The sequence below is a fragment of the Curtobacterium flaccumfaciens genome (assembly GCF_018598405.1).
Taxonomy (GTDB): Bacteria; Actinomycetota; Actinomycetes; order Actinomycetales; family Microbacteriaceae; genus Curtobacterium; species Curtobacterium aurantiacum.
The window spans coordinates 1-56978 of the sequence record NZ_JAHEWS010000019.1; the positions used below are offsets into that span (position 1 = coordinate 1).

The window sequence follows — 56978 nt, forward strand, 5'->3', positions numbered from 1 at the left end:
CGGCCAAGCCCACACCGTCCGACAGACCGTGCACCGTGCCGGGCGGGAGGCGCGGGGCGGCCCGGCCCCGCGCCTCCCGTCCGCACCGTGCGTAAGTCGTCACCCGGTGCGAGCTTCCACGCATCGTGCCCGGCTGCAATGCCGCACCAGGCGGCTAAGCCCGCACCGTCCGACAGACCGTGCACCGTGCCGGGCGGGAGGCGCGTGGCGGCCTGGCCCCGCGCCTCCCGCCCGCACCGTGCGCGCGCCGCCACCCGGTGCGCGCTTCCGGGCACCGTGCCCGGCTGCAATGCCGCACCAGGCACGCAATGCGCCCCGGGCCGACGAAACCTGCACCGTGCACGCTCAGGCGGGGACGCCGCCGGGGTAGACGACGGACTTGAGCGACTCCGGGTCGGTGTCGCTCTCGAGGGCCTCGCGCACGTCATCGAGCCCGAAGCGGCCGGTGACGAGCGAGTCGAGATCGACCTGCCCGGACGCGACCAGCTCGATGGCGACCGGCCAGGTGTTCGTGTACCGGAAGATCCCGGTGACCGTGACCTCGAGGTTCTGGATGTGCTCGACCGGCAGCGTCATCTCGGAGTTGCCGAGCCCGACCAGCACCGCTGCACCAGCGGGGCCCACGGCCTTGATGCCGTCCGACACCGCGCGGGGTGCACCGCTGGCGTCGATGAACGCGTCGACGGGGACGATGTCGGACGCGACGGACACGGCGGTGGGGTCGACGACCTCGGTGGCGCCGTACCGCAGGGCGCGCTCACGGCGCTCGGCGACGAGGTCGCTGACGACGATGCGCGACGCTCCGAAGGCCTTCGCGACCTGGGCGCAGATGATGCCGATCGGACCGGCACCGGCGATGAGCACCGACGAACCGGGGACGATGCCGGCCTTGCGGACGGCGGCGATGCCGACGGACAGCGGCTCGAGGAGCGCGCCGGCCTCGAACGAGACGGCGTCGGGCAGGACGTGCGCGAACTCGGCCTCGATGGTGACGAACTCGGTGAAGGCGCCGTCGACCGGCGGCGTCGCGTAGAAGCGCATGTGCGGGCAGAGGTTGTAGCGGCCGGCCAGGCACTGGGCGCAGCGGTGGCAGGGGCGCTGCGGCTCGATGGCCACGCGCTCCCCCACGCGGGACGGGTCGACCCCCTCGCCGACGGCCTCGATCGTGCCGGAGAGCTCGTGCCCGAGGACGAGGGGCTCCTCGACGACGAAGTCCCCGATGCGGCCGTGGCGGTAGTAGTGCACGTCGGAGCCGCAGACACCGACGGCGGCGACCCGGACGAGCACGTCACCGGGGTCGACGGCGGGGACGGGGCGGTCCTCGACGGTGAGGTCCTGGGTGCCGAGCAGGACGCTGGTGCGCTGGGTGGAGGTCATGCGGTTCTCGCTTCCTCGGCCGCGTCGTCGCGGCCGGACGTGGGGGTGGTGGAGGGGGCTGCGGTCGCCGCGGTCGCCGCGGTCGCTGCGGTCATCGTGGCGTCGCGCAGCAGCTCCGCGAAGCCGATCTCGGCGGCGCCGCGGACCAGGACGTCACGGCCGAGTGCCGCCGGGACGATGCGGAGCCGGTCGGTCATGGCGGCCATCGTCTGCGCACGGACGTCGGTCTCGACCCGGTCGCCGACGTGCCCGAGCAGCGCACCGAGGAACCCGCCGAGCACCACGACCTCGGGGTCGACGGTGTGGATGGCGTTGCGCAGCGCGGTCGCGAGCGCGGTGACCTGTCGGTCGACGACCCGCTCGACCTCGGGCCGGCCCTCGGCGAGCGCCGCGGCGAGCGCGTCGAGGTCGTCCGGCGGGGTCCCGGTGACGTCGGTGAGGGCGGAGCGCGACGCCTCGGTCTCCAGGCACCCGACCGCGCCGCAGTGGCAGCGGATCCCGTTCGCCGCGACGAAGGTGTGCCCGAGCTCGCCCGCGTACCCGTCGGCGCCGCTGAAGGGCCGGCCGGCGCTGACGATCCCGCCGCCGATGCCGCTCGCGCCGCCGTTCAGGTACACGAGGTCGTCGACGCCGCGGGCGCTGCCGTACAGCCGTTCCGCCCAGGCGCCGAGGTTGGCGTCGTTCGCGGCCCGGACCGGCAGCCCGAGGCGTTCCGCGAGCGGTCCGGCGAGGGGTTCGTCACGCCACCCGAGGTGCGGGGCGTCGCGGACGGTGCCGTCCTCGACCCGGACGATGCCGGGCACGGCGACGCCGACCCCGACGACCCGGGCGCCGGGTCCGGTGCGGGCGACGAGTGCGGCGAGGACCCGGGCGACGGCGTCGATGGCCTGCGCGGCGGTGGGGACGGTGGTCTGCGGCTCCACCAGCCGGTCACGCACGCTGCCGTCGAGGCCGACGAGGGCGACCCCGACGGCGTCGATCTCGACCGTGACCGCGGCGGCGAGGACGTCGGCCGACGCCCGCACGACCCCGCTCGGCCGTCCGACCCCGGCACCGGGGGTCCCCGCGGCCGGGGTCTCCTCGTGCACGAGACCGGCGTCGACGAGTTCCCCGACGAGCGCGAGGATCGTCGAGCGGTTCAGTCCGGTGCGCCGGGTGAGCTCGGCGCGGGTGACGGGGCCGTCCTCGTGCACGAGCCGGAGGACGCGCGCGGCGTTGCCCGGCGTCGCCGTGGGCTGCCGTGCCATGGGTCCTCCTCGTTGTGAATGGGGTCGCGGGTGGGGTTTCGGGCTGAGCGACGAGTTTCGCACCCGGGCGCCCGTGGACTGTCGCGCAGCGCGAAACCCCGGCGAAGAACCGGGTCAGCGCGACTGCGAGAACGCGGCGTCGAACGCGGCGTCCGGCGGGGCGATGGTGCCGAGCCGCCGGACGAACGCCAGCGCCTCGGGCCCGCCGACGAGCCGGTCCATGCCGGCGTCCTCCCACTCGACGCTGGTCGGTCCGGCGTACCCGATGTGGTTCAGCACGCGGAACACCCGCTCCCACGGTACGTCCCCGTGACCGGCGGTGACGAAGTCCCACCCGCGCCGGGGGTCGCCCCACGGCAGGTGCGAGGACAACCGCCCGTTGCGCCCGTCGAGCTGCTTCACCGACTCCTTGCAGTGCACGTGGTACACCCGGTCGGCGAAGTCGAGCAGGAACGCGGCGGGGTCGAGGTCCTGCCAGACGAAGTGCGACGGGTCGAAGTTGAACCCGAACGCCGGCCGGTCCTGGAACACCTCGAGCGTGCGCCTGGCGGTCCAGTAGTCGTAGGCGATCTCGGACGGGTGCACCTCGAGCGCGAACCGGACCCCGACCTCCTCGAAGACGTCGAGGATCGGTGACCAGCGGTCGTGGAAGTCCTGGTACCCGGCGTCGATCATCCCCGGGGGCACGGGCGGGAACCCGGCGACGGTCTTCCAGATCGACGAACCGGAGAAGCCGGTGACGGTGTCGACCCCGAGCGCCGCGGCGGCACGGGCGGTCCACTGCAGTTCCTCGGCCGCACGCTGCCGTACGCCCTCGGGGTCGCCGTCGCCCCACACGTGCGGCGGGACGATGTCCTCGTGCCGCTGGTCGATCGGGTCGTCGCACACTGCCTGGCCGACCAGGTGGTTCGCGATGGTCCAGACCTGGAGCCCGTTGCGTTCCAGGATCGCCGTGCGCTCGGCGACGTACTCCGGGTCCGTCGCGGCGCGCCGGACGTCCAGGTGGTCGCCCCAGCAGGCGATCTCCAGCCCGTCGTAGCCCCACTCGCCGGCGAGCCGGGCGACCTCTTCGAAGGGCAGGTCGGCCCACTGTCCGGTGAACAGGGTGACCGGCCGGGAGGCCCGTGTCGTCTCCGTCGTCTCGCTCGCGTCCGTCGTCGTCATCGTCGTCGTCCTTCTTCGCGGTGGTCGGGTTCCGTCACCAGGATCCGGGTGCGGACCCGGCGGGGACGGTGGCGGGTCGCTCGACGCGCGAGTGCACGTCGACGACCGAGTGGTCTCGGGCGGCGGCGGAGACCGCCTCCATGACCTCGAGCACGTGGAACGCGAGATCGCCGGAGGCTCGGTGCGGCCGGTCCGTCGCGATCGCGTGCGCCATGTCGGCGAGGCCGTAGCCGCGGCCGGCGTCGGCGTACCCGGCGGCGACCGGCAGGTCGCGCCACGAGCGGTCGTCGGCGGTGGCGATCGACACGGTGTCCGAGAACCGGTTCGGGTCCGGGACGCCCAGGGTGCCGGCGGTGCCGTACACCTCGAACAGCGGGGCGCGGGTGGCCCAGACCTCGAACGAGACGGTCACGGTGGAGACCACGCCGCCCGCGTGCTCGAGGATCGCGACGACGTGCGTGTCGATGTCGACCGGGATCGACGTGCCGGCGTTCGGCCCGGTGGCGATCGTCCGTTCGCGGGTGGAGCGGGTGGCGCTGCCGCTGACCCGGACGACCGGCCCGAAGAACGTGACGAGGCTGGTCAGGTAGTACGGCCCCATGTCGAGGAGCGGTCCGCCGCCCGGCTGGTAGTAGAACGCCGGCGCGGGGTGCCAGAGCTCGTGCCCGGGGGCGCTCCACGCGACGGCGGCGCCGACCGGGGTACCGATCGCGCCGTCGTCGAGGGCGGCACGGGCGGTCTGGATGCCCGTGCCGAGGACGGTGTCCGGGGCGCTGCCGACCCGGAGGCCCCGGTCGCGTGCGAGCTGGAGCACCGGTGCTGCCTCGGCGGTGGACATCGCGAGCGGCTTCTCGCCGTAGACGTGCTTGCCGGCGGCGAGCGCCCGGGTCGCGACGTCGGCGTGCGCGGCCGGGATCGTCAGGTTGAGCACCACGTCGATGTCGTCGGCGGCGAGCAGGTCGTCCACGGTGGTCCCGCGCACGCCCTGGGCCGCGCCGACCGCCTCGGCCCGTGCGACGTCGAGGTCGGCGACCGCGGCGAGCTCGAGGCCGGGCAGTGCCGGGAAGTGCTCGAAGTACTGCTGGCTGATGACCCCGACGCCGACGACCCCGACGCGGAGCACCCCTTCGTTCACCGTGCTGCCCACAGGAGTCCCCGTTCGATGATGGTTCGGACCGGCTGCGACTCGACGATCTCGATCCGGTGTCCGGGGGCCGAGACGAAGATCCGTCCCTTCCCCCACTGCCGGGTCCAGATCGCCGGTGCGGTGACCGGGCGGTTCCAGGGGTCCCACGAGCGGGCCTCCTGCGTGGTGGTGGCGAGGACGTCGTCGTACTCGTCGCTCAGCACCCAGTACTGCTCCGTGACGAGGTCGAAGTCCTCGATGCCCTGCGTGATCGGGTGCTCGTGCCCGAGTTCGGTGATGTGCACCGTGTACGGGATGTAGTTGTCGGACTGCTCGCCGACCCGTTCGTCGGGGTGCTTGCCCGCGTGGTGCGCGAACTGCCCGCCGATCATGTGCAGGTAGTCGGCGTTGTCGCGGTACGAGTCCGCGATCCCGCCGTGCCAGCCGGCCATGCCCGTGCCGTTCAGGACGGCGCGCTGCAGCCCGGCGAACTCGTCGGCCGCGATCGTCGTCATCGTGTTGACCTGGACGATCAGGTCGACGGTGTCCATGTACTCCTGGTCGGCGTACACGGCGGGCGACCCCTCGACGCGGACGGCGAACCCGTGGGCCTGCAGGAACGGGATGAACAGGTCGGTGGTCTCCACGGGCTGGTGACCGTCCCACCCGCCGCGGACGACGAGTGCCCGGCGGGTCTGGTCGGCGGCGCTCACGAGGTCGCCGTCCAGGTGCTGCCGGCGGCGGCGCTGCGTTCGACCGCGTCGAGGACCCGCTGCACGTGCAGGCCGTCGGCGAACGACGGCGACGGGTCGGTGCCGGCGACGATCGCGTCGACGAAGTCCTTCACCTGGTGGCTGAAGGTGTGCTCGTACCCGATGAGGTGCCCGGTCGGCCACCACACGGCCATGTAGGGGTGCTCGGGCTCGGTGACGAGGATGCGGCGGAACCCCTGCTCCCCCGCCGGGGCGTTCGACTCGTACAGCCGGAGCTCGTTCATCGCCTCGAGGTCGAACTGGATCGCGCCCTCGGACCCGCTGATCTCGAGCGTCAGGCCGTTCTTCCGCCCGGTCGCGTACCGCGTGGCCTCGAACGTGCCGATCGCACCGTCGGCCGCACCGCCACCCAGGCGGGCGGTGAAGAACGCGGCGTCGTCGACCGTGACCTGGCCGCGCTCACTCGACGCGGTGCCGGAGAGCCCGACCCCCTCGGCCATCAACGGACGCTCGGTCACGAAGGTCTCGAGGGTGCCGGACACGGTGGCGAGCGACGCACCCGTGACGTGCTCGACGAGGTCGATGGCGTGGGCACCGATGTCGCCGAGTGCGCCGGAGCCGGCGAGCGACTTGTCGAGGCGCCAGGTCATCGGACCGTCCTCGTCCGCCAACCAGTCCTGCAGGTAGAGCGCACGGACCTGGCGCACGGTGCCGATCCGGCCGTCCTGCACCAGCTGCCGGGCGAACGCGATGGCCGGCACCCGGCGGTAGCTGAACCCGACCATCGCCCGGACCCCCTGCGCACGGGCGGCGTCGGCGGCGGCGGTCATCGCCTCGGCCTCGGCGACGGTGTTGGCGAGGGGCTTCTCGCACAGGACGTGCTTGCCGGCCTGGAGCGCGGCGATCGCGATCTCGACGTGCGACGACCCGGGCGAGACGATGTCGACCACGTCGATGTCCGGGTCGGCGACGACGGCACGCCAGTCGGTGGACGCGGCCTGCCAGCCGTACTGCACGCGTGCGGCCTCGGTGCGTTCCGGGTCACGCCCGACGATCACCGCCATCTCGGGCTCGGCCCCGAGGTCGAAGAACCTGGGGGCGGTCCGCCACGCCTGTGAGTGTGCGGCTCCCATGAAGCCGTGCCCCACCATCGCGACCCGCAGTCGTTGCTGCACCGTCGACTCACTTGCCATCCGCTCGCTCCTTTGCGATCACGTGCTTGCCACAGCCAACACTACCGCTTATGTTGGGCGCGGCAACATTTTGTTTCGACGACGAACGGTGACCACCATGGCAACGACGCCCACCCGTGCAGACAAGTTCTCCTTCGGTCTCTGGACCATCGGCTACAACGGCTCCGACCCCTTCGGCGGGCCGACCCGACCCGCCCTCGACGTGGTCGAGGCGGTCGAGAAGCTCGATGAGCTCGGGGCCTACGGCCTGACCTTCCACGACGACGACCTGTTCGCGTTCGGTTCGACCGACGCCGAACGCCAGACCCAGATCGACCGCCTCAAGGGCGCGCTCGAGTCCACCGGGCTCGTCGTGCCGATGGTCACGACGAACCTGTTCTCCGCCCCCGTGTTCAAGGACGGCGGCTTCACCTCGAACGACCGGCAGGTGCGCCGCTTCGCGCTCCGCAAGGTCCTGCGCAACATCGACCTCGCCGCCGAGCTCGGCGCATCGACGTTCGTGATGTGGGGCGGCCGCGAAGGCTCCGAGTACGACAGCGCGAAGGACGTGCAGGCCGCACTCGAGCGCTACCGCGAGGCCGTCAACCTGCTCGCCCAGTACGTCACCGACAAGGGCTACGGCATCCGGTTCGCCATCGAGCCGAAGCCGAACGAGCCCCGTGGCGACATCCTCCTGCCGACCCTCGGCCACGCGATCGCCTTCACCGAGACGCTCGAGCGCCCGGAGCTGTTCGGCATCAACCCCGAGGTCGGCCACGAGCAGATGGCGGGCCTGAACTTCACGGCCGGCATCGCCCAGGCCCTCTACCAGGGCAAGCTCTTCCACATCGACCTCAACGGTCAGCGCGGCATCAAGTACGACCAGGACCTCGTGTTCGGCCACGGCGACCTGCAGAACGCGTTCTCGCTCGTCGACCTGCTCGAGCACGGCGCCCCGCAGGGCGGCCCGGCGTACGACGGCCCGCGCCACTTCGACTACAAGCCGAGCCGCACCGAGGACATCACCGGCGTCTGGGACTCCGCGTCGGCCAACATGCGCATGTACCTGCTCCTCAAGGAGCGTGCGCAGGCGTTCCGCGCCGACCCCGAGGTGCAGGCCGCGCTCGAGGCCTCGAAGGTCGGCGAGCTGTCGACGCCGACGCTGAACGACGGCGAGTCGTACGACACGTTCCTCGCCGACCGCTCGGCCTACGAGGACTTCGACGCCGACGCGTACTTCGGCGGCAAGGGCTTCGGCTTCGTCCGCCTGCAGCAGCTCGCGATGGAGCACCTCCTGGGCGCGCGGAATTGAAGGCAGACGCGCCAGCGGCTGCATTCCGCGCGCTGAGGCGGCCTGCCGCCGAAGTGGCTGAGAACACGGACGAGCGCCAGCTCGTCGCGGGGGTCGACTCGTCGACCCAGTCCTGCAAGGTCACCATCCGTGACGCGGCGACCGGTGCGGTCGTCCGGGAGGGACGCGCGTCCCACCCGGACGGCACGTCCGTCGACCCCCGCCACTGGTGGGACGCCCTCGGTGCCGCCGTCGTCGACGCCGGCGGCCTCGACGACGTCGGTGCCGTCGCGATCGCCGGGCAGCAGCACGGCATGGTCGCGCTCGACGCGGACGGCCGCGTGGTCCGCGACGCCCTGCTGTGGAACGACGTGCGCAGTGCGGACGCGGCCGCGCAGATGGTCGACGAGCTCGGCCGGGAATCCTGGGTCGCCCGGACGGGTCTGGTCCCGGTGGCCTCGTTCACCGGTACCAAGCTGCGGTGGCTCCGCGACGCGGAACCCGAGAACGCGGCGCGCGTCGCGGCCGTGGCGCTCCCCCACGACTGGCTGTCGTGGCGGCTCCGCGGGTACGGCCCGGCGGGCGAGAGCCCGCTCGGCCCCGACCTCGACGCGCTGGCGACCGACGCGTCCGACGCCAGCGGCACGGCGTACTGGGACCCGGTGCGCCGCGAGTACGACCCGGAGCTGTTCGAGCTCGCGCTCGGGCGGCCGATGCGACCGGCGTCGATGGGTGACGACGACGCCGTGGTCGTGCCCCGCGTGGTCGCTCCCGACGAGGCGATGGGCGCCCTGTCCACCGACGTGGAGCTGCCCGGCGGCGCGGTCGCACGGTCCGGCCTCGTCGTGGGTGCCGGACTCGGCGACAACGCCGGGGCAGCGCTCGGCCTGGGCCTCGGTCCGGGCGACGTCGCGGTGTCCCTCGGCACGAGCGGCACGGTCTTCGGGGTCAGTGATGCCGAGGTGCGTGACCCGAGCGGGACCGTGGCGGGCTTCGCCGACGGGACCGGGTCGCGCCTCCCGATCGTCACGACGCTCAACGCGGCCCGCGTGCTCGAGGTGATCGGCGGCCTGCTCGGCGTCGACCACGACGCGCTCGGCGAGCTGGCGCTGCAGGCGCCGGCCGGGGCCGACGGCCTCGTCCTGGTGCCGTACTTCGTGGGCGAGCGCACACCCAACCGGCCGGACGCGACCGCATCGCTGCTCGGCATGACACCGGCGACCACCGACCGGGCGCACCTGGCCCGGGCGGCCGTCGAGGGGATGCTCTGCGCCCTCGCCGACGGACTCGCCGCGGTGCAGGACACCGGGGTCACCGTCGAGCGGCTCCTGCTCATCGGTGGCGCTGCGCGGAACCCGGCGGTGCGCACCGTCGCCGCACAGGTGTTCGGCCGTGACGTCCTGGTGCCGGAGCCCGGTGAGTACGTCGCCGCTGGTGCCGCGAAGCAGGCCGCGTGGGCGCTCACCGGTGCCCTGCCGACGTGGGACACCGCGACGACCACCGTGCCGTCCGACCCCCACCCCGAGGTGCTCGAGCAGTACCGCGCCGCGGCGCGCTGACCGACGCACCGAGTCCGACACCCCTCGCCCCCGGCGCCCTCCACCAGGGCGCCGGGGGCATCATCGTCCCCGGAGGACCCCCATGCCACTGACCGACCTGCCCCTCGACGCGCTCCGCGCCCACCGCTCGGACGTCCGTCGTCCCGCCGACTTCGACGCCTTCTGGGCGGACACGATCGCCGCCGCCCGGACCGCGGGCGAGGGCGTCGAGGTGACCCTCGTGCCCGCCGAGACCCCGGTGACCGGTCTCGTCGTCGAAGACCTGACGTTCCCCGGGTTCGCCGGGGACCCGGTGCGCGCGTGGGTCAACCGTCCGGTGTCCGACGACCCCGCCGCACTGCCGGTCGTCGTCGAGTTCCTCGGGTACGGCGGTGGCCGTGGTCGTCCGGGCGAGCGCGTGCACTGGGCCCTCGCCGGGTACGTGCACGTGGTGATGGACACCCGCGGCCAGGGCTCCGGGTGGGCCGGCGGCGACACCCCGGACCCGCACGGCTCCGCGCCGCACGCCAGCGGCTGGATGACGAGCGGCATCGGCTCGCCCGCCGACCACTACTACCGCCGCGTCTACACCGACGCCGTGCGACTCGTCGAGGCGGTGCGGAGGCTGCCCGGGGTCGACCCCGAGCGCATCGCCCTGACCGGTGGCAGCCAGGGCGGCGGCATCACGATCGCCGCGGCCGCCCTGGTCGAGGCGCACGTCGGACCGATCGCGGCGGTCATGGCCGACGTGGCGTTCCTGGCCGACTGGCGGAACGGCACCGACGTCGCGGTCGGCGGCCCGTACCTGGAGCTCACGCAGTACCTCGCCGTGCACCGGGACGCGGCCGACACCGTGTGGCACACCGCCGCGTACCTGGACGGGGTGAACCACGCCCCGGGGATCACCGCGCCCGCGCTGTTCTCGGTCGCACTGATGGACGACGTCGTGCCGCCGCGGACGACCTTCGCGGCGTTCAACGCCCTCGGGTCGTCGGTCCGCGAGATCGCCGTGTACCCGTACAACGGGCACGAGGGCGGCGGGTTCCGGCACTGGGAGCGCCAGGCCGCGTTCCTGGCGGCGCAGCTGCCCGAGCGGCTCAGATGAAGTAGTGGTGCCGGTGGTGGGTGCCGGTGCTGCCGTCACCGACGTCGTAGTGCACGGTGAGGGTCTGCTCCCAGTCGCGTCCGCGGTGGTCTCCCCACTCGAACAGGATGCTGTCCGGGACGACGTCGGGCTGGTGGAGCAGGACCCGCTCCGCCAGCCCGACCAGCCGCTGCTGTCGGGTGCGCATCCGTCGCCTCAGGTACTCGTGTGCAGCGTCTTCTTCGGGTACTCGTCGAAGCGCTGGAAGTACGTGCTCGAGAAGCGCCCCATGTGACGGAACCCCCACCGGTGCGCGACCTCGGCCACCGTCGTCTGCGTGCAGTCGGCGAGCTGGAGCGCGATCCGGACGCGGTCGAGCCGGACCAGCAGCAGGTACGTCATCGGGCTCACCCCGAGGTGCTGCACGAAGTTCTCCTGCAGTGTGCGGGAGCTGACCCCGACCGCCCCGCAGACGTCCGCCAGCTGGAGCGGTCGGTCGCAGTGCTCCGCGAGCCACGCCTGTGCCAGGTGCACGGTGTTCGCGGTCCGGGACACCTGGGGTGCGTCCTGCTCCACGACGGCTCCGCCGAAGGCCCGCAGGACCGTCTCGGCCAGCAGCACCTGTGCCGACAGGTGCCCACCGGGGTTGCGGTCCGGGTGCAGCGCGTTCACGGCGACGGCGTCGATGCGGGCGAGCAGCTGCGGGACCTCGGCCTCGGACGGGAGGGTCCGCAGTCGGCCGGTGTACCGGTGGTCGAAGACGACCCCGTTCACGGCGTCGAGGAACCCGCCGTCCACCCGCAGCACCTGGACCGTCCCGGCGGGCGCGACGACGGTGAACCGCCGGTCCGTCGGCAGCAGGACCGGGACACCGGGGCGGGTCGGCGCACCACCGTCGACCCGGAGGCCGCCCGCCGCCGACCAGGCGAGCACCGGCGTGCCGTCCGGGGTGAACGAGGCTGCGGCGGCGGTCGACACCGCCGACGACAGCAGTGCGACGTTGTGGTGGCGCACCGTGCGGTGCCGGAACGCGAACCGGTCGGTGGGTGCGAACCGCACGTCGCGGCCGCCGTACACGACGCTCCAGGTCCGCACGGCCTCGGACGGGGTCCGGCCGGAGCGCTCGACCGTCCGGGGCGCGTGCGGGACCGCGGCCCGCGGGACGGTGTCGCTGCTCACGGGTTCCGCCCCCGCTGGGCCCGCAGGTCCGCGACGCTGAAGCGCTCCTGGTCGACGTCGTCCTCGGACTGCACGATCCAGCCGCGTCGGGCAGCCCGTGCCCGAGCCCGGTAGGAGGTGATGTGGACCGGGGAGACCCCCGGTGCACGCTCGTAACCACTCATCAGATCCTCCGATCTGCCCCCGCGCCTCCGACCCTGTTCGGAGGGGGACAGTTTGAGTACCTTCTGGACGATAAGCGTCCTGGTCGAGGGCCACAATGACCCCCGAACGGGTGCGATCCACATCCGCGCACCTCGGATAACAGCGGCGTCGTGGCGTCGGAGGCAGAACCGCACGCACGCCTCGTACGCTCCACGTATGGACCAGGCACCGACCACGGCGAGTGGTCCCGAGCACGGCGGAGCACGGCTGTCCCGCACCGTGCACGAGGCGTTGCGGTTCGTGCACGCCCACGCCCGCGAGGCGATCTCGGTGCCGGACATCGCCGCCGCGGCACACCTGTCGACCCGCGGCCTGCAGAGCGCGTTCCGGCGGGAGCTCCAGACCTCACCCGCGTCGTACCTGCGCGGGGTGCGGCTCGAGGGGGTCCGCCGCGACCTGCTGGCGATGACACCGTCGGACCGCCGGACGATCGCGGAGGTCGCCAAGCACTGGCACTTCAGCAACGCCGGCCGGATGGCGGCCGAGTACCGGGCCGCGTTCGGAACCGCCCCGTCCACGGCACTCCGGTCGTTCGACCCTGGCGACCCGGACCCCCGCGGCACGACGGACCTCGCGGGTCCGCCCGGTGACGGCACCCGGTTCCGCATCGTCCTCGACTGCGAGATCGACGTCCAGGACGCCGACGCAACCTTCGCCAGTGCCCTCCGTCGCGCCCACGGCGACGAACACCCCTGGCACGGCTACGACCCCGACGGCAGCACGGCGGACGTCGTCGCGTTCCTGCTCGCCAGCGCTGTGCGGGGCGTGACCGCCGAGACGGCCGGCATCCGGTTGCGCGCCGTCAACCCGATGCTGCGGGCTCCGGACGAGCATGGCGGCTACCCGGCGGCCGAACTGCCGCCGTGGTCCGCACCGAGCAGCGTGCCACCCAGGATGCCCGAGCGGGACTGATCACGTCGCCGGTTGTACGAAAAGCGTCGACGGCGCGGGATCGGAGGCAGGATGGGGAGACCCCGCTCGACGCCGCCGCGCGTGGCCCCCCCCACCGGAAGGCAGCCCCATGGGACAGCTCATCTACGACTCCCAGCCCCTCGAACTCCGCCTCGACGACCGCGCGCTGACGCACCTGCAGATCGTGATCGTCAACCTGATCCGACGCGGGGAGAGCTTCGTGTTCTCGTGGAAGGACGACCCCGCCGTCGGGGGTGGGCGAAGCAGCATCTGGATCCACCCGTACTGTGGACTGCACTTCAAGTTCGCCGGTGGCAAGTCGCCCAGCGTCAACCGCTCCTGGTTGGACGAGCTCTACGCCAGTGCGGCGAGCGGCTCCGGACTCGTCCTGTCGCCCGAGCCGTCGGACGCCGGGGAGCCGGTGTCCGCCGACGACGTCGCCGGAGCACCACCCGCACGACCGACCACCATCATCAGCGCCTCCTGACCGGGGCCCGAACGACAGGACGACCGCCGCTGTGACCACCACCCCTCGCCGGCGCCGCACCGCGCTGCTCGCCGCCGCACTGACCGCCGGCCTCGCACTCACCGGCTGTGCGACGCCCGCATCGGCGAGCGGGTCGGCGGTCGGCGGTGGGGCGACGACACCGGCCGCCGACTGGTTCGACGTCACCGGGTTCCAGCCGGAGAACGCCGACCCGGCCCTGGTGGACGCGAACGCCCCGGCGATGGACGTCGTCGGCGTCGACGGGCTGCTGCTGAACCGCGCGGGCACGAAGGTCACGGCGCCGTCGCGTGCCGCCAAGGCCCAGCGCAACCGGGCACACGCGAACGGGCTCACCGCGCAACTGCTCGTGAGCAACTACTCCGAGGCCGACGGCGACTTCAGCGAGCCGATCGCGCGGAAGCTCCTGACGTCGTCGGCCAACCGCGCCCGGGTCGTCCGCTCCCTCGCCACCGCCGTCCGGACCGGCGGGTGGGACTCGATCATGATCGACCTCGAGGCGCTGACCGCGGCCGAGAAGCCCGGCCTCACCGCCTTCGCCCGGGAACTCCGGGCCGCCGTCGGCGACGACGTCCGGCTCGACATCGCACTGTCGGCGTCGACCACCGCTGCCGGGTACGCCCGCCTCGGCTACGACGTCCGTGCCCTCCGTGCGCCGCTCGACCACCTGACGCTCATGGCCTACGACCAGCACGGCCCCTGGGAGCCGGACGCTCCTGGCCCGGTCGGATCACTTGCGTGGTCGTCGAAGGCCGCCCGCGCCCTCGCGACCCTCGCCCCCGCCGACCAGATCGTGCTCGGCGTCGCCGGCTACGGGTACCACTGGAAGGGCACGCGCCCGGCCGGACAGCTCTCCGACGCCCAGGCCCGACTGCGGGTCCGGAAGGCCGGCGTGACCCCGGAGTGGAACGCGACGGTCGGCGAGTGGACCGCGACCCTGCCGAGCGGTGAGGTGCTCTGGTGGTCGGACGCACGCTCGCTGCGCGACCGCGTCGCCCTGGCGGAGCGGCTCGGCCTGACCGGCGTCGCCGTCTGGTCACTGGACCTGTCCGACCGGATCGACCCGATCGGCTGAACCGGCTCAGTAGGCGCCGGTGGCCTGACTCTGCCCCCACGCGCCACACGGCGTGCCGTACCGCCCACCGATGTAGTCGAGACCCCAGGTGATCTGCGTCGCCGGGTTCGTCTGCCAGTCGGCACCGGCCGAGGCCATCTTGGACCCCGGGTACGCCTGCGGGATGCCGTAGGCGCCGTTCGGGTTCGCGGCTGTCGTGCGCCAGCCCGACTCCTTGTTCCACAGGGACACCAGGCAGCCGTACTCGCCCGCACCCCATCCGCGCGCGGCCACCATCTGGGCCGCGATGGCCTGGGCGCTGCCCGGGGTCGCCGCGGGGACCGCGGGGGCACCGATCGCGGCCTCGGCGAGGGACTGCTGGGCAGCGCGTCGGGGCTTCGGCGTCGGGGCCTCGACGGCGAAGTCGTCACGGTCGACGACGGGCGTGGTGACCGATGCGACCGCGAACACCTGCGGGTCGGCCGCCGGTGCCGCGACGCCGGGGACCGCCACGGCGTCGAGGTCCGCGAAGGCCGGCAGGGTCAGCTGCGTGGCGAGCAGCACCATCGGGGCGGTGAAGGCCAGGGTGGCTGCTGCGCGACGCCGGACGGACGGAACGGTCCGGACGGGTGCGGCGACCGCGGCGGGACGCGTCGGGGGCAGCGGCGGCGGGAGCATCGGCCCCGGGGCGCGCCGGACCGGCGGACACCCGGAGGCGGGTGGCAACGCTGCGTGTCTCCCCACGCGCTCAGCATAGTGACGGGTGGTGTCGGCAGGGCCGACACCACCCGTGTGTTCAGACGAGCGACCACTCCACGAGGCGGGGGTCGTCCGGCGTGACCGCGTGCACGGCGCCCGTGACCGCGACGGTGGCGCGCTCCGTGGCGGTGCCGGGGACGGGGTGTCGGACCGGCCCGTCGCCCGAGGCGACGATCCCACCCGCTGCCACCGGGCCTCCCGGCCGTGACGCCGCCGCGTGGGACGCGACCCACACCTGCACGTCGCCGGGCTCGACCACCTTGCGCATCCGGCGGTCGGTGAACGCGAAGCGCTGCACCGGGACGCGGAAGCGCACCCGGGTGGACTCCCCCGCGGCGAGCGCGACCCGCGCGTACCCGAGGAGCTGGACCTCCGGCCGGGTGACGCTGCCGTGCACGTCGTGCCCGTAGAGCTGCACGACGTCCTCGCCGTCACGGGACCCGGTGTTGCGGACCGTGACCGACGCGGTGAAGACCCCGTCGGAGCGGACCTCCTGGTCGACGACGAGCTCCTCGTACGCGAAGTCGGTGTAGCCGAGGCCGAAGCCGAACGGTCGAACCGGCGTCGAGTCCGCGGCGGTGACGTCGGACGGACCGCCGAGCCGGGGGTGCAGGTAGGTGAACGGCTGCGCGCCGGCCGACCGGGGCAGGGACAGCGGCAGCCGGCCGGAGGGCGCGGCCGCGCCGGTGAGCAGGTCGGCGATCGCCAGCCCGCCGCCCTCACCGGGGAAGAACGCCTGCACGACCGCTGCCGGACGCGGCTGGTCGCCGTCGAGCGCCCACCCGATGGCGTAGGGCCGTCCGGTGAGCAGCACCATCACGGTGGGCGTGCCGGTCGCGACGACCGCCTCGACCAGCTCGCGCTGCACGCCGGGCAGGTCGAGGGACTCGGTGTCGTTGCCCTCGCCGACGGTGCCGCGTCCGAACAGTCCGGCCTGGTCGCCGACGACGACCACCGCGACGTCCGAGGCGGATGCCACGGCCACGGCGTCGGCGAAGCCGGCTCGGTCGTCGCCCGTGACGGCGCAGCCGGCGGCGAATCGGACCGCCGCCGGGCCGAGGGCCTGGGTGACGGCTTCGCGGACGGTCGGGATCGCGAAGCCGAGCGGCAGGTCCGGGTGCGAGGCGAGCACGTGGTTCGCGAACGAGTAGCAGCCCTGCAGTGCCTCGGCGCGGTCGGCGTTCGGCCCGATGACGGCGACCGAGGCCTCTGGGGCGAGCGGGAGGACGGGGGTGGTGCCGTCGGCGGCGGTGACGCCGTCGTTGGCCAGCAGCACGAGCGACTTCGCCGCCAGCTCCTTCGCGAGCGCCTGGTGCAGCGGGGTGTCGAGGTCGATCCCGGTGGGGGCGTCCTCGGCGAACGCGTCCGGCTCGAGCAAGCCGAGCCGCTCCTTCTGCCGGAGCACCCGGAGCACGGCACGGTCGACGAGGGCCTCGTCCACCTGCCCGGTGCGGACCCGCTCGACGAGCGGCGCGAGGTACGCGTCGCCCGTCGGCAGCTCGACGTCGATGCCGGCCTCGAGCGCCAGCGCCGCGGCCTCGCCACGGTCGGCGGCGATGCCGTGCATGACCTCGAGGAACGCCACCGAGAAGTAGTCCGCGACGACGGTGCCGTCGAAGCCGAGCCGGTCGCGGAGCAGGTCGGTGAGCAGCTCGCCGCTCGCCGCGACGGGCACGCCGTCGATCTCGGCGTACGAGTTCATGACGCTCCGGGCGCCGCCGTCGCGGAGCGCCATCTCGAACGGCGGCAGGTAGACGTCGGCGACCTCGCGGGCTCCGGCGTGCGCCGGGGCGTGGTTCCGCCCCGCCTGCGAGGCCGAGTAGCCGAGGAAGTGCTTCAGCGTCGCGTCGACCCCGGCGGACTGCAGGCCCCGCACGTACGCGGTACCGACGGTGCCGACCAGGTACGGGTCCTCGGCGATGCACTCGTCGACCCGGCCCCAGCGGGGATCGCGGATGACGTCGAGCACCGGCGCGAGGCCCTGGTGCACGCCGAGCTCGCGCATCGAGGCGCCGATCGCGGCGCCGACCTGCTCGACGAGCTCGGGGTCGAACGACGCACCCCACGCCAGCGGCGTCGGGAACGTCGCGGCCTTCCACGCGGCGAGGCCGGTGAGGCACTCCTCGTGGACGAGCGCCGGGATCCCGAGCCGGGTCTCGCGCTGCAGGCGGCGCTGTTCGGCCCAGAGCCAGGCGGCACGCTCGTCGGGTTCGACGGGGCGGGTGCCGTAGACGCGGGTGAACTGGCCGATGCCGTCGCGGGTGATGTCCGCCAGGGAGCTGCCCTGCTGCACGGCCGCCATCTCGCCCTGCATGGGGGCGACGACGCCGTTCTGGTCGAGCCAGTAGCCGACGAGCTGGGCGACCTTCTCGTCGAGGGTCATCTCGGCGAGGAGGGCGTCGGCGCGGGGGCCTGCCGGGGCCGTGGTCGCGTCCGTCGTGGTCGTGGTCGTGGTCGCGGTCGCGGTCGCGTCCGTCGCGCTCGCGTCCGTCGCGGTTGCGTCCGTCGCGGCTGTTGCGTCCGTCGTGCTGTCGGCCTGGAGGCGCGGGTCGCGTCCGGCGGTCCGCGTCGCGTCGGTCGCGGTCACCCCTTCACCGCCCCGGTCAGGCCACCGACGATGCGGCGCTGGAAGATCGTGAAGAACACGAGCGCCGGGATCATCGACATCGAGGTGAACGCGAGCACCTTGGCGGTGTCGACGGAGTACTGCGACGAGAACGACTGGACCCCGAGCGGCAGGGTGTACGCGGCCTCGTTGTTGAGGATGAACAGCGGCAGGATGTAGCTGTTCCAGCTGGCGATGAACGCCAGGATGCCGACCGTGACGACACCGGGCAGCGACAGCGGCACGACCATCCGGAAGAAGAACCCGAGGCGACTGGCACCGTCGATGGACGCCGCCTCCTCGAGCTCGTCCGGGATCGCCCGCAGGAACGGCACGAGGATGATCACGGTGGTGGGCAGGGCGAACGCGATCTGCGGCAGGATCACGCCGGCCAGGCTGTTCGTCAGACCGAGGTCCTTGACGAGCAGGTACAGCGGGGTGATCGCGACGGTGATCGGGAACATCAGCCCCGCGGCGAACAGGGCGTAGAGCGCCCCGCGGCCGGCGAACCGGTAGCGGGCGAGCACGAAGCTCACCATCAGCCCGAGCACGACGACCCCGAGGGTGGTCGTGACGGCGCTGATCGTGGAGTTGCCGAGCTGCTGCCAGAAGATGCCGCTCGACAGCACGGACCCGTAGTTGCCGAACTCGAACGGCGCCGGCAGCCCGGCCGGGCTCGTGGTGATCTGCGAGTTCGTCCGGAAGCCGCCCAACACGATGTAGAGCACGGGCGCCAGGTTCGCGGCGACGAACAGGATCGCGACGACGTAGGTCAGCGGGTTGGCACGTCCGATCGCGGCACTGGACCGACGATCCCGCATGGCCCGCCGCCCGGGGGCGACGATGCTCGTGGTGGCCATCAGTTCTTCCTCTCGGTGAGTGCACCGGCGGTGTCGCGACGGAGCACGAAGCGCTGGTAGATCAGGGCCACCACGAGCGAGATCACGAACATCACGACCGCGACGGCGCTGCCGAAGCCGAAGTTGCCCGAGGTGCGGCCGTTGGCGACCATGTACGTCGCCATCGTCGAGGTGCCCGCGGTCGACGCGATGTACTGGCCCCAGATGATGTAGACGAGGTCGAACAGCTGCAGCGAGCCGATGATCGACAGGAACGCCCAGATGCGGATGGTCGGACCGAGCAGCGGCAGGGTGATGCGCCGCTGGATCTGCCAGTAGCCGGCGCCGTCGATCGCGGCGGCCTCGAACAACTCCTCGGGGATGCTCTGCAGGCCGGCGAGGAACAGGATCACCGCGAAGCCGATGTACTTCCACGAGATGATCACGAGCAGCGTCCAGATGGCGATGTCGGGGTTCGACAGCCAGTCCGCACGGAGCCCGCCCAGGCCGATGCTCTGGAACAGGTCGTTCACGGCTCCGTTCGACTGGAGCATCAGGCTCCACCCGGTGCCGACGATGACCTCGGAGATGACGTACGGCACGAAGACGAGCACGCGGACGAGCCCACGGCCGTGCATCTTCTGGTTGAGCAGCAGCGCGAGCACGATGGCGATCGGCCCCTGCAGCACCAGGGAGAGCACGACGATGAAGCCGTTGTGCATCAGGACCGCGTGGAACGCCTTGTCCTGGAAGATGATCAGGTAGTTCTGCAGCCCGACGAAGTCGGTGGGCGGGCCGTAGCCCTGCCACTTGAAGAACCCGTAGTAGGCGGCGAGCGCCACGGGCAGGATCACGAACGTGACGAAGACGATGACCGCGGGTCCGGCGAGGACCGCGATCTCGACGCGCTTCCGCCAGTCCGCGATGCGGCGCTTGGTCCGCCGACCGGCGGGGAGCGGCGAACCGCTCCCCGCCGGGGACGTCCCCGCGGCCGTGTCCGACCCGGTGGCCGGAGTCGTACCGAGCGAGGTGTCGAGGGTCATGCTCAGCCCTTGGCCGCAGCCTGGTTGGTGGTCTCGACGATGTCCTTCGCGCTGCCCTTGCCGGCGAGCAGGTCGACGACGCTGGTGTTCAGCGCGTTGCCGACGTTCTGGCCGTACAGGGTGTCGAGGTACTGCGAGACGAACGGGGCCTCCCGGTAGGCGGCCAGCGCCGACTTCAGGTAGTCCGAGTCGACGACGGACTGGGCGTCCTTGTTGACCGGGATGGCGTTGAAGGCCTTGTAGTAACCCTCCTGGTTGTCCTTCTGCACGATGAAGTTCAGGAAGTCCGTGCACGCCTTCTTCGGGGCCTGGGCCGAGCAGGAGTTGCCGTCGACACCACCCATCATCGACTTCGGGTCACCCTTGCCACCGTCGATCGCGGGGAACGGGAACCAGCCGAGGTCGGGCAGCGGCTTGGCGTCCGGCGTCAGCGACGCGATCACGCCCGGGTCCCACGCGCCCATGAGCTCCATGGCCGCCTTGTGGTTGGCGAGGAGACCGGCGGAACTGCCGGCGCCCTGCTGTGCGGCGGTGGTCAGGAAGCCGCTGTTGAACGGCTCGGTCGCGTTGAAGTCCTCGAGCTGCTCGCCGGCCTTGGTCCAGCAGGCGTCGTCGAACTCCAGCGACTTCGCCGTGTCCTCGAGCGTCTTCTGGCTGCACTCGCGGAGCGCGAAGTTGTAGTACCAGTGCGCGGCCGGCCAGGCGTCCTTCGCGCCGACGGCGACCGGGTCGATGTCCTTGGCCTTGAGCTTGTCGACCGCGTCGTTCAGCTCGTCCATCGTGGTGGGCGTGCCCTCGATGCCGGCTTCCTCGAACAGGTCCTTCGAGTACCAGATGCCCTCGGGGAGCACCGCGCCCGGCATGGCGTAGGTCTTGCCGTCCTTCTCGTACCCGGCGAACGTGCCCGCGCTGATGGACTTCTTCGCGTCGGCGCTGATGGAGTCGGAGATGTCCATGAGCTGCCCGGCAGCGATCATCGCGTCCATCTTGCCGCCGCCGCGCTGCAGGAACACGTCGGGGGCATCGCCGGAGTTGAGGGCGGTCTGGAGCTTGCCGTCCAGGTCCTCGTTCTGGATCGCCTGGGTCTTGATGGTGACGTTCGGGTACTTCTCCTCGAACGCCTTGACCGTCGAGGCCCAGTAGGCCTTGCCCGGTCCGGTGGTCGAGTTGTGCCAGAAGGTCATCGTGACCTCCCCGCCGTCCTCGGAGGCATCGCTGCCCGCCGAGCACCCACTGGCCACCAGTGCTGTGGCCCCGATCAGCGCGATGGCTGCCGCGGCACGGATCTTCCTCGTCATCGTGGAACTCCTGAAGTGTCGTCGTTGACATGCAGCGACATCGACTGCCGCTGCGGAGAGCATGCCTGGTGCTCCGCGCCGATGTCAATCGATATCGATAACGTTTTCTTTACCGATTGCGGCGACCCGCAGCGGTACGGTGTGCAGATGGACTCGGCTCTCGGCACGCGTCCCGGTGCCGGCCGGGTGACGATCGGCGACGTGGCACGGGTCGCCGGGGTGTCGATACCCACCGTGTCCAAGGTGATCAACCAGCGCGACGGGGTCGCCCCCGCCACGATGCTCCGCGTGCAACAGGTCGTCGAGGACCTCGGGTACGAGACCTCCCTGGTCGCCCGGAGTCTGCGCAGTTCACGGACCGGGGTCGTCGGCATCCTGGTGCCCGAGTTCGAACCGTTCTCGACCGAGCTGCTCCGGGGCATCTCGCGGGCGGCCACCGGCACCGGGTACGAGCTGCTCGCCTACGCCGGGCTCATGACCGGGGCCGACCGCCCCGGCTGGGAACGCCGATCGCTGTCCCGCCTGTCCGGCACCCTGATCGACGGTGCGATCGTGGTCACGCCGACCACCGCTCTCTCGAGCTCGTCGATCCCCGTCGTGGCGATCGACCCGCACACCGGGCCAGAGGGCCACGCCACCGTCGACGCCGACAACGAGGCCGGCGCCGTGCAGGCCGTCGAACACCTGCTCGCGCTCGGGCACACCCGCATCGCGCACCTGCAGGGCCGCGCCGACCTGGCGTCCGCCCAGCTGCGGGCGGCCGGGTACCGCTCGGCGCTGACGGCCGCGGGCATCCCCGTCGACGAGTGCCTACTACGCGACGGCGGCTACCAGGAGGACCAGTCCGCGGCCGTCGCCCGCGAGCTCCTGACCCTCGACGACCGCCCCACCGCCGTGTTCGCGGCGAACGACTCGTCGGCGATCGGTGTGCTCCGCGCCGCGGCCGAGGTCGGGCTCCGCGTGCCCGAGGACCTGTCCGTCGTGGGCTTCGACGACGTCCCACAGGCCTCGACGACGACCCCACCGCTCACCACGGTGTCGCAGCCGCTCGCCGAGCTCGGGTCACACGCCGTGCAGATGCTCCTCACCATGCTCCGCGGTGAGCCGACGACGGACCACGTCCGGCTCCCCACGACCCTGCGGGTGCGGGCCAGCACCGGCCCGGCCCAGCGGCCGGCACCCGGCCGCTGACCGAGCACCGGGCCCCGTGCACCGCCGTCAGCGGCGCAGCGTCTGCTTCGGGTACTCGCCGAAGCGGGCGGCGTAGGCGGCCGAGAACCGGCCGAGGTGGGCGAACCCCCACCGACGGGCGACGTCACCGACGACCCCGGCCTGCGGGTCGAGCTCGAGCAGCTCGCTGCGCACACGGTCGAGCCGGACCTCGCGCAGGTATGTCAGCGGGGACACGTCGAAGACACGACGGAACGACTCCTGCACCGACCGCACGCTCAGCCCGGCGACCTCGGACAGCTCCTGGACCGTGACCGGCTCGGCGGCGTGCGCGTTGATGTACTCGACCGCGGCACGCAACCGGGCGTTCCGGGGCAGCCCGAGCACCGCCGGCAGGTCGTCGGCGAGGGGCGGGAAGGTGTCGAGGAAGGCGGTGGCTGCCGACCGCTTGGCCTCCTGCCAGGCGTCGGAGTCGGACCCCTCGGCGCGGAGCGCGCGGGACAGCGCGACGAGCGCAGCCTGCCAGCGCTCCGCGGTGTCCGGCTCCGGTGCACGGGTCGGGTCGAACCGGAGCGGACCGGCATCGACCTCGAGGTGCTCGAACGCGACCCGGTGCACGTAGTCACGGCCGAAGTGCACCAGCCGCTGGTCGTGGTCCTCGGCCACGAACACGAAGTCGTCCTCGGGCGGCAGGAGCACGGGGACGTCGCGCTGCAGCTCCATGCGGACGCGGCCCGAGTCCAGCTGGGCCGTCCCGCTCGTGATCCACGTGACGACGTAGTCGCTGCCGGCGGGCACGGATCCGCGGACCGCACCCCGGAGCTGGGACCGCCGGATGCTCACCTCGGAGTCACCCACGGCCGTGTACCGGTAGGAGAAGTCGTCGTCGATCCGGCGCACGGACCACCGCTCGGCGCCGTGGACGGCGGCGAGGTCGCGCGCGGCCGAGTCGGGGTCGCCGCCGGAGACCTCGAACCGCACCGGCTCGTTCGCCCGCGCCGTGCGCTGCGGGAACTCGATCGGCTCAACCACGGCGGACCGATCGCGTCATGTGGATGACCTCGGTACGACGACTCGCGTTATGTGGATACGCTGGGCCGGTGACTGCGGCGTATCGTGACCCGGACGAGACCCGTGCAGAGAGGGCGTTGTCGTGAGCGATGTCGATCTCAACGCGGCGCTGACCCGGCTCGAGGGCGCGGTGTCCGAGCTGCGCGGGCGTCTGCGGGACCAGCTCGGCGTCTCCGGCGGCGACCTGACCCTGCTGCAGTTCGTCTCGCGCGCCGAGGAAGCCGGACGGACGGTCCGCGTGAAGGACCTGTCGAAGCACCTGGGGCTCACCGGGCCGGCGGTGACCGGCATGGTGGACCGGCTCGAGCAGAGCGGTCACCTGAGTCGCGTCCCGAACCCCGACGACGGCCGGAGCCGGTACATCGAGCTGACCGATGCTGCCCGCCGCGACTACGCGCGCGCGATGGACGGCACGAACAAGCACCTGCACGACCTGATGGCCTCCTTCTCGGAACGGGAACGGGCCAGGTTCGTGCGGATCATCGACCGCATCGTCGCAGCCGTCGACCTCGGCGCTCCGGGCCCCTGACGGCAGGTTACGGGCGGTCAGCGCGGCGCTCGGACGAATGTCCAGCATGCGCAGCTAGGTAAGTTCTCTACCTATCTCCGCATGCCGGACACACGTCACCCCTTGACGGCCCCGGAGGTCAGACCGGACACGATCGAGCGTCGGAACACCAGCACCAGGATCACGATCGGCACCGTCGCAGCGACGCTCGCGGCGAAGATCTGCGCGAACGGCACCGTGAACTGCGTCCCGAAGAGCGCGATGCCGACCGGGATCGTGCGGAAGGAGTTCTCGCTGTTGAACGTCAGCGCCATCAGGAACTCGCTCCACGACGCGGTGAAGGTGAAGACGCCGACCGTGAACAGACCCGGTTTGGCCATCGGCAGGATCACCGACAGCACGGTCCGCCACGCCCCGGCACCGTCGATCTCCGACGCCTCCTCGATCGTCGACGGGATGCCCTGCAGGTAGTTCCGCATGATCCAGATGGCGAACGGCAGGTTGAACGCCACGTACGGCACGATCAGTCCGGGGTACGAGTTGAGCAGCCCGAGGTTGCGCTCGAGCAGGTACAGCGGCGTCAGCACGGCGATCGCCGGGAACACCGACAGCATGAGCAGCGAGGTCATGATCGCCGTGCGCCCCCGGATGAACCGGCCAGCCAGCGCGTAGCCGGCGAGGAACGCCAGCGCGAGCACGATCACCGTCGTCGACACCGACACGATCACGCTGTTCACCATGTACTGGCCGAGCGCGTTGTCGCGGAAGGCCACCACGAAGTTGTCGAAGGTGAACGATCGCGGCCAGACGGTGGGCGGGGACTGCCCGATCTCGGCCGCCGGCTTGAGCGACGTCGTGACGAGCCAGTAGAGCGGCAGCGCCGTGAGCACCGCGATGACGACGCCGCTGACGTTGACGGTGTTGACCCACTTCCGCCAGCCCTTGCGCACACGTTGACGGGGCATCAGTCGTCCCCTCCCTTCGCCTGGTTCCGGAACGCCCGGAGGAACAGCAGACACCCGGCCGCGACGATGACCGCGGTCGAGGTCGCGATCGCCGCGCCCGGTCCGATGTTGATGTCCTGGAAGAGCACCTTGTAGCCCATGATCGCGAGCGACTGGGTGGCGGTGCCGGGTCCGCCGTTCGTCAGCACGAACGGCAGGTCGAAGACGCCGAACGCCTGCAGGATGCGGAACAGCACCGCGATCGTCAGGGTCGGGGTGAGCTGCGGGAGCACCACGCGCCAGAACGTCTGCCAGGTGCTCGCACCGTCGAGCTCGGCGGCCTCGTAGTGGTCCTCGGAGATCTGCACGAGTCCGGCGAGCAGGATGATCGCGACGAACGGCGTCGTCTTCCAGATGTCAGCGACCATCAGCCCGGTGATCGCGGGCACCGGTTCGCCGAGGATCACCGGGGCGTCCCCGAACAACCCGAAGAACCACGTCGCGACGCCGTAGGTGCTGTCGTAGATGTACTTCCACAGCTGGGCGTTGACGATGGTCACGAGCGACCACGGGATGAGCATGAGCGCGAGCATCCAGCCGCGGGTCGCCCCGAGCCGCTCGAGCACCAGGGCGACGAGCATGCCGAGCACGAGCTCGACCGACACCGTCACGACCGTGTAGAGCACGGTGAACCCGAGGGCCCGGTACCAGTCGGCGCTCTGCAGCAGGGCGGCGTAGTTGTCGAGCCCGAACGACTGGATCGTGAAGCCCTCGTACCCGACCTCGACGTTCGCGAAGCTCAGGACGACCGAGTACACGACCGGGAAGATCGTCACCGCGGCGACCACCAGGAGCGCCGGAGCCGCGAAGCCCCACGCGCCCCGCGCCCGGATGCGGTCGAGTCGCGACCGCCCCGTCGGGCGAGGTGGTGGGTCGACGCGACCCGTGCCTCCAGGCCGTGCCGGTCGTGTCGCCGTGCCGGCGGTCACAGCGCCGCCCCCTGCAGGGCGAGCGAGATGGCGGAGGCCATCGCGCGCGTGCCGCCGTCGACCGACGCCTGTCCGCCGAGGATGCTGTTGCCGTTCTGGTAGACGCCCTGCGACACCTTCGGGTAGTACGCGGTCGAGGTCGGGCGGGGCACGAGCGTGATCCCCGCCGCCGTGTCGTACGTCGGGCGCTTCTGGCGCTTCGCGTCCTCGCTCACGAGCGAGGCGCTGCGTGCCGGCAGGACCCCGCCCTCGCGGGTCAGGAACTGCTGCGCGGTCTCGCTCGACATCCAGCTCGCGAAGGTCAGTGCCGCCGCGGGTTCCTGGGTGTGCGGGTTGATGTAGTTCCCCCACCCGCCGATCGTCGAGTGGTGCTCGTCCATGCCGTCGAAGGTCGGCCGGGCGGCGAGCCCGACCTTGCCGGCGACCTGGCTGTCCGGGCCGTTCGCGATCCCCCACGCGTACGACCAGTTGCGGAGGAACGCCGCGCGACCTCCGGAGAAGGCGTCGTTCGTGTCCTGCTCCTGGTACGTCAGCGTGGCCCGCGGACTCGCGCCCTCCGTGACCAGGGAACGCATGAACTCGAACGCGCGCTTCGTCTCGGAGCTCGTCGTCGCTGGCTTCGTCAAGTCGTCGTTGAGCAGCGATCCACCCGCGTCGGCGACGAACTCCGTGACGTTGCAGGTGAGCCCCTCGTACACGTCGCCCTGGAACGCGAACCCGTAGGAGACGTCACCGGTGTCGACGAGCTTCGCTGCGGTCTCGCGGACCTCTTCCCACGACCCCGGCACCTGCAGGGAGTGCTTGGCGAGCAGGTCCTTCCGGTACAGGAAGAACGACTCGTCGATGTAGAGCGGGAACATGTAGTAGGTCCCGTCGACGCTCGCCGCCAGCCGCAGGCCCTCCGGGAACTGGTCGAAGAAGTCCTCGCCGACGAGCTGGTTGACCGGGGTGGCGAGCTTGTTCTTCGCGAACTGCCCGGGCCAGGCGACGTCACCGAGGTACACGTCCGGCGTGCTGCTGCCCGCGGCGATCTGGGTCGTCAGGCTGGTGCGGTTCGTGTCGGTGTCGCTCGGCGCGCTGACGATCCGGACGCGGATGTTCGGGTGCTCCTTCTGGAACTCCGCGATGAGTCGGCGGCGCAGGTCACCGCCGTCCTTCGAGGCCACCTGGCCGGCCCACCAGCTGATCGTCGCCTCGCCCTCGGGCGGTTCGGTGGGCCAGTCCTCGACCCGTGTGCGCTCGGGTCGGGTGGAACAGCCGGCGAGCAGCAGCACCCCGGCTCCCCCGAGCATGAACGTCCTCCGGTCGATTGCCATCCGTCCTCCTTGACGTGTGGTGCCGCGAACCTGTGCGTCCACACAACCAGGCGGAGCCTGGTCTGTCCGGCAGGTGGCGCCTGCGGCGGGCGCGCCGGGCACCTTTCGGGCTGGACGACACCTCTCGCACTCGGGGACCCGTGGACTGTCGCGCAGCCCGAAACGTAGCCGGCGACCGCCTGGAGGCACGGGGCGGGGTCGACCCGAGCCTCCAGGCCGGCAGGGGGTCAGGCCGGGGCGGGGGCCGTCGAACCGGCCAGGTGCAGGGCGCACGGGATGAGCGTGTGCGTGCGTTCGGTGCTGCCGCCCTCGAGGCGCTCGACCAGGGACTCGACCGCCAGGCGGCCGAGCTCCGGTCCGGGGGCGTTCAGCGTCGTGAGCACCGGTTCGGTCGCCGCACCGGCGCCGTCGGAGGACACGATCGCGATGACCGAGACGTCCTCGGGCACCCGGCGCCCGCCGGCCCGCAGCCCGCTGACGAGCCCGAAGTTCGAGTCGTCCTTCATGATGATCGCGGCCGTGACGTCGGGGTCGCGCTCCAGCAGGTCGGCCGCTGCACGACGACCGCCTTCGGCCGAGGCGCCGGCGGCGACCACGGTGCCGGTCAGTCCACGGCGCGCGACCGATGCGCGGAACGCCGCCTCGGACCGGACCTTCGGGCCGTAGTCGGCCATCGTGGTGCCGTCGAGGTCCTCGACCACGAGCCCGATCCGACGGTGCCCGAGTCCGGTGAGGTGGTCGAGGGCGTCCTCGACGGTGCGCTCGAAGTCGATGTCGACGAACGAGATCGCGGACGGGTCGGCCGTCCGGCCGATCGCCACGAACGGCACCTCGAGCTCGGTCAGGCGGTCGATGCGGGGGTCGTGCATGGTGACCTCCATCACGACGACCCCGTCGGCGAGGCCGCCGGAGATGAGCTCCTGCACGTCGTCGGCCGTCGTCACGGCCGGCCAGAGGACCAAGTGGTACCCGAGCTCGGACGCGCGGCTCGCGGCGCTCGTGAAGAACTGCAGCGCGGTCTGGCCGAGGCGGTGCTCGAGCACCGGGAACACGAGCGCGAGGATCCGGGTGCGGCGCGAGGCCAGCGCCCGGGCGACCACGTTGTTCCGGTAGCCGAGCTCGCGCATCGCCGCCGTGACCCGGGCCCGGGTGTCGGCGGACACGCGCTTGTTGCCGTTCACGACGAAGGACACCGTCGCGATCGAGACGCCCGCCCGGTCGGCGACCTGCTGCATCGTCGCCATGCCGCTCCCTCACCCTGTCCCGCTCACTGTAGCGGGGGCGGTGCACGAAAAAGTTCGTCTAAGCGCTTTACCATCAAAGCGCTTCGATGCTAGCTTCGACCCCACTCGGGACGCGACGGAGCGGTTCTGGTCCGGTCGTCCCCGATCCACGAGCGACACGTTCGACTCGTGTCCGGCAACCATCCAGAGAAGAGCGAAGCAATGAAGCCTCGACACCGCAGGACGCCTCAGGTCCTCAGCGCGGTCGCCATGCTGGCGGCCGTCCCCCTCGTCCTCGCCGGCTGTTCCGGGGGCTCGTCCGCGAGCTCCGGCGGCAAGGTGGACTCCATCACCGTCCTCGACTACTACAACCAGGGCAACGACAAGAAGGTCATCGGCGAGTACCTCGACAAGTGCGGGGCCGACAACGACGTCACCATCAAGCGCAGCCTGGTGCCCGGCTCGTCGCTCATCCAGAAGGTCCTGCAGCAGGCGTCGTCGAAGACCCTGCCCGACGTCCTGATGCTCGACAACCCGGACCTGCAGCAGATCGCCGAGACCGGTGCGCTGTCACCGCTGTCCGACTACGACATCTCGACCGACGGGTACGCGAAGGGCGTGCTGCAGGCGGGTACCTACGAGGACGAGGTCTACGGCCTCGCCCCCACCGTGAACACCATCGCGCTCTTCTACAACAAGAAGGTGCTGTCCGAGGCCGGTGTCACCCCGCCGAAGACGTGGGACGAACTGCAGTCCGCCGCGGCGAAGCTCACCAAGGGCGACCAGTACGGGTTCGCCGTCGACGCCAACGCCACCTACGAGGGCACCTGGCAGTTCCTGCCGTTCATGTGGTCGAACGGCGGCGACGAGAAGGACATCGCGACCCCGGAGACCGAAGAGGCGCTGTCGCTCTGGAAGGGCCTGGTCGACGACGGCTCGATGTCGAAGAGCGTCGTGAACTGGACCCAGGCCGACGTGAACGACCAGTTCATGGCCGGCAAGGCCGCGATGATGATCAACGGCCCGTGGCAGATCCCCGGGCTGAAGGAGTCGAAGGTCGACTACGGGATCGCGCAGATCCCCGTGCAGTCCGCAAGCGACAAGGCCGTGGCCCCGCTCGGTGGCGAGGTCTGGACCGTCCCGAACACCGGTGACAAGGCGAAGCAGGCCGTCGCCGCGAAGATCGTCGACTGCATGAACAGCGACGCGAACCAGCTCGCGATGGCGAAGCTCCGCTACACGATCCCCTCGAAGACCGACGTCGCGCAGCAGTTCGGCAAGGACGTCCCCGAGGAGCAGGTGTTCGTCGACCTCGTCGCCGACGCCCGCGCCCGCACCGGCGAGCTCGGTGCCGACTGGCCGAAGGCCGCGACGAAGATCTACACGGCCGTGCAGTCGGCGCTGACCGGGCAGGACTCCCCGGCCGACGCCCTGCAGAACGCGCAGTCGAGCAACTGAGCATGACGAGCACCGCGACCCCCGTCGCCCCACGGCGGGCCGCCGGGAACGGAGCGCCCGCTCCGTCCCGGCGGCCCCGCCCGGGCCGCTCGCTGCGTTTCGAACGGATCGCGCAGCTGCTGTTCCTGCTGCCGGCCGTCCTGTTCCTGCTGCTGTTCTTCGGCTACCCCGTGGTCAAGAACATCGTCATGAGCTTCCAGGCGTACACGACCTCGACGTTCTACACGGGCGAGGCGCCGTGGGTCGGCCTGGCGAACTACGCCTCGGTCGTGTCGTCCCAGCTGTTCGGCACGGCGATGCTCAACACCGCGCTGTTCACGATCGGGTCGATCGTCGGCCAGTTCGTCCTCGGCCTGCTGCTCGCCCTGTTCTTCCGCCGGAACTTCCCGCTGTCCGGTCTCCTGCGCTCGCTGCTCCTGCTGCCCTGGCTGCTGCCGCTCATCGTCTCGAGCGCGGTCTGGAAGTGGATGCTCGACCAGGACTCGGGCGTCGTCAACCAGTTCCTCGGCAGCTTCGGCATCCCGTCGGTCCCGTGGCTGACGAGTCCCGCCGTGGCGCTCATCACCGTCATCGCGGTGAACATCTGGATCGGGATCCCCTTCAACACCACGATCCTGTACGGCGGCCTGCAGGACATCCCCACCGAGCTGTACGAGGCCGCGGCCCTCGACGGCGCGACCGGGTGGAAGGCCTTCTGGGCGATCACCTGGCCGATGCTGCGACCGGTCGTGAGCGTCACGCTCGTGCTCGGCGTCGTCTACACGATCAAGGTGCTCGACATCATCCTCGGGTTGACGAACGGCGGGCCGGCGAACGCCACCCAGACCATCGCGACCCAGTCCTACGACCTGTCGTTCAAGCAGTTCGACTTCGGGCAGGGCGCCGCGCTGAGCAACATCCTCATCGTGATCTCCGCCCTGTTCGCGATCGTCTACCTCCGCCTCAACAGGAAGGCCGTCGATGACTGACGCAGCGTCCACCACCGACGCCCTCCGGACCCGCGCGGTGGTCACCCGCGGCACCCGGCGACCCGTCCGTCCCACGAGCGCGAAGCAGTGGGTGCTGTCCGGCGTCGGGATCCTGATCCTCGCCGTGATGCTGTTCCCCGTCTACTGGATGATCAACATCTCCCTGCAGCCGGCCGGTTCCGCGATCGAGGCCGCCTGGTTCCCGATCAACGCGCAGCTCGGCGGCTACGCCCAGGCGATCGCCGACCAGGGCGGCGCCCTGGTCACGAGCCTGGTGATCGCCCTGGGCAGCGTCGTCGTCAGCCTGCTCATCGCGACGCCGGCGTCGTACGCGCTCGCCCAGTTCAAGGTCAAGGGCATCAACGCGGTGCTGTTCGGCATCCTCATCTCGCAGATGATCCCGGGCATCGTCGTCGCGAACGCCCTGTACGCGGCGTACAACGACCTCGGGCTGCTCAACACCGTGCCGGGGCTGATCCTGGCCGACAGCACCGCCGGCGTGCCCTTCGCGATCCTCATCATGCGGGCGTTCATGCAGAACATCCCGCCGTCGATCATCGAGGCCGCGAAGGTCGACGGTGCCGGCAACTTCCGGGCGTTCCGCTCGGTCGTCGTGCCGATCAGCGCCAACGCCCTGATCACCGCCGGGTTGTTCACGTTCCTGTTCACCTGGAGCGACTTCCTGTTCGCCCTGACCCTCACCACCACCGATGACGTCCGGCCGATCACGCTCGGCATCTACAACTACATCGGCACCTTCACCGCCGACTGGTCGACCGTCATGGCCGCCGCGGTGATGGCCTCGATCCCCGCCATCGTGCTGCTGCTCGTGGCGCAGAAGTTCATCGCCGCCGGGGCCACCGGCGGCGCAGTCAAGTGACCGGGTCCCACCACCCCCGAAAGGCACACACCATGACCAGCACCCCGCTCCGCATCACCGTCTGGGGCGAGAACGTCCACGAACAGGTCGAGCAGCACGTCGCCGAGCGGTACCCCGACGGCATGCACGGCGCGATCGCGGACGGCATCCGCGAACACCTGCCAGAGGCCGTCGTCCGGACCGCCACCATGCAGGAACCCGAGCACGGCCTCACCGACGAGGTCCTGGCGGACACCGACGTCCTCACCTGGTGGGGGCACGCCGCGCACCAGGACGTCGACGACGCCGTGGTCGACCGGGTGCACCGGCACGTGCTCTCCGGCATGGGGCTGCTCGTGCTGCACTCCGGCCACTGGTCGAAGATCTTCGGCAAGCTGATGGGCACCACGTGCACCCTCCGCTGGCGCAGCGAGCACGACCAGGAACTCGTCTGGACGGTCAACCCGCAGCACCCGATCACCCGCGGGGTGCCGAACCCGATCGTCATCCCCGAGCAGGAGATGTACGGCGAGTACTTCGACGTCCCGACGCCCGACGAGCTCGTGTTCATCTCGGGCTTCACCGGCGGCGAGGTGTTCCGGAGCGGCATGACGTACCGCCGCGGCCTCGGGAAGATCTTCTACTTCTCCCCCGGTGACCAGGACTTCCCCGTGTACCACCACCCGGACGTCCGTCGCGTGATCGCGAACGGCGCCGAGTGGGCCCGGCCGGAGCGTGAGCGGGAGATCCCGACGCTCCGCCGCTACGACCTGGGCGAGTACTTCGACGGGCAGCACTACCGCGGCCCGTTCGACGACGCCGAGCCGTCGACCGCACCGGAGCCCGCCGAGCGCGACGGGGCCCACGCGTGAGCCCGCTTCGCGTCCTCCAGGTCGGCGCCGGCGGGATGGGGCGGGCCTGGCTCGCCACCGTCGCCGCCGACCCCGAGGTCGAGCTCGTCGGCATCGTCGACCTCGACCTCGACGCCGCCCGCGCCGGGGCCGAACACGCCGGCGATCCGTCGATCCCGGTGGGCACCGACCTGACCGTGCTGGCCGCCGAGACCGGTGCCGAGGCCGTCCTCGACATCACCGTGCCGGTCGCGCACCACCCGGTCACGCTGCAGGCGCTCCGGGCCGGACTCCCCGTGCTCGGCGAGAAGCCCGCCGCGCAGACCGTCGCCGAAGCGCTGTCGCTCGCCGCCGCCGCCGAGGCCACCGGCAAGCTGTTCATGGTGTCGCAGTCGCGCCGCTACAACGACCAGCTCGTCGCGTTCCGGCAGCACGTCCGTGACCTCGGTGCGGTGGGCGGGCTGAGCACCCGGTTCGCGAAGGCCCCGCACTTCGGTGGCTTCCGCGAGGAGATGGACGACGTCCTGCTGCTCGACATGGCGATCCACGCCTTCGACTCCGCCCGCTACGTGCTCGAACGCGACCCGGTGTCGGTGTACTGCGAGTCGTGGAACCCGTCGTGGTCCTGGTACCGGGGCGACGCGGCGGCCGCCGCCGTCTTCACGTTCGAGGACGACATCCGCTACGTCTACGACGGTTCGTGGTGCGCGCCGGGGGCGGAGACCTCGTGGAACGGCGACTGGCGTGCCTCCGGAGCGGCCGGCACGGCACTCTGGGACGGCGACCACGACCCGTCGAGCGACCTCGACGGCACCCCCGGGTCCCCTGCCGCTGCGCCGTCGGTCGGGCACGAGATCGCCGGGTCGCTGGCGTCCTTCGTCCGGGCCGTCCGCTCCGGCGGGACCCCGGACGGCGAGGTGCACGGCAACGTGATGAGCCTCACGATGGTCGACGCCGCGATCACGTCGGCCCGCAGCGGACGCCGCGTCGTCATCGACGAGGTGCTCGAGCAGGCACACCGGGACGCCCTGGCCGCCGAGCAGGACGAGACGATCCGTGACCGCCTGGCGGCGTGGGACTCGGTCCGCGGCGCCCTGCGCGAGCGCCTGCCCACGTCCTGAGACGCGACCGTAAAGCGGACGGGAGGCCCGTGGCGACACCGCCACGGGCCTCCCGTCCGTCTGCCCTCGCTTCGTGAGCAGGAACGGTCGGGTCCGCACGTCGGACCCGACCGTTCCTGCTCACCATCCGTGCGCGCGTCAGCGCGGGATGACGGAGAACAGGAACTTCTTGCGGACCATGTACCAGGCCAGCAGGATCAGCGCCGTGTGCACGACGAAGCCGATCCAGAAGTCGCCCCACGGGACGCCGGGGATCGACGCGATCGCCAGGGCGAAGAACACCTGCCAGACGAAGACGTACAGGCTCGCCTGCCCGAGCGGGATCCAGAGCCAGCCGATGGCCGCGGCGATGGGCTTCCAGAACACCGTGAGGATCGCGTAGGACACGATCGCGAAGAACGCGATGTCGACCAGACGGCCCCACTGCAGGTCCACCCGCTGGTACGCCGTGTTGTACAGCGACTGGTACATCGACTCCGGGAACGGCACCGGGGTGAACCCGAAGTGGTCCCCCGCCCAGACGTAGACCAGGAACGCCGCGTACCCGCCGACCGCGATGCCGACCAGGACCTTGCCGAGGCGCCCGGTGAGCGCGCCGACGATCTGCCGTCGGTAGTAGCCGAGCACGAGCCCGTGGGTGAACACGACCTGCCAGGTGAGCAGGGGGAACACCGCCTCGAACTGGGAGTTCAGCGGACGGAAGTCGGGGTTGAGCGCCTGGAACACGTACAGCGCCCAGCTCACGGCGAGCAGCGCCCACCAGAAGCCGCGGCGGATCACCCAGACGAGCGCCGGGATGAACAGGCTGAGCACCACGAACAGGCCCATGATGTTGAACGGCCACGGCCCCATCTCGAGCAGCAGGAACTGCCGGATCGCGTACCAGGGCGGCGGGTACGCGAGCAGCTGCATCGCGTTCGGGTACAGGTCGTAGACCCGCCCCCCGGCGTCGACACCGCCGGTGCCCGTGCCGCGGTCGGTGAACGTGGTGATGGCGTCGGTGTTCAGGAACGGGACGAAGCTCAGCGCGAAGACCACCGCGATCACCACGAGCGTCACGACGTACTGCTTGCGCGCACGCTTCCAGGCACCGATCGCCGCCGCCCACTCGCCGAACTTCTTGACCGCGAACGGGTACGTCATGCCGAGCACCATGCCGGACAGGAACACGAACATCTCGGCGCCGGTGATCGCGCCGACCGCGTGGAGCGTGAGGTACGAGTACGGTCCGCCGATCTCGATGTGCGTGATCACCACGGCGAGGATGATGAACCCGCGGAACAGGTCGAGCCGCAGGTCACGGCCGGGCTTGCCGTCGTCGGGGTAGCGCCAGCTCGGCAGGAGCCGGCCGAACACCCCGCTCAGCAGGAACACGATCGCCAGGCCGGCGGCCAGCCAGACGATCCACGCCATCTGGTCGCCACCGGTCTCGTACTCCTGGGAGATCGCGGCGTTGCCCTGCTGCACGGTCACGCGGTCGGTGACCGGGCCGAAGGCGAAGTCCCCGGACCGTTCGAGGTCGCTGCGGAAGGCCTCGGCGACGCCCGGGTCCGCGGTGAGTCGCCAGTCGGCCACGCGGTTGCCCGCCTCGGGCTCGCGTCGCTCCGCCTCGAGCACGGTGATGCCCCGGATCAGCGGACGCTCCTGCACGGCGGCGAGCACTTGCCGCCACCAGCTCCGCTTGACCTCGAGCTCGGCATCGCCCTGGAGCTCTCGGTTGTACAGCGCACCGGTGTCGAGCAGCATCGGGCGGTCGTCGGCCGCGGCGAACCGTTCGTAGAACGTGCCCGACTGCGGTTGGTCGTAGCCCCAGTCCTCGTCGAACCGGGCCTCGACCTCGCCGCTCCGGGTGAGCGGCACGGCACGACCGGCGGCCTCGGTCGGGTCGCCCTTGCCGTACGAGAACATCGACAGCCCGACCCAGTCGACGGCCTCGGCGCCGGGCCAGTACGGGCCGTACGGGTCGTCGGCGCCGGTGAGCTGCCCGTCGCCGTTCGTGTCCGCCTTCGCGACGTCGACCGAGGACAGGTTCCGCAACCGCCCGGCGGACTCACCGAACGGGTACCCGGCACCGTACCCGGGCGACCAGACCATGAGCGCGTCCGACGTCCCCGCGTGCACGGCGGTACCGAGCGCGCGGAACGCCCGGACGAACTCCGTGGGCTGCTGGCCCCAGCGGACCCACGTGCCGTTCATCTGCGGTGCGAAGCGGACGAGCACCTGGGTGTCGTACTGGTCGTGGAGGTCCTCGAACACGGTGTTGACGGCACGGGTGTCCGCGGTGTCGAGCGACCGCAGTTCGCGGTCGGGTTCCAGGCTCACGACGAGCACCGCACCCTGGGTCGCCGCCGCACGTGCCGAACGGAGGAGCTCCTCCTTCGCCGTGCGGTCGAGCGGGTAGTCGACGGAGACCCCGTACATCGAGGGGGTCGCGCCGAGCCGACCCGCGTAGCCTTCGGGCGAGTCGCTGGCCCAGTCGAGGTCGGGGCCGAACCAGGTCGTGCCCTCGTCCGGCTGCACCGCGGCGGCCGGGTGCACCGAGGCCGCGGACGCCGGCAGTGCGCCACCGAGCAGGAGCGTGGCGATGGTGACGAGGAGCGCGACCGCACGGGCCACCGGGTGCTTCACCGGTCGCACGCAAGGATCCAGACGTTGTGGCCGGACTCGTGCCGGTGCTCGAGCCGATCGAGCGCGGCGATGGCGAGTGCGAGGCCGCGCCCGCTCTCCTGCTCCACGTCGGCCATGGTCACCGCACTCAGGTCGATGTCGACGGGCATGCCGTTGTCGGTGAGCACCGCCGTCAGGGCCTGCTCGGTCGCCTCGAGGTGCACGCTGTAGCGACGGCCGGTCCCCCGGTCGGCGCGGACGGTGTGCTCGACGATGTTCGCGGCCACCTCGGCGAGCGCGGTCTCCAGCGCGAAGCGGAGCCGCACGTCGTCGATGCCGAGGCCGTCCCACCACGCGGCGAAGCGGTCCTGCACCTCGTCGAGGGAGTCGGGCGTCGCGGCCACCTCGAACGTGGTCTCGGTGCTCACAGGGGTCCTCCGGCGGTGCTCGACTCGTGTTCGGACTGGGCTGGGGTGGCCGGACCGCGGTACAGGACGGCCCGGATCACGATGCTGAAGATGAACAGGTCGAAGATGACCCACGCGGTGTTCACGAGCGGCGCGATCCCCTCGGCCTGCCCGGTCAGGTAGCGGATGCCGATCATGACCAGGGCGGCGACCAGGGCGCCCATCGCGTAGAGCTGCGGCTTGACGAGGTCCCACCGCGGCTTCTGCTCGGTCGCGTCGCGGACCTTCGGGGTGACACGGAACCCGAGCGGCTTGCCCCGGAAGACGTTCTCGAACGCGCTGGTCACCGACTCGATCCAGACCGGGAACAGGGCGAGCGAGTACTGCTGCCCGCGCCAGGTCGGTCTGCCGGCGGCCACCACCCAGAACAGCAGCTGGTTGAACACCAGGAACGGGATGAGCCGGGCGAAGAAGTCGACGCTGTAGGCCTGCACGGGGACTACCCCGAACGACAGGCAGAGCACGGGTGCGGCGATGTAGACGATCGCGGCGAACCCGGACAGGTAGCTCCACATCGTCGAGAAGTACATGAGCCGCTGCCCCCACGAGAGCCCCTTCTGCACCAGGGGGTTCTCGCGGAAGAACACCTGCATGGTGCCCTGCGCCCAGCGGAGTCGTTGGACGAGCATCGTCGGCAGGTCCTCGGGGGCCAGGCCCTTCGCCAGGATCTCGTCGTGGTACGCCGACTTCCAGCCGAGGCCGTGCAGGCGCATCGCGGTGGCCATGTCCTCGGTCACCGAGATCGTCGCCAGCGGCATGATCGGCTGCGCCTCGTCGTCACGGTTGACGTCGAGCGCGCGGGCGAGCACGGCGATCGACTCGATGGCCGCGACGGGCGATGCCTCGCGCCGACCGAGCACGTCGAGGGCGGCGTCGTCGAGGCCGGCGAAGGTGTTCGCGTCGGTGGACATCGCCGCGAGCTCCTGCAGGTCGTTGCGCACCGACTCGAGGTCGGCGGCCGCGAACCGGAACGCGATGGCGTCGATCCCCCGCTGGAACGCGTACGTGACGTCGCCGAGGGGTTCGCCCGCACGCACCTGGTCGCGGGCACGGTCGACCACGAGCTCGGCGTCGTCGAGGGCGGCGAGCACGCGCGGGTCGGTCTCGGTCTCGCGGGAGCGGGCGAGGAGCTTGCGCGACGTGGACAGGGTGCGCTGCACGGACGCCTCGACCTCGGCCACGTAGCGGGAGATGCCGAGCTGCATGAGGGCTTCGCGCCGGAGGATCGCGTTGGACCCGCAGAAGAACGCGGCGTTCCAGCCGTCCTTCGACTGCTGGATCGGTCCGTAGAACAGCGGCGCCTGGCTGCCGAGGGGGTCGTCCTCCGGCACGTTCTCGAACCACTGCGGCGTCTGCACGAGCGCCATCTGCGGGTCCTTGAAGTAGCCGAGCGTGCGGTCGAGGATCGCCGGGTCCGGCACCTGGTCGGCGTCGAGGATGAGCAGGAACTCACCCTGGGTCGCGAGCAGGGCGTTGTTGAGGTTGCCGGCCTTGGCGTGTCTGGGGCGGTCGACCCAGTCGGCACCGCGGGTGATGACGCCGATGCCGAGCGCCTCGGCCGCCGCGCGCATCTCGGGGCGGTTGCCGTCGTCGAGGATCCAGGTGGTGTGCGGGTGCGTGATCGCCTTCGCCGCGCGGGCCGTGCGCTCGACCAGGTCGATCGGCTCGTTGTAGGTCGTGATGAAGACGTCGACGGTGACGTCGGTGGACGGTTTCGCCGGGGGTTCGCCGCGCTCCCGGAGCCGCCATGCCCCGAGGGCGAAGAGGAGCGAGTCGATGACGCTGTAGGTCTCGGCCAGGATCAGCGGGATCGCGATCCACCACGAGTGCCAGTTCACCGAGGCCGCCCAGCGCCACACGATGTAGTTCACGCCGGCGAGGGACGCGAGGAGCGCCACCGTCCGCACGGTGACCAGGCGACGACGGGCGGTGCCGGTGGTGAGGCGGCGGCGGTCCTGTCGGCTGACGTCGAGCGCGGTCACCGGGTCGCCCGGTCCGTGACGTCACCGCACGTGCTGCGTCGCAAGCATGCCTCCTGATCCGTACGGTCCCCGTACCGCACCGTCCGCCCGTGTGTGGTTCCGTCCGGCAGCTGACCCGGGGGCCACCGTGCCGGTCGTCCGCCGTCGGTCATCGGGCGCGACCTGGGCGTGACGACCTGTCTACCGCACCGGCGGGGGCTCTGTCAGGCTGCGCACCCGATCTGGGGACAGCACCCGTGTCAGAACGTGGCGGTGAACCCCAGGTCATCCGCCAGGCGCACGATGACCTGGTCGAAGTAGGCGGCCGGGTCGGACACGGATCCCACGAAGTGTCCGAAGAGCTCGAACGAGATCGTCCCGAACACCGTCGTCCACGCCATCAGGGTTCGGACGAGCACCTCGTCGGGCAGCGTGATGCCGAACGACCGCAGGGTGGCGACCGCGTCCGCGACGGCCGGGCCGGCCGCCCCGGGTGCCGACGTGGGCGCGGCGGGTGATCCGGGCCTCCCGGCGGTCACCGGGGCGGGAGCACCGGGAGCACCGGACGCACCAGACGCACCGGACCCGACCGCGTCCGCGACGACGCGCACCAACGCGAGCGTCGTCCGTGTTGCCGGCACCACGGTCTCCCTCGGCGCCGCGTACCCCGGGACGGGCGAGCCGAACAGCAGGGCGAAGTCCCCCGGGTGGGCGACCGACCAGCCTCGGATCGCGCGGCACATCGCGACCCAGCGCGCACCGGCGTCCGGCCCCGCAGCGGCGTCGGCGGCCTCGACCGCGGCGCCGAGCTCGTCGTAGTCCGTGATGAGCAGGGCGGTCAGCAGGTCGTCGCGGCTCGGGAAGTACCGGTACACGGCGGACGAGACCATCCCGACGTCGCGGGCGACGGCGCGCAGGCTGAGTGCGGCCGGGCCCTCGTCGGTCAGGCGGGTGCGTGCCGCGGCGAGGATGTCCGCGGTGACCGTCTGCCGGGCGAGTTCTCGGGCGGTGGGTGCCATCCGTCGATCCTGACACGGGAGAGCAGCGCACACAAAAGAGATCAGTGCTCTTGCTTTCCGTCGGTCGAGTCGTCATGCTCACTTCCGAGAGCACTGCTCTCGTGCCGACCAGGAAGCAGGAAGCATGTCCCACCACCTCGTCATCGGCGCCGGCCCCGTCGGCCGGCACGTCGCCGCACTGCTCGCCGAGCGGAGCGGACGAAGCGACCAACGCGACCGCGTCACCGTCGTCTCCCGCTCCGGTCGCAGCACGGGCATCGCCGGCGTCGAGCACCTCGCGCTCGACGCCTCCGACGCCGACGCACTCTCCCGCGCCGCCGAGGGAGCAGCCACCCTCTACAACTGCGCGAACCCCGGCGACTACACGCAGTGGGAACGCACCTGGCCCCCGCTCGCCGCCGCCCTGCTCCGCGCGGCCGAACGCACCGGAGCGGTCTACGCCATCACCGGGAACCTCTACCCGTACGGTCCGGTCGACGGGCCCGTCCACGCCGGCCTGCCGGACGCCGCCACGGATCACAAGGGCATACTCCGGGCCACCCTGTGGGCCGATGCCCTCGCCGCGCACGACGCCGGTCGGATCCGGACGGTCGAGGTGCGCGGCTCGGACTACGTCGGCCCCGGGATCGGCGCCAACGGGCACGTGACGCGCGTGCTCCCGGCGGCACTGCAGGGGCGGGCGGTGGCGATGCTCGGCCGGACCGACCTGCCGCACACCTTCACGGACGTACTCGACGTCGCCCGGACGCTGGTCGCCGCCGCGGAGGACGAGGGCGCGCACGGCCGCACGTGGATCGTGCCGAGCAACGCGCCGCGGACCCAGCGGCAGGCGCTCACTGACGTGCTCGCCGCGGCGGGGAAGCCCGCGGTGCCGGTGCGGCGGATGCCCGCGGCCCTGTTCCGGGTCGGCGGGTTCGTGTGGCCGATGCTCCGCGAACTGGCCGACCTGACCTACCAGTGGACCGCGCCGTACGTCGTGGACGACTCGGAGACCCGGGCGCACTTCGGCATCGAACCGACGCCGTGGGACGAGGTGTGCCGCCGCACGGCGACCGGCGCCTGAACCACCGCTGCCACCACAGCCACCCGCCGCCGCACAGCGGCCGGCGCCTCGAGCGCAGAGCCGGCGGCGGCCGACCACCCGCCGCCGCACACGGAAGGGGGACAGGACGCGCCGTTGCGCCCTGTCCCCCTTCCGCCTCGCACCGCCGGTCAGATCACCAGCAGCCTCGAGTACTGCGCCGCGTCGAGCTGCTGGGCAGCTCCACCCGCGGCGGGGACCTTCCACAGTCCGACCGAGGGGCCGCTGTCGATGGAGACGAACACGTCCCCGTCGGCAGAGGCGGCACCCAGGTGCTCGCCACGCGACCCGGCGGTCAGCCCGGTCACCGGCACGGTCGACGTCCCGCCGCCGCCCACCACGAGCTTGTCCGGGATGCCGCGGTCGATCTTGCACCCGGCCGGCCGGTACTCCGACGGGGCGGGGCAGAACTCCGCCGACTGCAGGAGCGAGAAGCCGTCCGCGTTCGCGGCGGCGTACTCGAACGCGTACCGCGGTTCGATCTGCGTCAGTTGGGTCGCCCCGGGCTTGAGCTGGTACCAGACCCACGACCCGGCGCCACCGGTCGATCGGATGTCGACGTAGACGTTGCCGTGCGAGTCGGCGAGCACGCCGGCGGGGTAGCCGACGGTCGAGCCGCCCGGGCCGATGAACGTGCGGGGTGCGATGCCGGTGCCCTTGACGTACGGCTGGCTGACGGTTCCGCCGAGCACGACGACCTTGCCGTCCGGGGTGACGGTCCAGAAGCGCCGATCGCTGCCGGTCGCGACACCGCCCAGGTCGAGCACGGTCTTCTGGGTCGAGGTGCCGACCGGCAACTGCTGCACCGCGCCGGTCGCCGAGTCCGTCCAGTACAGGTTGCCGGCGACGTCAGAGCGCAGGTCCGGGGTCAGGTGCAGCCCGGACGCGATGATCGAGATCCCGCCGCCGTCTGCCGGGTGCAGCAGGATCTCGGTGCCGTCCGCGGACGGCGTGAACACGTCACCGTCGGCGTTCGCGGCGAAGCCCTCGCCGTCCGTCGCGACGACGGCCTTCGCGCCACTGCCGGAGTCCGCGAACCGCACGACGGCACCGTTGTCGTCGAGTCCGAACAGCGACTGCGTCGTCTCCGGCTCGGAGGCGGGTGGTGCCGTCCAGCGCAGCGTGATCGTGCGACCGGTCCCCCGGTGGCCGACGGCACGGACGGAGAACCGGTACGTGGTCGCGGGCGAGAGCTCGTCGAAGCGGTCGGAGCGGGCGCGCGGGTGGAGTCGGTCGACCTGGCGGTGGTGCCGGTTCGCGACGGCGGCGACGGCGACCTTCCAGCCGGTCACCTTGGCGCCGTGCTTCGGCCCGCGCCACGTCAGCGTGGCACTGTCCGCGTCGCCGGTGACACGGACGGCGGTCGGTGCTCCCGGCACCGACGACCAGGAGGTGTGCGCCGTCGCCGGCACCGCACCTCCGAAGACGAGCGCCGCGGCGGCGACCGCGGTGATCAGTGCTCGGTACACGATGGTTCCCCTGCCTTCTCCGCGGCTTCCTGCGTCACGGCTCCCGGTATCACAGCACCGTGCGGACGCCAGGGGAACGACTGCGGGCGGGATGTGCGGTTCCCCGCACCGCAAGATGCCGCAGGGCAGTCCCGCACACGCCGTCGTGTTCCCGATACGCCGCCAAACTCAGCGGCGTCTCGCCGTCTCGGCGGCGCGGAATCGACACGACGGCGTCTCGCGGGTTCTGGACCCGGGCAGACGACGGACGGGAGGCCCGGTGCCAGCTGGCACCGGGCCTCCCGTCAGAAGGGGGTCGCGTCTCGGACGCGGCGCGCGTCAGTAGCGCGGCTTGCGCTCCGGACGGTCGTCGCGGTCGTCACGGCGGCCGCCGCCGCGGCGGTCCGCACGGATCTCGATGAGCTTGCCGCTGATCCGGGTGTCGGTCAGGCGGTCGAGTACACCGGGGTCCATGTCGGCCGGCAGTTCGACGATCGAGAAGTCCGGACGGATCTGGATCGCACCGAAGTCGTCGCGACGCAGGCCACCTTCGTTGGCCAGGGCACCGACGATCTGGCGCGGCTCGACGCGGTGACGACGGCCGACCTCGATGCGGTACGGGGACATCGGCTGCGAACGGCGCGGGGCGCGGTCGCCACGGTCGCCACGGTCGCGGTCGCCACCACGGTCGCCGCGGTCGTTGCGGCCGCCACGGTCGTCGCGGGCACCACGCTCGTCGCGCTCGCTGCGGCGGGCGTCGCGCTCCATCTGGCTGCGGAGGGCGTCGTCGGCAGCGGTGAGGAGCAGCGGCGAGTCACCCTGCGCCACGACGGCCAGGGCGGCGGCGACGTCGTCCGAGGGGACGTCGTGGTGCTCGACGTAGTGCGCGATGACGTCGCGGAAGGCGGCGATCCGACCCTGGTCCTCGAGCGCCGCGGTGATGGCGTCGTCGAAGCGAGTCAGGCGCGTCTCGTTGACGTCGTCGATGGTCGGCAGCTGCATCTGCGTGAGCGGCTGCTTGGTGTGGCGCTCGATCGCCGACAGCAGGCGACGCTCGCGCGGGGTGACGAAGCTGATCGAGTCACCCGAGCGGCCGGCGCGACCGGTGCGGCCGATGCGGTGCACGTAGGACTCGATGTCGACCGGGATGTCGAAGTTCACGACGTGCGTGATGCGGTCGACGTCGAGGCCACGGGCGGCGACGTCGGTGGCGACCAGGATGTCGAGCTTGCCCGACTTCAGCTGGTTGACCGTGCGCTCGCGCTGGGCCTGGGCAACGTCACCGCTGATCGCGGCGGCGGCGTACCCGCGGGCGCGGAGCTTCTCGGCCAGGGTCTCGGTCTCGCTCTTGGTGCGGACGAAGATGATCATGCCCTCGAAGTCCTCGACCTCGAGGATGCGGGTGAGCGCGTCGACCTTCTGCGGGTACGAGACCATCAGGTAGCGCTGCGTGATGTTCGCGGCGGTCTTCGTCTTGGTCTTGACGGTGATCTCGGCCGGGTCGGTCAGGTACTGCTGCGAGATGCGGCGGATCTGCGCGGGCATGGTCGCCGAGAACAGCGCGACCTGCTTGTCGTCGGGGGTGTCGGCGAGGATCGTCTCGACGTCTTCGGCGAAGCCCATCTTGAGCATCTCGTCGGCCTCGTCGAGGACCAGGTACTTCAGCTCGGACAGGTCGAGCGTGCCCTTCGCCAGGTGGTCCATGATGCGACCGGGGGTCCCGACGATGACGTCGACGCCGCGGCGCAGGGCGGAGAGCTGCACGCCGTACGCCTGGCCGCCGTAGACCGGCAGGACGTGGACGTTCTTCATGTGCGACGCGAACTGCTCGAACGCCTCGCACACCTGCAGGGCGAGCTCGCGCGTCGGGGACAGCACGAGCGCCTGCGGCTTCTTGCTGCCGGACTCCATGCGGGACAGGATCGGCAGCGCGAAGGCCGCGGTCTTGCCGGTTCCGGTCTGCGCCAGGCCGACGACGTCGCGCCCGGCGAGGAGCGTGGGGATGGTGGCTTCCTGGATGGCGGAAGGGGTCTCGTAGCCGATGTCCTTGACGGCCTTGAGCACAGCGTCGCTCAGGCCGAGATCGGCGAACGTCACCACGGGCCCGTCGTCGAGGGTCTCAGTGGTGGGGGTGGTGTCCGTGCTCATACCACCAACGGTATCTCGAATGCGCGCTCCGCAGGGACGGGAGGCCCGTGGCGGCGCCGCCACGGGCCTCCCGTTCGCCCCGTTGGTCGCGTCAGGAGCGCGTGGTGCCGATCCCCAGGACCGCGTCCGCCCGGTCGTTCAGCCGCGTCAGCATCTCGGCGAGCGAGCGCAGCTCGTCGGAGGCGAACTCCCCCGTCAGGTCGTCGAACACCTCGGCTCCGGCCGCGTCCAACTCGTCGAGCAGTCGTCGGCCGGCGGGGGCGAGCGTGACGAGCGTGGCGCGGCCGTCCGCGGGGTCGGGCGAGCCGATCAGGTGCTCGGCTTCGATCAGCGAGGCGACCCGGCGGCTGATCACCGGGCGCGATAACCCGGTCGCGTCGGCGATCGCGGTCGCCCGGACCGGCCCGTGCCCGGCGACGGCTCGCAGGATCACGCGGGCCGTCGGGTCGAGGCCGCCCCGGGACTCGATGAGCGAGGAGCGCAGGGTCTGCCGGACCCACAGCCGGTCGAGCTGGGATCGCAGGAGTCGCTCGGCGGCACGCCGGTCGTCGGTCACGGGCTCAGCGTAGCGGGCACATTTAGTTGCTTGTCGGAAGCAACAGATGTACCGTTGCGCGGTCTGCAAAGTTTCACAGCCAGAAAAAGGAGTTCGATGACCGCCACCGCACCCGTCCCGGTGCAGCACGGTCGGCACACCGCCGAGGCCCCCGCGGCCTCCGGAGGCGCCGGCCAGCAGCCGCTGATGACCCACCGTCAGATCCTCCTGGTGATCTACGGCCTGATGGCGGGCATGTTCCTGTCCTCGCTCGGCCAGACGGTGTTCGGCACGGCGATCCGCACGATCGGCGACGACCTGCACGGGCTCGACCAGCAGGCCTGGGTGACGACCGCGTACCTCATCACCTCGACGATCGCGACGCCGATCTACGGCAAGCTCTCCGACATCTTCGGCCGCCGCCCGCTGTACATCTTCGGCATCGTCGTCTTCATCCTCGGCGCCGTCCTGTCGTCGATGTCCACCTCGATGCTCATGCTCGCCGCCTTCCGCGCGGTGCAGGGCATCGGCGCCGGTGCCCTCATGTCGCTGCCGCTCGCGATCATGGGCGACATCCTCGCCCCGCGTGAGCGCGCCAAGTACCAGGGGTACTTCCTCGCCGTGTTCGGCATCTCGTCCGTGATCGGCCCGCTCATCGGTGGTCTGCTCGCCGGTTCCTCCGAGATCCTGTGGATCACCGGCTGGCGCTGGGTGCTGCTCATCAACGTGCCGATCGGGGTCGCGGCGCTCCTCATGGTCATCGTGTTCCTGCACCTGCCGAAGGTGCACGGAGCCGACGACGCGAAGCCGAAGGTCGACTGGTGGGGCGCGACCGCCGTCATCGTCACCCTCGTGCCGCTGCTGCTCGTCGCCGAACAGGGCCGCATCTGGGGCTGGGGCTCCCCCGCCGCGATCGCCTGCTACGTCGTCGGTGTCGTCGGTCTGATCGGCCTGCTGCTCATCGAGTCGAAGATGGGCGACGCGGCGATCATCCCGCTCAAGCTGTTCCGCTCGGGCACGTTCTCGATGGCGACCGTCATCGGGTTCCTGGTCGGCTTCGCGATGTTCGGGGCGATGCTCACGATCCCGCTCTACCTGCAGATCGTCGTCGGGCTCACCCCGACCGAGTCCGGGTTCGCGACCCTGCCGCTCGTCGGTGGTCTGATGATCGCGTCGATCACCTCGGGGCAGATCGTCGCCCGGGTCGGCCGCTACCGGATCTTCCCGGTCATCGGCACCGCGCTCGTGTCCGCCGGCTACGTCGTGCTGACGTTCATGACGATCGACAAGCCGCTCTGGTTCCTGATGATCGGCATGTTCCTCATCGGTCTCGGCCTCGGCTCGGTCATGCAGTCGCTGACCCTGGCGTCGCAGGGCTCCGTCGAGGCGCGTGACATGGGCGTCGCCACGTCGTCCGCCACGTTCTTCCGTCAGATCGGTGGCACGCTCGGCACCGCCGTGCTGCTGTCCATCCTGTTCTCGGTGATGCCGGCGAACATCCTGACGGCGACCGCGAACGAGAAGGACCTCGGTCCGGCGCTCGACGCCGCACTCAACCCGACCGTCGCCAGCGCGAAGGCGAACCAGGGCGCCATGGACAAGATCTGGACGCCCGTCGTCACCCCGCTGACGAAGACCGTGCAGTCACAGCTCGACGACGCCTCGGCGACGGCGAAGCAGGCCGCCGACACCGCGGTCACCGAGCAGGTCACCGCGGCCGTGCAGCAGCAGGTCGCCGCCGGTGCCGTGCCCGCCGCGGCAGCGCAGACCGTCATCGACCAGCAGGTCGCCGCGGCCACGCCGGCCGCCGAACAGTCGGCTCTCGAGCAGGTCGCCGACCAGGCGCACGCCAGCGTGCAGGACGGCACCGTGTCCGTCGACTGGTCGGACGCCGAGCAGCGGTCCTACTGGGTCGACGAGCTCACCCCGGAGCTGGCGAAGAAGATCGACGACGGCAACACCACGAGCGACAGCGCCACCAGCACGAACGACACCTCGTTCCTGACCGGTGCCGACAGCCGCCTGACCCGGCCGTTCATGGCGGGCTTCAACGCCTCGTCCGTGACGATCTACTGGGTCGGTCTCGGCGTCATCCTGCTCGCGTTCGTGCTCACCTGGTTCTTCCGGGTGCCGCCGCTGCGCCAGCGTTCCGCCCTGCAGGAGCAGGCCGACATGTCCGCCGAGGCGCAGCTCGAGGCCGAGGCCGGCGCCGCCGCAGCCGAGGCCGGCTCGTTCACGGGCCCGATGACCGGGTCCGTGCCGACCGGTTCGGGTTCGACCGGTTCGGGTTCGACCGGCTCGGGTTCGACCGGATCGGGTTCGACCGGATCCACGCCGACGCACCGTCGGTGACCGACCGGGGCGTCCGTCCGTGCCCCCCTTTCCGGGCGGGCGCCCCTCCCACACACTTCAACCCACCAGGAGTCCACGTGATCACCACCCCGGCAGCGGCTGCGGCAACGGAGCCGTGCACGCTGCGTGAACGGAAGAAGCAGCAGACCCGGCAGGCCCTGCACGACGCGGCGCTCACGCTCGTGTCCGCGCACGGGCTCGACGGCGTCACGGTCGAGCAGATCTGCGCCGACGCCGACGTCTCGCCGCGCACCTTCTTCAACTACTTCTCGTCGAAGGCGCACGCGGCGCTCGGGCTCGACTCGGTCGAGGTCCCGGAGCACTCGGCGACCTGGTTCACCGAGGCCGACGGTCCACTGGTCGACGACCTGTGCACCCTGGTCGCTGCGACCGTGCCGCTGTCGCAGGACCGCCGACGCATGAAGGAGCTGCTCGTGCTCCGGCCGGAGATGTCCTCGATGGTGATGCAGTGGATGGCGGAGTCGCGCCAGTCCCTGCTCAGCGTCGTCGGCACCCGGACCGACGCCCAGACCGCCCGCACCGCCGTCACCCTGGTGATGTCGGCGCTGAGCGAGGTCGCCCACCGCGAGACCGTCCGCAGCAACGACGAGCTCGCGGACCGGCTCCGTGCGGTGGTGCGGGAGATGGCTGCGCTCGTGGCCTGACGCGGGGCCCTTCGGGCGTACCTGGTCGAATCGGGCGTACCTGGCAGGAACTTCCTGCCCGGTACGCCCGATTCCACTTTCCATCGCGCGTGCAATGGGAAGGAACGTCACGTGGTCGACGCGACCGAGGGGCGGACGGGAGGCCCGTGGCGGCGTCCCCACGGGCCTCCCGTCCGCACCGTGGCCAGCGTGCCAACACGCCGTCGTGTCAGCCGGACGCCGCGAAGCCGTCGAGACGCCCCCGTTCCCGGAGGCGTCTCGACGTGACGACGGCGTCTCCCAGCCGCAGCAACGGGTCAGACGACGGACCAGCCACCGTCGCTCGGCAGCACCGCACCGTTGACGTTCGCGGAGTCGTCGCTGAGCAACCAGGTGATGGCGGCGGCGAGCTGCTCGGGCTGCGCGACCGGCGGGATCGTGGTCTGCATGATCGGACCGACCCGGCGGGCCGCGTACTCGCTGCGCATCGGCGCCTCGATGTTCGTGGCGACCGCACCCGGCGCGACGGCGTTCGCCCGGATGCCCTGCGGCCCGTGGAAGAACGCGACGCTCTTGGTGTACCCGGCGATGGCGTGCTTCGACGAGGTGTAGGCGGCACCGGCGGCCGAGGCCTTGAGCGCCGCCTCGGACGCCACGTTGACGACCGATCCCGTGCCCGCGGCGATCATCAGCGGCAGCACCGCACGGGTCAGCCGCATCGGGCCGGTGACGTTGACGCTGAAGACGCGCTCCCACGTGGCGTCGTCGACCTCGTCCGGCGGCAGGAACGCGTCCATGATGCCGGCGACGTTGGCGAGCCCGTCCACCCGGTCACCGGCGGCGGCGATGAGCGCGTCGATGGTCTCGCTCGCGGCGACGTCGCCGACGACGGTCTCCACGGCGAAGCCCTCGAGCTCCGAGCGGAGTGCGTCGAGCCGCTCCGCCACGACGTCGGTCGCGATGACGCGCCCGCCCTCGTTCGCGATGCGTGTCGCCGTGGCGCGTCCGATGCCGGAACCCGCTCCGGTGACGATGATGGTCCTGCCGGTGAACCGTCCGGCGGTGGTGGTGTCGGTCATGTCGTCTCCTCGATGCGAGGCGCTCGCTGCGCCACACCGGTTATAGCACTCAGTGCCGAAAGGTCTCCATGAACTCGACGAACGACCGTCCGACGGGGCGCCCGCGCACCATCGACCCCGACGCCGTGTCCCTCGTCGCACTCCGGCTGTTCGACGAACAGGGCTTCGACGCGGCGTCGATGGACGACGTCGCCGCGGCGGCCGGCGTGAGCCGTCGGTCGCTCTTCCGGTTGTTCCCGAACAAGGCCGCGCTGGTCTGGGGCGGCCTCGACGAGTTCGCCGCACGGTTCCGCGAGGCCCTGCGTTCACGACCGGCCGACGAGCCCTCGGCGGTGGCACTCCGGGCCGCCTACAAGATCGGCGCCACCTTCCCGGACGACGCCGTCGAGGTCACCCGCCACCGGCTCCGGGTCATCCGCGCGAACCCGTCGCTCGAGCACGTCGGAGCCGCCACGGTGACGGCCCTGACGGACGAGATCCTGCGGTACGTGGCCGAGCGGGACGGCGCCACCGCCGACGACCTCGCCGTCGCGGTGCGGGCACACACGCTGGCCGCCGCCGCGAGCGCCGCGCTCACCTGGTGGGCGCTGCACGGCGACGGGCGCCCGGAGGACGTCGTGGAGCGTGCGCTCGCGCTGCTCGACTGACGGGCGGGCCAACGCAGAGACGCCCTGAAGGACGGGAGGCCCGTGGCGGGCCCGCCACGGGCCTCCCGTCCAGACGCGCACGGGCTCAGCCCATCGCGCGCTTCCCGCGGACCTGGCGCGACAGCGCGTCGATCCGCGCCACCTCGTCGTCACCGAGCACGATGTCGGCAGCTGCGACGTTCTCCGCCACACGCGAGCGGTTGCGCGACCCGGGGATCGGCACGAGGTCGTCGCGCTTCGCGAGGACCCAGGCGAGCGCCAGCTGCGAGAGCTGGACGCCCTTCGCGTCGGCGATGTCGGTGAGGGCAGCGGTCACCCCGACGTTCGCGTCGAAGTGCTCGGGCGCCCACCACTCGAGCTGGTGGCGGATGTCGTCGGCCGCGTAGGCGCCGCGAGGCTGGACCGCGCCGCTGAGGAACCCGCGCGCGAGGGGCGAGTAGGCGACCAGGCCGATGCCGAGTTCGTCGACCGTCGGGAACAGTTCCTCGGACTCACGCGAGAACACGGAGTACTCGGTCTGCAGGACGGAGATCGGGTGCACGGCGTGCGCACGGCGGATCTGCTCGGCGTCGGTGTTGGAGAGGCCGAGGTACCGGACCTTGCCGGCCTGCACGAACTCCTGCATCGTGCCGACGACGTCCTCGACGGGGACGGCCGGGTCGTGGACGTGCTGGTAGAGCACGTCGATCGAGTCGGTCCCGAGGTTCCGCAGGCTCGCGTCGACCACCTGACGGATGTGCTCCGGGCGGGAGTCCGGCGCGTAGGTCTCCGGGGTGAACCCGAACTTGGTGGCGATGGTCACCTCGTCACGGATCGGGGCGAGCGCCGTGCCGAGCAGGCGTTCACCGGTGCCCCAGCCGTAGAGCTCGGCGGTGTCGAAGTGGGTGACGCCGAGGGCGTGGGCGGTGCGGATGGCGGCGATCGACTCGCTGTCGTCGCCGGGGCCGTAGGCGAACGTGGTGCCCATGGCGCCGTAGCCGACGGCGCTGACGGTGAGGCCTTGGCGGCCGAGGGTGCGTTGCTGCATGTTCCGTCCCTTCGTGACGTCTCGAGGTCATGCGGGTGGCACTCTACGCCTGTACTGTCAGTGTCTGCCAATCCGGACAGTGGCTGCCGTCGAGGTAGGATCGGTCTGTGAACGCTCGCCCGACGGACCCCGCAGCGAAGCCCGGCCTGCGGGACATCGCGCGCGACGCCGTGCGAGCCCGCGTCGCCGAGGTGGCGATCGCGCGCTTCGACGCCGACGGGTTCGACCAGGTCACCGTCGAGCAGATCGCCGCCGAGGTGGGGATCTCCGCGCGGAGCTTCCACCGCTACTTCCCCGCCAAGGAGGACACGGTCATCGGCGATCCCGGGCGCCACCGCGAAGCGCTGGCCGCGGCCTTCCGGTCGCGCCCCGCGGACGAACCGGTGTGGACGGCACTGCGCGAGGCGTTCGCCGACCTGGTGAGCGACAGCGGCGGTGAGGACACCGAGACCGCCCGCCGCTCGATCCGGGTGATGACGAGCACGGCGTCGCTGCGGGCACGCAACCTCGAGAAGCACAACGCATGGGCCGAGGTCCTGACGCCACTGGTCGCCGAGCGGCTCGCAGGGCCAGGCGTCGATCTGCGCGCCCGGACGCTGGTGCAGGCGGCCCTCGGGTGCTTCGACGTCGCGATCGCGGAGTGGGCCGTCGGGGACGAACCCGACGCGGTCCGGACCCTGCACCGCACCTTCGACGTCATCCGCCCGACCGACCGAGGCACGGCGGACTGACCGCGGACGGGTTCCCCAGCGCCGCACGCCGGAGTACCTTGCCGGGCATGCACGCAACCGGCCCCGCGCCCTACTTCCAGTTCGCCGGCACCGCCAGGCAGGCACTCGAGCACTGGCAGCGGGTGTTCGGTGGCGAGGTGCGGATCGCGACCTACGCGGACTTCTCCCGCACGGACGGCCCCGCCGACGCCGTGGCGCACGGGGAGCTCACCGGCGAACTGCAGCTGTTCGCCGCGGACGCCGGCGAGGGCGACACCCCGTTCTCGGCGACGGGACTCCTCTTCTCACTGCTCGGCGCCGCGGAACCGGACGTGCTGCGCCGGTGGTTCGACCGGCTCGCCGAGGGCGGCACGGTCGTCGACCCGCTGCAGCAGCGCCCGTGGGGCGACTGGGACGGCACCGTCCGTGACGCACACGGGGTCACCTGGCCGATCGGGTTCGAGGGCTCCGCGCGCTGAGCCGCGCGTGCTGACGCGCCTACTGCTGGTCGGACGGCAGCAGGGGCGCCCAGAAGGCATCGGGACCGTCCGCCTGCACGGCGTCGCGCTCGAACCGGAAGCCGTAGTCGCGCACGAAGTCGAGGGCCGCAGCCTGCTCGTCCTCGGCGTCGTCGTGGTCCGCGTCGAACAGGTACACCCCGTGCCCCATCGCGACACCGGCGTCGCTGATCACGGAGAGGTCCCAGCGCCCCTGCTCGGAACGCTCGATCCGGACGACGGCGGCCTGGGATGCGGTGAAGTCAGCCATGGCGCGAGCTTACGGACGGCCGCGGGCTGGCGTTCAGGATGCTCCGCGCCGACTACGCTGTGCACGGTCACAGGTCAGACGAGTGGAGAACGAATTGTCAGTCGGATTGCTCGCCGTGGTGGACGACATCCTCTCCGCAGCCCTCAAGGCCAGCGCGAAGACCGCCGGGGTCGTCATCGACGACGCCGCCGTCACACCCCAGTACGTGCAGGGCCTGGAGCCCGCTCGCGAACTGCCGGTCGTCGGGCGCATCGCCCTCGGCAGCCTGTTCAACAAGTTCATCATCATCATCCCGCTGGCGTTGCTCCTGACGGCGTTCGCCCCCGGGGTGCTGCCGTGGCTGTTGCTGCTCGGCGGGACCTACCTGTGCTTCGAGGGCGCCGAGAAGATCACGGAGTGGTTCGGCGTCCACCACGAGGGTGGCGCGGACGAGGCCGTCACGGAACCGAAGCTGGTCTTCGGCGCCATCCGCACGGACCTCATCCTGAGCACCGAGATCATGCTCATCGCGCTGGCGGGCCTCGACCCCGACCTCGGGCTCTGGCCGACGCTCGGCGCACTGATCGTGATCGGTCTGGTCATGACGGCCGTCGTCTACGGCGCCGTGGCGCTGCTCGTGAAGGTCGACGACATCGGCCTGCAGATGATGAAGAACTCGGTCCGCCGCACCCGTCGCATCGGCGCGCGGATCGTCCGCGCGATGCCGATGGTCTTCCGGGTCATCAGCGTCATCGGCACGGTCGCGATGCTGTGGGTCGGTGGGCACCTGGTCATCGCGAACCTCGCCGAGACGTTCTGGCACGGACCGTACGACCTGCTGCACGTGATCGAGCACGCCCTCGAGGCCGCCGGCCCCGTCGTGGTGTGGATCGCCGACACGGCCGTGTCGGCCGTCGTCGGGCTCGTCCTGGGCATGGTCGTCGTCGGCATCGTGCTCGGCATCGGTCGCCTGCGCGGCAAGCAGCACTGACGCGGCTGCACGGCGGACAGGAGGCCCGGGGCGGACCCGCCACGGGCCTCCCGTCCGGTGTGGGGCGCGCGGACGACGGCCGACTGGCCGACCACGCCACGGCCGCGCTCGCCGAGCTGCGAGCAGCGGCGGCCCAGCTCGGTTGAGCGGACGCTGAGCGGACGCCGGTCGTGCATCGTCGTATCCTCGGCGCCATGGCAACGGTGCGACAGGTCCAGGTGACGTTCGACTGCGCCGAGCCGGAGCGTGTCGCCCGGTTCTGGTGCGAGGTCCTCGGCTACGTGGTGCCACCGCCCCCGCCGGGGTTCGCCGACTGGGACGCCTTCGACCGGTCGCTGCCGCCGGAGCACCAGGGATCGGCCTTCGCGTGCGTCGACCCGACCGGAGCCGGACCTCGCCTGTTCTTCCAGCGCGTCCCCGAGGGCAAGACGGTGAAGAACCGGGTGCACCTGGACGTCCGGGTCGGCACCGGCATGGTCGGTGCCGAACGGCTCGCGGCCCTCGACGCCGAGAGCGCCCGACTGGTGGGACTCGGCGCCACCCGGGTCCGTCGCATGACGGCGGACCAGGTGAACGAGTCGTGCATCGTCATGCAGGACGTCGAGGGCAACGAGTTCTGCCTGGACTGACCGACGTATCGTCGACGGACCCGAACCGCACCGCCGCGCCACGGAAGGACCCCCACCCCGCATGATCGTCACCGCCGCAGCCGACGCCACCGCCCTCGAACACCTGCTGGGGTCCGACCAGGTGCTCCGCGACCCGGAGTCGCTCGAGCGCTACCGCCACGACGACGCCGAGTGGGCCGACTCCACGGCACCGCTCGCCGTGGTCCTGGCACGCTGCACCGACGACGTCGTCACCGCCGTCCGCTGGGCAGCCGCCGCCGGTCTCCGGGTCGTCCCCCGCGGTGCCGGCACCGGCCTGTCCGGCGGCGCGAACGCGATGGCCGACTCGATCGTGGTGTCGCTCGAGCGGATGAACCGGGTGCTCGAGGTGAACACCGACGAGCGCTACGCGGTCACCGAACCCGGCGTCATCAACGATGCACTCCGCGCCGCGGTCGCCGAGCACGGCCTCTGGTACCCGCCGGACCCCGCGAGCTCGGCGATCTCGACGATCGGCGGCAACGTCGCGACGAACGCCGGCGGCATCTGCTGCGTCAAGTACGGGGTCACCCGCGACTACGTGCTCGGCCTGACCGTCGTGCTGGCCGACGGTTCGGTGGTCGAGCTCGGCCGCCGGACGGCGAAGGGCGTCGCCGGGTACGACCTCACAGCACTGATGGTCGGCTCCGAGGGCACGCTCGGCATCGTCGTGTCGGTCACCGTGAAGCTGCTGCCCCTGGCCGGCCGTGACGAGCGGGCCGTGATCGGGTACTTCCCCTCGCTGACCGCGGCGGGCGACGCCGTGGCCGCGATCTCGCGCGCGGGCATCATCCCCGCGGCGCTCGAGATCGTCGACCGCACGTGCCTGCGAGCCGTCGACGACTGGATGCACCTCGGGCTGCCGGCGGACGTCGACACCCTGCTGCTCGCACGGGTCGACGAGCGCGGTGCGGCCGGGGACGAGATCGCCGGCCACGTGGCGGACGTCTTCACCGAAGCCGGTGGCACCGACGTCGAGCGGGCCACCGACCCCGAGGACATCGACCGGCTCTTCCTGGCCCGCCGGCTCGCCTACCCGGCACTCGAACGGCTCGGTCCGGTGCTGACCGAGGACATCTGCGTGCCGCGGAGCGCGGTGCCCGAGATGCTCCGGCGGATCCAGGTGACCGCGGACGCGCAGGACGTCACGATCGCCAACATCGCGCACGCCGGCGACGGCAACCTGCACCCGCTGATCATCGCGCCCGAGGGCGACGACGCCGCGAAGGCCCGCGCGAAGACCGCGTTCGACCAGATCGTGGCGGACTGCCTGGCCCTCGGTGGGACCGTCACGGGCGAGCACGGCGTCGGGCTGCTGAAGCTGCCGGGCCTGCGGGTCGAGCTCGGTGACCGCGTGCTCGCGATGCACCGATCCGTCAAGCACGCGCTCGACCCGGCGGGGACCCTGAACCCCGGCAAGGCGTTCTGACCCGCGGGAGCCGAAAGGTCACAGAGCGGTAACGACGGCAGATCCGTCCAAACCCTTCGCCGGAGGGTGCCGAATCACCTGCAACGACCGGGAACCACCCGGAGCGCTCACCAGCCGCACACCGCTGGTTCTCCACCCTGTTCGAGGGTGTGTTCGGCGCGCACACAGCAACCGCGCCGAGCGCGACAACAGCAAAGGACTGATCACGATGCGTAAGAGCCTCAAGACCTCCATCACCCTCGCCACGACCGGCGCCCTCGTCCTCGGCGGTGCCGCGTTCGGGATCTCCTCCGCCCAGGCCGCGACCCCGAACGTGCAGACGGTGTCCTCGTCCGAGTCGAAGATCCCCGCACCCGTCGCTTCGGTGCCCGAGGTCCTCGGTGGTTCCACCGCCGTGAAGCTCGACTCCGGCTTCACCGACGCCCTCACCGCCCTCAAGCTCACCCCCGGCGTCTCCGGCGACGCGACCCTGGAAGACGGGTCGGTGTCGTTCCCGATCACCGCCGGGTCGGTCACCTACTGGTCCCCGGACGGCAACTACCGCCCGTACGTGCAGGGCCTGCTGAACCACGACGACTCCGGTCTGACCCTGAAGGCCGGCGACACCACCGTCACGCTGGAGAACTTCGTCGTGAACCCGGGCTCGTCCAAGCTCTACGGCGACGTCCTCGTCAACGGCAAGGTCGCCGCGGCCAACGCGTTCCTGTTCGAGCTGCACGGCGGCTCCCTCAAGCCCCTCCAGCTCGAGGGCGACAACGCCATCCTGACCGGCACCACCGTCCACATCTCCGAAGACGCCGCCGGCCTGCTGAACAAGACCTTCGGCACCGACGCCGTCAAGCGCGGCCTCCTCGTCGGCACCGCCACCATCACCGCACAGATCAAGTAACACCTGCCGCAACAGAGCAACAAACGCACGAAGCACCACGCACGACGCGAAGAGTCGCTCCGCCGATCAGGGCGGAGCGGCTCTTCGTCGTTCGCGGTTCCGCCGCGGTACTGCTTCTCCCAGTGGCCGCGCCTACGCTCGAATGAATGCCCGCTCCTCGCTCCACCCCCACCGATGACCGACCCGGGCCGGACGACTTCATCCGCGTCCGCGGCGCCCGTGAGAACAACCTGCGCGACGTCGACGTGGACATCCCCCGCGACCGGATCGTCGCGTTCACCGGCGTCTCCGGCTCCGGCAAGTCCTCGCTCGCCTTCGGCACCGTCTTCGCCGAGGCCCAGCGCCGGTTCCTCGAGTCCGTCGCCCCGTACGCCCGGCGGCTGATCGCGCAGGGTTCCACCCCGCACGTCGACTCGATCACCGGCCTGCCCCCCGCGGTCGCCCTGCAGCAGCGTCGCGGTGCCCCGAGTTCCCGCTCCACCGTCGGCACCATGACCACGCTGTCGAACTCGATGCGCATGCTCTACTCGCGTGCCGGCACCTACCCGTCCGGCGCCGACCGGCTCGAGTCGGACTCGTTCTCGCCGAACACCGTCGCCGGCGCCTGCCCCCGGTGCCACGGCATCGGGACCGCGCACGAGGTCACCGAGGCATCGGCCGTGCACGACCCGTCGCTGAGCATCCGCGACGGCGCGATCACCGCCTGGCCCGGTGCGTGGCAGGGCAAGAACCTGCGCGACGTCACCGCCGTGCTCGGCTACGACATCGACCGCCCGTGGCGCGAGCTGTCGCGGGAGGACCGCGACTGGCTGCTCTTCACCGAGGAACAGCCCGTCGTGCAGGTGCAGCCGAAGCGCGACCGTGTGGCGAAGCCCTACAAGGGCCGGTTCTGGAGCGCCCGCCAGTTCGTGCTGCACACCCTCGCCGACTCGCAGAGCGAGACCCAGCGCAAGAAGGTGCTG

The 56978-nt window shown here is 71.4% G+C and carries 53 protein-coding genes (1 of these 53 running past the window's edge); 24 read left to right on the plus strand and 29 right to left on the minus strand.

Going from position 1 to position 56978, the window contains the following annotated elements; translation table 11 throughout:
- Window positions 1-345: 345 nt before the first annotated feature.
- From KK097_RS12315 to KK097_RS12340, 6 genes are all read right to left on the minus strand, one after another.
- Window positions 346-1377 (minus strand): NAD(P)-dependent alcohol dehydrogenase, encoded by a 1032-nt coding sequence (locus KK097_RS12315; protein WP_214545016.1) that lies wholly within the window; start codon window positions 1375-1377, stop codon window positions 346-348.
- Window positions 1374-2624, minus strand: coding sequence for an ROK family transcriptional regulator (locus KK097_RS12320; RefSeq protein WP_214545018.1), 1251 nt, complete (start codon window positions 2622-2624; stop codon window positions 1374-1376). Before KK097_RS12320 ends, KK097_RS12315 begins: the two co-directional genes overlap by 4 nt.
- 114 nt (window positions 2625-2738) lie before the next feature.
- Window positions 2739-3788: a sugar phosphate isomerase/epimerase family protein gene (locus KK097_RS12325; protein ID WP_214545020.1), complete on the minus strand. Its 1050-nt coding sequence runs from the start codon at window positions 3786-3788 to the stop codon at window positions 2739-2741.
- A gap of 34 nt (window positions 3789-3822) precedes the next feature.
- Window positions 3823-4935 carry a Gfo/Idh/MocA family protein gene (locus KK097_RS12330; RefSeq protein ID WP_214545022.1) on the minus strand — a complete coding sequence of 371 codons (1113 nt, stop codon included), beginning with the start codon at window positions 4933-4935 and terminating at the stop codon, window positions 3823-3825.
- Window positions 4920-5627 carry a ThuA domain-containing protein gene (locus KK097_RS12335; protein WP_214529081.1) on the minus strand — a complete coding sequence of 236 codons (708 nt, stop codon included), beginning with the start codon at window positions 5625-5627 and terminating at the stop codon, window positions 4920-4922. Before KK097_RS12335 ends, KK097_RS12330 begins: the two co-directional genes overlap by 16 nt.
- Entirely contained in the window at window positions 5624-6820 is a 1197-nt protein-coding gene (locus KK097_RS12340) for a Gfo/Idh/MocA family protein (protein WP_250896710.1), read from the minus strand. Before KK097_RS12340 ends, KK097_RS12335 begins: the two co-directional genes overlap by 4 nt.
- A 97-nt stretch (window positions 6821-6917) precedes the next feature.
- Between KK097_RS12340 and xylA the strand changes: the two genes are divergently transcribed.
- The 3 genes from xylA to KK097_RS12355 all read left to right on the plus strand — a co-directional run bounded on the left by xylA (window position 6918) and on the right by KK097_RS12355 (window position 10733).
- Complete coding sequence (gene xylA, locus KK097_RS12345; RefSeq protein ID WP_214545023.1) at window positions 6918-8111, plus strand: xylose isomerase; 1194 nt, start codon at window positions 6918-6920, stop codon at window positions 8109-8111.
- 53 nt (window positions 8112-8164) lie between these two features.
- On the plus strand, window positions 8165-9649 hold the full coding sequence (xylB, locus tag KK097_RS12350; RefSeq protein ID WP_214545024.1) for a xylulokinase: 1485 nt from the start codon (window positions 8165-8167) through the stop codon (window positions 9647-9649).
- 82 nt (window positions 9650-9731) lie between these two features.
- Window positions 9732-10733 (plus strand): acetylxylan esterase, encoded by a 1002-nt coding sequence (locus KK097_RS12355; RefSeq protein WP_214545025.1) that lies wholly within the window; start codon window positions 9732-9734, stop codon window positions 10731-10733.
- Here KK097_RS12355 and KK097_RS12360 read toward each other — a convergent pair.
- The 3 genes from KK097_RS12360 to KK097_RS12370 are packed head-to-tail and all read right to left on the minus strand — an operon-like array spanning window position 10726 to window position 12055.
- On the minus strand, window positions 10726-10920 hold the full coding sequence (locus KK097_RS12360) for a hypothetical protein (RefSeq protein ID WP_214529084.1): 195 nt from the start codon (window positions 10918-10920) through the stop codon (window positions 10726-10728). The two genes, KK097_RS12355 and KK097_RS12360, sit on opposite strands and share 8 nt — an antisense overlap.
- Window positions 10921-10928: 8 nt before the next feature.
- Entirely contained in the window at window positions 10929-11891 is a 963-nt protein-coding gene (locus KK097_RS18710; protein ID WP_214545026.1) for a helix-turn-helix transcriptional regulator, read from the minus strand.
- Complete coding sequence (locus tag KK097_RS12370; RefSeq protein ID WP_214545027.1) at window positions 11888-12055, minus strand: hypothetical protein; 168 nt, start codon at window positions 12053-12055, stop codon at window positions 11888-11890. Before KK097_RS12370 ends, KK097_RS18710 begins: the two co-directional genes overlap by 4 nt.
- Before the next feature lie 196 nt (window positions 12056-12251).
- Here KK097_RS12370 and KK097_RS12375 point away from each other — a divergent pair, with 196 nt between their 5' ends.
- The 3 genes from KK097_RS12375 (at window position 12252) to KK097_RS12385 (ending at window position 14587) form a co-directional block, all read left to right on the plus strand.
- Complete coding sequence (locus tag KK097_RS12375) at window positions 12252-13007, plus strand: helix-turn-helix domain-containing protein (protein ID WP_214529087.1); 756 nt, start codon at window positions 12252-12254, stop codon at window positions 13005-13007.
- Between the two features lie 109 nt (window positions 13008-13116).
- On the plus strand, window positions 13117-13494 hold the full coding sequence (locus KK097_RS12380) for a DUF7882 family protein (RefSeq protein WP_214529088.1): 378 nt from the start codon (window positions 13117-13119) through the stop codon (window positions 13492-13494).
- Window positions 13495-13525: 31 nt separating this feature from the next.
- A complete protein-coding gene (locus tag KK097_RS12385; protein ID WP_214545028.1) occupies window positions 13526-14587 on the plus strand; it encodes a glycosyl hydrolase family 18 protein in 1062 nt (353 codons plus the stop codon).
- Between the two features lie 6 nt (window positions 14588-14593).
- On the opposite strand, the gene KK097_RS18125 is transcribed toward KK097_RS12385, so the two are convergent.
- From KK097_RS18125 to KK097_RS12410, 5 genes are read right to left on the minus strand one after another with little or no spacing between them, the layout of a single operon-like run.
- Window positions 14594-15310, minus strand: a complete 717-nt coding sequence (locus KK097_RS18125; RefSeq protein WP_307858390.1) for an aggregation-promoting factor C-terminal-like domain-containing protein — start codon at window positions 15308-15310, stop codon at window positions 14594-14596.
- 52 nt (window positions 15311-15362) lie between these two features.
- Entirely contained in the window at window positions 15363-17912 is a 2550-nt protein-coding gene (locus KK097_RS12395) for a beta-xylosidase/alpha-l-arabinosidase (RefSeq protein WP_214545029.1), read from the minus strand.
- The gene (locus KK097_RS12400; protein ID WP_214529093.1) at window positions 17909-18790 is read right to left on the minus strand and encodes a carbohydrate ABC transporter permease; all 882 of its coding nucleotides are present in this window, start codon (window positions 18788-18790) and stop codon (window positions 17909-17911) included. The genes KK097_RS12395 and KK097_RS12400 overlap by 4 nt, the downstream gene beginning before the upstream one ends.
- Window positions 18790-19812, minus strand: coding sequence for a carbohydrate ABC transporter permease (locus tag KK097_RS12405; protein ID WP_071405209.1), 1023 nt, complete (start codon window positions 19810-19812; stop codon window positions 18790-18792). Before KK097_RS12405 ends, KK097_RS12400 begins: the two co-directional genes overlap by 1 nt.
- Before the next feature lie 2 nt (window positions 19813-19814).
- The gene (locus tag KK097_RS12410; protein ID WP_214545030.1) at window positions 19815-21110 is read right to left on the minus strand and encodes an ABC transporter substrate-binding protein; all 1296 of its coding nucleotides are present in this window, start codon (window positions 21108-21110) and stop codon (window positions 19815-19817) included.
- Between the two features lie 147 nt (window positions 21111-21257).
- Between KK097_RS12410 and KK097_RS12415 the strand changes: the two genes are divergently transcribed.
- Window positions 21258-22301, plus strand: coding sequence for a LacI family DNA-binding transcriptional regulator (locus KK097_RS12415; protein WP_214529095.1), 1044 nt, complete (start codon window positions 21258-21260; stop codon window positions 22299-22301).
- A 27-nt stretch (window positions 22302-22328) separates the two neighbouring features.
- Here the strand turns inward: KK097_RS12415 and KK097_RS18715 are convergent, their stop codons facing one another.
- The gene (locus KK097_RS18715) at window positions 22329-23312 is read right to left on the minus strand and encodes an AraC family transcriptional regulator (RefSeq protein WP_214545031.1); all 984 of its coding nucleotides are present in this window, start codon (window positions 23310-23312) and stop codon (window positions 22329-22331) included.
- Between the two features lie 121 nt (window positions 23313-23433).
- Here KK097_RS18715 and KK097_RS12425 point away from each other — a divergent pair, with 121 nt between their 5' ends.
- Entirely contained in the window at window positions 23434-23880 is a 447-nt protein-coding gene (locus KK097_RS12425) for a MarR family winged helix-turn-helix transcriptional regulator (RefSeq protein ID WP_214529097.1), read from the plus strand.
- Between the two features lie 95 nt (window positions 23881-23975).
- Here the strand turns inward: KK097_RS12425 and KK097_RS12430 are convergent, their stop codons facing one another.
- The 4 genes from KK097_RS12430 to KK097_RS12445 form a co-directional block, all read right to left on the minus strand.
- Entirely contained in the window at window positions 23976-24824 is an 849-nt protein-coding gene (locus KK097_RS12430) for a carbohydrate ABC transporter permease (protein ID WP_250892880.1), read from the minus strand.
- Complete coding sequence (locus tag KK097_RS18720; RefSeq protein WP_214529098.1) at window positions 24824-25792, minus strand: carbohydrate ABC transporter permease; 969 nt, start codon at window positions 25790-25792, stop codon at window positions 24824-24826. Before KK097_RS18720 ends, KK097_RS12430 begins: the two co-directional genes overlap by 1 nt.
- Window positions 25789-27108 carry an ABC transporter substrate-binding protein gene (locus KK097_RS12440; protein WP_214529099.1) on the minus strand — a complete coding sequence of 440 codons (1320 nt, stop codon included), beginning with the start codon at window positions 27106-27108 and terminating at the stop codon, window positions 25789-25791. Before KK097_RS12440 ends, KK097_RS18720 begins: the two co-directional genes overlap by 4 nt.
- Window positions 27109-27335: 227 nt before the next feature.
- Window positions 27336-28352, minus strand: a complete 1017-nt coding sequence (locus tag KK097_RS12445) for a LacI family DNA-binding transcriptional regulator (RefSeq protein ID WP_250896711.1) — start codon at window positions 28350-28352, stop codon at window positions 27336-27338.
- 201 nt (window positions 28353-28553) lie between these two features.
- On the opposite strand from KK097_RS12445, the gene KK097_RS12450 reads away from it, so the two are divergent.
- Genes KK097_RS12450 through KK097_RS12470 form a run of 5 tightly spaced genes read left to right on the plus strand, consistent with a single transcriptional unit; the run spans window position 28554 to window position 33588 of the window.
- On the plus strand, window positions 28554-29789 hold the full coding sequence (locus KK097_RS12450; protein ID WP_214529100.1) for a sugar ABC transporter substrate-binding protein: 1236 nt from the start codon (window positions 28554-28556) through the stop codon (window positions 29787-29789).
- Between the two features lie 2 nt (window positions 29790-29791).
- Window positions 29792-30757, plus strand: coding sequence for a carbohydrate ABC transporter permease (locus KK097_RS12455; protein WP_214545032.1), 966 nt, complete (start codon window positions 29792-29794; stop codon window positions 30755-30757).
- Window positions 30750-31637, plus strand: a complete 888-nt coding sequence (locus KK097_RS12460) for a carbohydrate ABC transporter permease (protein ID WP_214545033.1) — start codon at window positions 30750-30752, stop codon at window positions 31635-31637. Before KK097_RS12455 ends, KK097_RS12460 begins: the two co-directional genes overlap by 8 nt.
- 32 nt (window positions 31638-31669) lie before the next feature.
- Window positions 31670-32488 (plus strand): ThuA domain-containing protein, encoded by an 819-nt coding sequence (locus KK097_RS12465; protein ID WP_214529102.1) that lies wholly within the window; start codon window positions 31670-31672, stop codon window positions 32486-32488.
- Window positions 32485-33588, plus strand: a complete 1104-nt coding sequence (locus KK097_RS12470; RefSeq protein WP_214545034.1) for a Gfo/Idh/MocA family protein — start codon at window positions 32485-32487, stop codon at window positions 33586-33588. Before KK097_RS12465 ends, KK097_RS12470 begins: the two co-directional genes overlap by 4 nt.
- A gap of 138 nt (window positions 33589-33726) precedes the next feature.
- Here the strand turns inward: KK097_RS12470 and opgC are convergent, their stop codons facing one another.
- The 4 genes from opgC to KK097_RS12490 form a co-directional block, all read right to left on the minus strand.
- On the minus strand, window positions 33727-36216 hold the full coding sequence (gene opgC, locus KK097_RS18725; protein ID WP_214545035.1) for an OpgC domain-containing protein: 2490 nt from the start codon (window positions 36214-36216) through the stop codon (window positions 33727-33729).
- On the minus strand, window positions 36213-36623 hold the full coding sequence (locus KK097_RS12480; RefSeq protein ID WP_214529105.1) for an ATP-binding protein: 411 nt from the start codon (window positions 36621-36623) through the stop codon (window positions 36213-36215). Before KK097_RS12480 ends, opgC begins: the two co-directional genes overlap by 4 nt.
- A complete protein-coding gene (locus KK097_RS12485; RefSeq protein WP_307858391.1) occupies window positions 36620-38569 on the minus strand; it encodes a glycosyltransferase in 1950 nt (649 codons plus the stop codon). Before KK097_RS12485 ends, KK097_RS12480 begins: the two co-directional genes overlap by 4 nt.
- Before the next feature lie 314 nt (window positions 38570-38883).
- Window positions 38884-39642, minus strand: a complete 759-nt coding sequence (locus KK097_RS12490) for a TetR/AcrR family transcriptional regulator (RefSeq protein WP_214545036.1) — start codon at window positions 39640-39642, stop codon at window positions 38884-38886.
- Between the two features lie 124 nt (window positions 39643-39766).
- Between KK097_RS12490 and KK097_RS12495 the strand changes: the two genes are divergently transcribed.
- Window positions 39767-40705: an NAD-dependent epimerase/dehydratase family protein gene (locus tag KK097_RS12495; RefSeq protein ID WP_214545037.1), complete on the plus strand. Its 939-nt coding sequence runs from the start codon at window positions 39767-39769 to the stop codon at window positions 40703-40705.
- Window positions 40706-40854: 149 nt separating this feature from the next.
- Here the strand turns inward: KK097_RS12495 and KK097_RS12500 are convergent, their stop codons facing one another.
- The 3 genes from KK097_RS12500 to KK097_RS12510 form a co-directional block, all read right to left on the minus strand.
- Window positions 40855-42192 (minus strand): fibronectin type III domain-containing protein, encoded by a 1338-nt coding sequence (locus tag KK097_RS12500; RefSeq protein ID WP_214545038.1) that lies wholly within the window; start codon window positions 42190-42192, stop codon window positions 40855-40857.
- 318 nt (window positions 42193-42510) lie between these two features.
- The gene (locus KK097_RS12505; protein WP_214545039.1) at window positions 42511-44319 is read right to left on the minus strand and encodes a DEAD/DEAH box helicase; all 1809 of its coding nucleotides are present in this window, start codon (window positions 44317-44319) and stop codon (window positions 42511-42513) included.
- 91 nt (window positions 44320-44410) lie between these two features.
- Window positions 44411-44875 carry a MarR family winged helix-turn-helix transcriptional regulator gene (locus KK097_RS12510; RefSeq protein WP_214545040.1) on the minus strand — a complete coding sequence of 155 codons (465 nt, stop codon included), beginning with the start codon at window positions 44873-44875 and terminating at the stop codon, window positions 44411-44413.
- 96 nt (window positions 44876-44971) lie between these two features.
- Here KK097_RS12510 and KK097_RS12515 point away from each other — a divergent pair, with 96 nt between their 5' ends.
- Window positions 44972-47206, plus strand: coding sequence for an MDR family MFS transporter (locus KK097_RS12515; RefSeq protein WP_250896714.1), 2235 nt, complete (start codon window positions 44972-44974; stop codon window positions 47204-47206).
- A gap of 77 nt (window positions 47207-47283) precedes the next feature.
- A complete protein-coding gene (locus KK097_RS12520; protein WP_214529112.1) occupies window positions 47284-47871 on the plus strand; it encodes a TetR/AcrR family transcriptional regulator in 588 nt (195 codons plus the stop codon).
- Between the two features lie 296 nt (window positions 47872-48167).
- Here the strand turns inward: KK097_RS12520 and KK097_RS12525 are convergent, their stop codons facing one another.
- The gene (locus KK097_RS12525; protein ID WP_214545041.1) at window positions 48168-48929 is read right to left on the minus strand and encodes an SDR family NAD(P)-dependent oxidoreductase; all 762 of its coding nucleotides are present in this window, start codon (window positions 48927-48929) and stop codon (window positions 48168-48170) included.
- A gap of 68 nt (window positions 48930-48997) precedes the next feature.
- On the opposite strand from KK097_RS12525, the gene KK097_RS12530 reads away from it, so the two are divergent.
- Complete coding sequence (locus tag KK097_RS12530; RefSeq protein WP_214545042.1) at window positions 48998-49576, plus strand: TetR family transcriptional regulator; 579 nt, start codon at window positions 48998-49000, stop codon at window positions 49574-49576.
- An 85-nt stretch (window positions 49577-49661) separates the two neighbouring features.
- On the opposite strand, the gene KK097_RS12535 is transcribed toward KK097_RS12530, so the two are convergent.
- Entirely contained in the window at window positions 49662-50603 is a 942-nt protein-coding gene (locus KK097_RS12535; protein ID WP_214545043.1) for an aldo/keto reductase, read from the minus strand.
- A gap of 107 nt (window positions 50604-50710) precedes the next feature.
- Here KK097_RS12535 and KK097_RS12540 point away from each other — a divergent pair, with 107 nt between their 5' ends.
- Both KK097_RS12540 and KK097_RS12545 read left to right on the plus strand, forming a co-directional pair.
- The gene (locus tag KK097_RS12540) at window positions 50711-51334 is read left to right on the plus strand and encodes an acyl-CoA-like ligand-binding transcription factor (RefSeq protein ID WP_214545044.1); all 624 of its coding nucleotides are present in this window, start codon (window positions 50711-50713) and stop codon (window positions 51332-51334) included.
- A 47-nt stretch (window positions 51335-51381) separates the two neighbouring features.
- Window positions 51382-51792 carry a VOC family protein gene (locus KK097_RS12545; protein WP_214545045.1) on the plus strand — a complete coding sequence of 137 codons (411 nt, stop codon included), beginning with the start codon at window positions 51382-51384 and terminating at the stop codon, window positions 51790-51792.
- Window positions 51793-51811: 19 nt separating this feature from the next.
- Here the strand turns inward: KK097_RS12545 and KK097_RS12550 are convergent, their stop codons facing one another.
- A complete protein-coding gene (locus KK097_RS12550; RefSeq protein ID WP_071245932.1) occupies window positions 51812-52081 on the minus strand; it encodes a hypothetical protein in 270 nt (89 codons plus the stop codon).
- A 94-nt stretch (window positions 52082-52175) separates the two neighbouring features.
- On the opposite strand from KK097_RS12550, the gene KK097_RS12555 reads away from it, so the two are divergent.
- From KK097_RS12555 to KK097_RS12575, 5 genes are all read left to right on the plus strand, one after another.
- Window positions 52176-53051 (plus strand): DUF808 family protein, encoded by an 876-nt coding sequence (locus KK097_RS12555; protein ID WP_214545046.1) that lies wholly within the window; start codon window positions 52176-52178, stop codon window positions 53049-53051.
- A gap of 194 nt (window positions 53052-53245) precedes the next feature.
- Window positions 53246-53680 carry a VOC family protein gene (locus tag KK097_RS12560; protein ID WP_214545047.1) on the plus strand — a complete coding sequence of 145 codons (435 nt, stop codon included), beginning with the start codon at window positions 53246-53248 and terminating at the stop codon, window positions 53678-53680.
- Window positions 53681-53741: 61 nt separating this feature from the next.
- Window positions 53742-55127 carry an FAD-binding oxidoreductase gene (locus KK097_RS12565; protein ID WP_214545048.1) on the plus strand — a complete coding sequence of 462 codons (1386 nt, stop codon included), beginning with the start codon at window positions 53742-53744 and terminating at the stop codon, window positions 55125-55127.
- 208 nt (window positions 55128-55335) lie between these two features.
- A complete protein-coding gene (locus KK097_RS12570; RefSeq protein ID WP_214529122.1) occupies window positions 55336-56016 on the plus strand; it encodes a hypothetical protein in 681 nt (226 codons plus the stop codon).
- Window positions 56017-56162: 146 nt separating this feature from the next.
- Window positions 56163-56978, plus strand: partial view of an excinuclease ABC subunit UvrA gene (locus KK097_RS12575; protein ID WP_214545049.1) — the 5' portion only. Its footprint extends 1608 nt past the window's final position; 816 of the gene's 2424 nt are visible here — the first part of the coding sequence; the start codon lies at window positions 56163-56165; its stop codon lies off the right edge, out of view.

Bases quoted from the DNA above. Each gene is read 5' to 3' on its own strand.
- KK097_RS12315 (WP_214545016.1), bottom strand. From the start codon at position 1,377: ATGACCTCCACCCAGCGCACCAGCGTCCTGCTCGGCACCCAGGACCTC.
- KK097_RS12320 (WP_214545018.1), bottom strand. From the start codon at position 2,624: ATGGCACGGCAGCCCACGGCGACGCCGGGCAACGCCGCGCGCGTCCTC.
- KK097_RS12325 (WP_214545020.1), bottom strand. From the start codon at position 3,788: ATGACGACGACGGACGCGAGCGAGACGACGGAGACGACACGGGCCTCC.
- KK097_RS12340 (WP_250896710.1), bottom strand. From the start codon at position 6,820: ATGGCAAGTGAGTCGACGGTGCAGCAACGACTGCGGGTCGCGATGGTG.
- xylA (WP_214545023.1), top strand. From the start codon at position 6,918: ATGGCAACGACGCCCACCCGTGCAGACAAGTTCTCCTTCGGTCTCTGG.
- KK097_RS12355 (WP_214545025.1), top strand. From the start codon at position 9,732: ATGCCACTGACCGACCTGCCCCTCGACGCGCTCCGCGCCCACCGCTCG.
- KK097_RS12360 (WP_214529084.1), bottom strand. From the start codon at position 10,920: ATGCGCACCCGACAGCAGCGGCTGGTCGGGCTGGCGGAGCGGGTCCTG.
- KK097_RS12370 (WP_214545027.1), bottom strand. From the start codon at position 12,055: ATGAGTGGTTACGAGCGTGCACCGGGGGTCTCCCCGGTCCACATCACC.
- KK097_RS12375 (WP_214529087.1), top strand. From the start codon at position 12,252: ATGGACCAGGCACCGACCACGGCGAGTGGTCCCGAGCACGGCGGAGCA.
- KK097_RS12380 (WP_214529088.1), top strand. From the start codon at position 13,117: ATGGGACAGCTCATCTACGACTCCCAGCCCCTCGAACTCCGCCTCGAC.
- KK097_RS12400 (WP_214529093.1), bottom strand. From the start codon at position 18,790: ATGGCCACCACGAGCATCGTCGCCCCCGGGCGGCGGGCCATGCGGGAT.
- KK097_RS12405 (WP_071405209.1), bottom strand. From the start codon at position 19,812: ATGACCCTCGACACCTCGCTCGGTACGACTCCGGCCACCGGGTCGGAC.
- KK097_RS12410 (WP_214545030.1), bottom strand. From the start codon at position 21,110: ATGACGAGGAAGATCCGTGCCGCGGCAGCCATCGCGCTGATCGGGGCC.
- KK097_RS12415 (WP_214529095.1), top strand. From the start codon at position 21,258: ATGGACTCGGCTCTCGGCACGCGTCCCGGTGCCGGCCGGGTGACGATC.
- KK097_RS12430 (WP_250892880.1), bottom strand. From the start codon at position 24,824: ATGCCCCGTCAACGTGTGCGCAAGGGCTGGCGGAAGTGGGTCAACACC.
- KK097_RS12440 (WP_214529099.1), bottom strand. From the start codon at position 27,108: ATGGCAATCGACCGGAGGACGTTCATGCTCGGGGGAGCCGGGGTGCTG.
- KK097_RS12445 (WP_250896711.1), bottom strand. From the start codon at position 28,352: ATGGCGACGATGCAGCAGGTCGCCGACCGGGCGGGCGTCTCGATCGCG.
- KK097_RS12450 (WP_214529100.1), top strand. From the start codon at position 28,554: ATGAAGCCTCGACACCGCAGGACGCCTCAGGTCCTCAGCGCGGTCGCC.
- KK097_RS12455 (WP_214545032.1), top strand. From the start codon at position 29,792: ATGACGAGCACCGCGACCCCCGTCGCCCCACGGCGGGCCGCCGGGAAC.
- KK097_RS12460 (WP_214545033.1), top strand. From the start codon at position 30,750: ATGACTGACGCAGCGTCCACCACCGACGCCCTCCGGACCCGCGCGGTG.
- KK097_RS12465 (WP_214529102.1), top strand. From the start codon at position 31,670: ATGACCAGCACCCCGCTCCGCATCACCGTCTGGGGCGAGAACGTCCAC.
- KK097_RS12490 (WP_214545036.1), bottom strand. From the start codon at position 39,642: ATGGCACCCACCGCCCGAGAACTCGCCCGGCAGACGGTCACCGCGGAC.
- KK097_RS12495 (WP_214545037.1), top strand. From the start codon at position 39,767: ATGTCCCACCACCTCGTCATCGGCGCCGGCCCCGTCGGCCGGCACGTC.
- KK097_RS12505 (WP_214545039.1), bottom strand. From the start codon at position 44,319: ATGAGCACGGACACCACCCCCACCACTGAGACCCTCGACGACGGGCCC.
- KK097_RS12515 (WP_250896714.1), top strand. From the start codon at position 44,972: ATGACCGCCACCGCACCCGTCCCGGTGCAGCACGGTCGGCACACCGCC.
- KK097_RS12525 (WP_214545041.1), bottom strand. From the start codon at position 48,929: ATGACCGACACCACCACCGCCGGACGGTTCACCGGCAGGACCATCATC.
- KK097_RS12530 (WP_214545042.1), top strand. From the start codon at position 48,998: ATGAACTCGACGAACGACCGTCCGACGGGGCGCCCGCGCACCATCGAC.
- KK097_RS12535 (WP_214545043.1), bottom strand. From the start codon at position 50,603: ATGCAGCAACGCACCCTCGGCCGCCAAGGCCTCACCGTCAGCGCCGTC.
- KK097_RS12545 (WP_214545045.1), top strand. From the start codon at position 51,382: ATGCACGCAACCGGCCCCGCGCCCTACTTCCAGTTCGCCGGCACCGCC.
- KK097_RS12550 (WP_071245932.1), bottom strand. From the start codon at position 52,081: ATGGCTGACTTCACCGCATCCCAGGCCGCCGTCGTCCGGATCGAGCGT.
- KK097_RS12560 (WP_214545047.1), top strand. From the start codon at position 53,246: ATGGCAACGGTGCGACAGGTCCAGGTGACGTTCGACTGCGCCGAGCCG.
- KK097_RS12565 (WP_214545048.1), top strand. From the start codon at position 53,742: ATGATCGTCACCGCCGCAGCCGACGCCACCGCCCTCGAACACCTGCTG.
- KK097_RS12570 (WP_214529122.1), top strand. From the start codon at position 55,336: ATGCGTAAGAGCCTCAAGACCTCCATCACCCTCGCCACGACCGGCGCC.